The 56,603-nt window shown below is 73.0% G+C and carries 45 protein-coding genes, 1 tRNA gene and 3 pseudogenes (2 of these 49 cut by a window edge); 17 read left to right on the top strand and 32 right to left on the bottom strand.

The window, feature by feature from the left end:
• The 4 genes from FGW37_RS30620 to FGW37_RS30605 form a co-directional block, all read right to left on the bottom strand.
• Positions 1-1,898, bottom strand: partial view of a carbamoyltransferase family protein gene (locus FGW37_RS30620; RefSeq protein ID WP_179084034.1) — the 5' portion only. Its footprint begins 118 nt before the window's first position; the window shows 1,898 of its 2,016 coding nt (coding positions 1-1,898); the start codon lies at positions 1,896-1,898; its stop codon lies off the left edge, out of view.
• A 74-nt stretch (positions 1,899-1,972) separates the two neighbouring features.
• A complete protein-coding gene (locus tag FGW37_RS30615) occupies positions 1,973-3,253 on the bottom strand; it encodes an aminotransferase class V-fold PLP-dependent enzyme (protein WP_179084033.1) in 1,281 nt (426 codons plus the stop codon).
• Between the two features lie 194 nt (positions 3,254-3,447).
• Positions 3,448-4,716: a flavin-containing monooxygenase gene (locus FGW37_RS30610; protein WP_179084032.1), complete on the bottom strand. Its 1,269-nt coding sequence runs from the start codon at positions 4,714-4,716 to the stop codon at positions 3,448-3,450.
• 54 nt (positions 4,717-4,770) lie between these two features.
• Positions 4,771-6,318, bottom strand: a complete 1,548-nt coding sequence (locus tag FGW37_RS30605) for a bifunctional NAD(P)/FAD-dependent oxidoreductase/class I SAM-dependent methyltransferase (protein ID WP_179084031.1) — start codon at positions 6,316-6,318, stop codon at positions 4,771-4,773.
• 50 nt (positions 6,319-6,368) lie between these two features.
• Here FGW37_RS30605 and FGW37_RS30600 point away from each other — a divergent pair, with 50 nt between their 5' ends.
• Positions 6,369-6,944 carry a helix-turn-helix domain-containing protein gene (locus FGW37_RS30600; RefSeq protein WP_179084030.1) on the top strand — a complete coding sequence of 192 codons (576 nt, stop codon included), beginning with the start codon at positions 6,369-6,371 and terminating at the stop codon, positions 6,942-6,944.
• A gap of 40 nt (positions 6,945-6,984) precedes the next feature.
• On the opposite strand, the gene FGW37_RS30595 is transcribed toward FGW37_RS30600, so the two are convergent.
• Positions 6,985-7,650, bottom strand: a complete 666-nt coding sequence (locus FGW37_RS30595; RefSeq protein ID WP_179084029.1) for a response regulator transcription factor — start codon at positions 7,648-7,650, stop codon at positions 6,985-6,987.
• A 962-nt stretch (positions 7,651-8,612) separates the two neighbouring features.
• Here FGW37_RS30595 and FGW37_RS33600 point away from each other — a divergent pair.
• A pseudogene (locus tag FGW37_RS33600) lies at positions 8,613-8,793 on the top strand (complex I subunit 5 family protein); the annotation flags it as partial.
• Positions 8,794-9,002: 209 nt separating this feature from the next.
• Here the strand turns inward: FGW37_RS33600 and FGW37_RS30590 are convergent.
• The 3 genes from FGW37_RS30590 to FGW37_RS30580 all read right to left on the bottom strand — a co-directional run bounded on the left by FGW37_RS30590 (position 9,003) and on the right by FGW37_RS30580 (position 10,991).
• Positions 9,003-9,512: an O-acetyl-ADP-ribose deacetylase gene (locus FGW37_RS30590; RefSeq protein WP_179084028.1), complete on the bottom strand. Its 510-nt coding sequence runs from the start codon at positions 9,510-9,512 to the stop codon at positions 9,003-9,005.
• Positions 9,513-9,583: 71 nt separating this feature from the next.
• Positions 9,584-9,952 (bottom strand): hypothetical protein, encoded by a 369-nt coding sequence (locus FGW37_RS30585; protein WP_179084027.1) that lies wholly within the window; start codon positions 9,950-9,952, stop codon positions 9,584-9,586.
• Positions 9,953-10,115: 163 nt separating this feature from the next.
• On the bottom strand, positions 10,116-10,991 hold the full coding sequence (locus FGW37_RS30580; RefSeq protein WP_179084026.1) for a helix-turn-helix transcriptional regulator: 876 nt from the start codon (positions 10,989-10,991) through the stop codon (positions 10,116-10,118).
• A 118-nt stretch (positions 10,992-11,109) separates the two neighbouring features.
• Here FGW37_RS30580 and FGW37_RS30575 point away from each other — a divergent pair, with 118 nt between their 5' ends.
• Positions 11,110-12,168 carry an NAD(P)-dependent alcohol dehydrogenase gene (locus FGW37_RS30575; RefSeq protein ID WP_179084025.1) on the top strand — a complete coding sequence of 353 codons (1,059 nt, stop codon included), beginning with the start codon at positions 11,110-11,112 and terminating at the stop codon, positions 12,166-12,168.
• Between the two features lie 163 nt (positions 12,169-12,331).
• Positions 12,332-13,132, top strand: coding sequence for a VOC family protein (locus tag FGW37_RS30570; RefSeq protein WP_179084024.1), 801 nt, complete (start codon positions 12,332-12,334; stop codon positions 13,130-13,132).
• An 808-nt stretch (positions 13,133-13,940) separates the two neighbouring features.
• Here the strand turns inward: FGW37_RS30570 and FGW37_RS30565 are convergent.
• Positions 13,941-14,591, bottom strand: coding sequence for a 50S ribosomal protein L25/general stress protein Ctc (locus tag FGW37_RS30565; RefSeq protein ID WP_179084023.1), 651 nt, complete (start codon positions 14,589-14,591; stop codon positions 13,941-13,943).
• Positions 14,592-14,844: 253 nt separating this feature from the next.
• Here FGW37_RS30565 and FGW37_RS30560 point away from each other — a divergent pair, with 253 nt between their 5' ends.
• Complete coding sequence (locus tag FGW37_RS30560) at positions 14,845-17,010, top strand: type 1 glutamine amidotransferase family protein (protein ID WP_179084022.1); 2,166 nt, start codon at positions 14,845-14,847, stop codon at positions 17,008-17,010.
• A 27-nt stretch (positions 17,011-17,037) separates the two neighbouring features.
• Here the strand turns inward: FGW37_RS30560 and FGW37_RS30555 are convergent, their stop codons facing one another.
• Entirely contained in the window at positions 17,038-18,093 is a 1,056-nt protein-coding gene (locus tag FGW37_RS30555; protein ID WP_179084021.1) for a TolB family protein, read from the bottom strand.
• A gap of 192 nt (positions 18,094-18,285) precedes the next feature.
• On the opposite strand from FGW37_RS30555, the gene FGW37_RS30550 reads away from it, so the two are divergent.
• The 3 genes from FGW37_RS30550 (at position 18,286) to FGW37_RS30540 (ending at position 21,793) form a co-directional block, all read left to right on the top strand.
• Positions 18,286-20,034 (top strand): ABC transporter ATP-binding protein, encoded by a 1,749-nt coding sequence (locus tag FGW37_RS30550; RefSeq protein ID WP_179084020.1) that lies wholly within the window; start codon positions 18,286-18,288, stop codon positions 20,032-20,034.
• 122 nt (positions 20,035-20,156) lie between these two features.
• Positions 20,157-20,801 carry a diguanylate cyclase gene (locus FGW37_RS30545; protein WP_179084019.1) on the top strand — a complete coding sequence of 215 codons (645 nt, stop codon included), beginning with the start codon at positions 20,157-20,159 and terminating at the stop codon, positions 20,799-20,801.
• Complete coding sequence (locus tag FGW37_RS30540; protein ID WP_179084018.1) at positions 20,798-21,793, top strand: SMP-30/gluconolactonase/LRE family protein; 996 nt, start codon at positions 20,798-20,800, stop codon at positions 21,791-21,793. The genes FGW37_RS30545 and FGW37_RS30540 overlap by 4 nt, the downstream gene beginning before the upstream one ends.
• Positions 21,794-21,800: 7 nt before the next feature.
• Here the strand turns inward: FGW37_RS30540 and FGW37_RS30535 are convergent, their stop codons facing one another.
• Positions 21,801-22,754 (bottom strand): threonine/serine dehydratase, encoded by a 954-nt coding sequence (locus FGW37_RS30535; protein WP_179084017.1) that lies wholly within the window; start codon positions 22,752-22,754, stop codon positions 21,801-21,803.
• Positions 22,755-22,859: 105 nt separating this feature from the next.
• Here FGW37_RS30535 and FGW37_RS30530 point away from each other — a divergent pair, with 105 nt between their 5' ends.
• Together FGW37_RS30530 and FGW37_RS30525 are read left to right on the top strand one after the other, a co-directional pair.
• Complete coding sequence (locus FGW37_RS30530; protein WP_179084016.1) at positions 22,860-23,495, top strand: TetR/AcrR family transcriptional regulator; 636 nt, start codon at positions 22,860-22,862, stop codon at positions 23,493-23,495.
• An 82-nt stretch (positions 23,496-23,577) separates the two neighbouring features.
• Complete coding sequence (locus tag FGW37_RS30525) at positions 23,578-24,027, top strand: winged helix-turn-helix transcriptional regulator (protein ID WP_079110447.1); 450 nt, start codon at positions 23,578-23,580, stop codon at positions 24,025-24,027.
• Between the two features lie 46 nt (positions 24,028-24,073).
• On the opposite strand, the gene FGW37_RS30520 is transcribed toward FGW37_RS30525, so the two are convergent.
• Both FGW37_RS30520 and FGW37_RS30515 read right to left on the bottom strand, forming a co-directional pair.
• Positions 24,074-25,471, bottom strand: coding sequence for an SDR family NAD(P)-dependent oxidoreductase (locus FGW37_RS30520; RefSeq protein WP_246430650.1), 1,398 nt, complete (start codon positions 25,469-25,471; stop codon positions 24,074-24,076).
• A 64-nt stretch (positions 25,472-25,535) separates the two neighbouring features.
• A tRNA-Ala gene (locus FGW37_RS30515) sits at positions 25,536-25,608 on the bottom strand.
• Between the two features lie 208 nt (positions 25,609-25,816).
• Here FGW37_RS30515 and FGW37_RS30510 point away from each other — a divergent pair.
• Positions 25,817-26,002 (top strand): hypothetical protein, encoded by a 186-nt coding sequence (locus tag FGW37_RS30510; protein WP_179084015.1) that lies wholly within the window; start codon positions 25,817-25,819, stop codon positions 26,000-26,002.
• Here the strand turns inward: FGW37_RS30510 and FGW37_RS30505 are convergent.
• The 8 genes and pseudogenes from FGW37_RS30505 to FGW37_RS34275 all read right to left on the bottom strand — a co-directional run.
• A complete protein-coding gene (locus FGW37_RS30505; protein WP_179084014.1) occupies positions 25,999-27,528 on the bottom strand; it encodes a hydrogenase large subunit in 1,530 nt (509 codons plus the stop codon). The two genes, FGW37_RS30510 and FGW37_RS30505, sit on opposite strands and share 4 nt — an antisense overlap.
• 2 nt (positions 27,529-27,530) lie before the next feature.
• The gene (locus FGW37_RS33020) at positions 27,531-29,753 is read right to left on the bottom strand and encodes a proton-conducting transporter transmembrane domain-containing protein (RefSeq protein ID WP_218650618.1); all 2,223 of its coding nucleotides are present in this window, start codon (positions 29,751-29,753) and stop codon (positions 27,531-27,533) included.
• Positions 29,753-30,451, bottom strand: a complete 699-nt coding sequence (locus FGW37_RS30495; RefSeq protein ID WP_179084013.1) for a hypothetical protein — start codon at positions 30,449-30,451, stop codon at positions 29,753-29,755. The genes FGW37_RS33020 and FGW37_RS30495 overlap by 1 nt, the downstream gene beginning before the upstream one ends.
• Before the next feature lie 11 nt (positions 30,452-30,462).
• Positions 30,463-31,428, bottom strand: a complete 966-nt coding sequence (locus tag FGW37_RS30490) for a respiratory chain complex I subunit 1 family protein (RefSeq protein ID WP_246430649.1) — start codon at positions 31,426-31,428, stop codon at positions 30,463-30,465.
• A gap of 25 nt (positions 31,429-31,453) precedes the next feature.
• The gene (locus FGW37_RS30485; RefSeq protein ID WP_179084012.1) at positions 31,454-33,487 is read right to left on the bottom strand and encodes a proton-conducting transporter transmembrane domain-containing protein; all 2,034 of its coding nucleotides are present in this window, start codon (positions 33,485-33,487) and stop codon (positions 31,454-31,456) included.
• Positions 33,488-33,572: 85 nt separating this feature from the next.
• Complete coding sequence (locus tag FGW37_RS30480) at positions 33,573-34,055, bottom strand: NADH-quinone oxidoreductase subunit B family protein (RefSeq protein WP_179084011.1); 483 nt, start codon at positions 34,053-34,055, stop codon at positions 33,573-33,575.
• Positions 34,056-34,631: 576 nt separating this feature from the next.
• The gene (locus FGW37_RS30475; RefSeq protein WP_425506620.1) at positions 34,632-35,027 is read right to left on the bottom strand and encodes a recombinase family protein; all 396 of its coding nucleotides are present in this window, start codon (positions 35,025-35,027) and stop codon (positions 34,632-34,634) included.
• 57 nt (positions 35,028-35,084) lie between these two features.
• Positions 35,085-35,200: pseudogene (locus FGW37_RS34275) on the bottom strand (recombinase family protein); the annotation flags it as partial.
• Positions 35,201-36,544: 1,344 nt separating this feature from the next.
• Here FGW37_RS34275 and FGW37_RS30470 point away from each other — a divergent pair.
• Positions 36,545-36,916, top strand: a complete 372-nt coding sequence (locus FGW37_RS30470; protein ID WP_179084010.1) for a hypothetical protein — start codon at positions 36,545-36,547, stop codon at positions 36,914-36,916.
• A 656-nt stretch (positions 36,917-37,572) separates the two neighbouring features.
• Here the strand turns inward: FGW37_RS30470 and FGW37_RS30465 are convergent.
• Positions 37,573-38,412 (bottom strand): ATP-grasp domain-containing protein, encoded by an 840-nt coding sequence (locus FGW37_RS30465; RefSeq protein ID WP_179084009.1) that lies wholly within the window; start codon positions 38,410-38,412, stop codon positions 37,573-37,575.
• Complete coding sequence (locus tag FGW37_RS30460; protein WP_179084008.1) at positions 38,409-39,320, bottom strand: ATP-grasp domain-containing protein; 912 nt, start codon at positions 39,318-39,320, stop codon at positions 38,409-38,411. Before FGW37_RS30460 ends, FGW37_RS30465 begins: the two co-directional genes overlap by 4 nt.
• Positions 39,321-39,756: 436 nt before the next feature.
• On the opposite strand from FGW37_RS30460, the gene FGW37_RS30455 reads away from it, so the two are divergent.
• Complete coding sequence (locus tag FGW37_RS30455) at positions 39,757-42,258, top strand: SpoIIE family protein phosphatase (protein WP_179084007.1); 2,502 nt, start codon at positions 39,757-39,759, stop codon at positions 42,256-42,258.
• 30 nt (positions 42,259-42,288) lie between these two features.
• Here the strand turns inward: FGW37_RS30455 and FGW37_RS30450 are convergent, their stop codons facing one another.
• From FGW37_RS30450 to FGW37_RS30435, 4 genes are all read right to left on the bottom strand, one after another.
• Positions 42,289-42,813, bottom strand: coding sequence for a DUF4142 domain-containing protein (locus FGW37_RS30450; protein ID WP_179084006.1), 525 nt, complete (start codon positions 42,811-42,813; stop codon positions 42,289-42,291).
• A 173-nt stretch (positions 42,814-42,986) separates the two neighbouring features.
• Positions 42,987-44,555, bottom strand: coding sequence for an alpha/beta hydrolase (locus FGW37_RS30445; RefSeq protein ID WP_179084005.1), 1,569 nt, complete (start codon positions 44,553-44,555; stop codon positions 42,987-42,989).
• A gap of 22 nt (positions 44,556-44,577) precedes the next feature.
• Entirely contained in the window at positions 44,578-46,029 is a 1,452-nt protein-coding gene (locus tag FGW37_RS30440) for an MFS transporter (RefSeq protein WP_179084004.1), read from the bottom strand.
• Between the two features lie 22 nt (positions 46,030-46,051).
• Positions 46,052-46,762 (bottom strand): TetR/AcrR family transcriptional regulator, encoded by a 711-nt coding sequence (locus tag FGW37_RS30435; protein ID WP_179084003.1) that lies wholly within the window; start codon positions 46,760-46,762, stop codon positions 46,052-46,054.
• A 48-nt stretch (positions 46,763-46,810) separates the two neighbouring features.
• Between FGW37_RS30435 and FGW37_RS30430 the strand changes: the two genes are divergently transcribed.
• Positions 46,811-48,364, top strand: coding sequence for an FAD-dependent oxidoreductase (locus tag FGW37_RS30430; RefSeq protein ID WP_179084002.1), 1,554 nt, complete (start codon positions 46,811-46,813; stop codon positions 48,362-48,364).
• A gap of 94 nt (positions 48,365-48,458) precedes the next feature.
• Positions 48,459-48,635, top strand: a complete 177-nt coding sequence (locus FGW37_RS34270) for a hypothetical protein (protein WP_179084001.1) — start codon at positions 48,459-48,461, stop codon at positions 48,633-48,635.
• Between the two features lie 158 nt (positions 48,636-48,793).
• Here FGW37_RS34270 and FGW37_RS30420 read toward each other — a convergent pair whose 3' ends face one another.
• A complete protein-coding gene (locus tag FGW37_RS30420; protein ID WP_179084000.1) occupies positions 48,794-49,951 on the bottom strand; it encodes an RNA-guided endonuclease InsQ/TnpB family protein in 1,158 nt (385 codons plus the stop codon).
• A gap of 65 nt (positions 49,952-50,016) precedes the next feature.
• Between FGW37_RS30420 and FGW37_RS30415 the strand changes: the two are divergent.
• Positions 50,017-50,437 (top strand): annotated as a pseudogene (locus tag FGW37_RS30415) (winged helix-turn-helix transcriptional regulator).
• 6 nt (positions 50,438-50,443) lie between these two features.
• On the opposite strand, the gene FGW37_RS30410 reads toward FGW37_RS30415, so the two are convergent.
• From FGW37_RS30410 to FGW37_RS30400, 3 genes are all read right to left on the bottom strand, one after another.
• A complete protein-coding gene (locus FGW37_RS30410) occupies positions 50,444-51,742 on the bottom strand; it encodes a sensor histidine kinase (protein WP_246430648.1) in 1,299 nt (432 codons plus the stop codon).
• Entirely contained in the window at positions 51,739-52,506 is a 768-nt protein-coding gene (locus FGW37_RS30405) for a hypothetical protein (RefSeq protein WP_179083999.1), read from the bottom strand. Before FGW37_RS30405 ends, FGW37_RS30410 begins: the two co-directional genes overlap by 4 nt.
• 175 nt (positions 52,507-52,681) lie before the next feature.
• Positions 52,682-53,062 (bottom strand): DUF937 domain-containing protein, encoded by a 381-nt coding sequence (locus FGW37_RS30400; protein WP_179083998.1) that lies wholly within the window; start codon positions 53,060-53,062, stop codon positions 52,682-52,684.
• Between the two features lie 215 nt (positions 53,063-53,277).
• On the opposite strand from FGW37_RS30400, the gene FGW37_RS30395 reads away from it, so the two are divergent.
• On the top strand, positions 53,278-55,548 hold the full coding sequence (locus FGW37_RS30395) for a terpene synthase family protein (RefSeq protein ID WP_179083997.1): 2,271 nt from the start codon (positions 53,278-53,280) through the stop codon (positions 55,546-55,548).
• A 226-nt stretch (positions 55,549-55,774) separates the two neighbouring features.
• Here the strand turns inward: FGW37_RS30395 and FGW37_RS30390 are convergent, their stop codons facing one another.
• A protein-coding gene (locus tag FGW37_RS30390) for an aldehyde dehydrogenase family protein (protein WP_218650617.1) crosses the window boundary here: on the bottom strand, positions 55,775-56,603 show its 3' portion. The gene runs 1,673 nt beyond the window's last position; the window shows 829 of its 2,502 coding nt (coding positions 1,674-2,502); its start codon lies beyond the right edge, outside the window; its stop codon occupies positions 55,775-55,777.

The following is a 56,603-nucleotide window of genomic DNA, read 5'->3' as shown; positions in this document are numbered from 1 at the left end:
CCGTCCGCGGCCTCCAGGACGGCGAAGGCGTCGACCGAAATCTCGGTTGCGGCCCCGTACGGGACGTCCAGATAGATCTCGTGGACGACGTCCCGCTTCCGCGCGGGCGTGGTCCTGACGCGTTTGACGAGCCGGGCCACCGGCCGGAACTCGGGAACCAGGTTGTCGATCGCGAGTTCCCGGCCCGGCCGCCGGCGCACCAGGAAGTCCTCGATGACCAGGAAGTCGAGCCCGGTGGTCAGGAAGCAGGTCAGTGCGTCCCACACGTCCTGCACGATCGGCTCGGCATTGTTGTTGAACGAGGTGTTGAGCAGCACGGGCGTCCCGGTCAGCTCACCGAACGTCCGCACCAGGCTGTGGTACCTGGGATTGCTTTCCTGGTCGATGATCTGCAGCCGTGCGCTGCCGTCGATGTGGGTGACCGCACCGAGTTCCGCCCGCCGGCTCTCCCGCACGTCCACCACGAACGACATGAACTCGTAGTTGGCCTTCGTCTGCGCCGGTATGTCGAAGTACTCCGCCGCCGCCTCCCGGGTCACCACGGGGGCGAAGGGGCGATAGGCCTCCCGCTTCTTCACCATGGAGTTGATGCGCTGCTTGTTCCCGGCCGGCCGCGGGTCGGCGAGGATGCTGCGGTTGCCGAGCGCCCGGGGCCCGTACTCGGACCGTCCCTGGGCCCAGCCCAGCACGGATCCGCCGGCCAGCAGCCGTGCGCTCTCCGCGACGATGTCCGCGGGCCGGGAGTACTCGACGAGCTCGCGCCAGGCCGCGAGCCGGTCCTCGATCTCCCGCGCGGTGCCGAGCCCGGGCCCCACGCTGGCGGACCGCAGCCGCGGCCGGGCGGGCCGGCCGCCCGCGCCGGGCCGGGACGGCCCGAGCTGCTGGGCGGCCGTGAGCGCGGCGCCCTCGGCCGCGCCGGCGTCGTGCGACACGGGGTGGACGAAGATCTCCTTGAACCTCCCGGACCGGAGCAGCAGGCCGTTGAGGCTGCTGTTGTGCGCGACCCCGCCCACGAAGCACAGGCCGGTCAGCCCGGTGTGTTCCGCCCAGTGGCCGATCACGTGCGTCGCGAGCTCCTCCAGGGCGCGCTGGAGGCCGCTGGCGAAATCACGGTGTTGCCGGGTGAATTCCTGGCCTTCCCGGCGGGGCACGAATCCGTTCATCAGGAAGACGCCGGGATCCGTGCGCAGTTCGAAATCGCCGCCGTCCCGCAGCGTGTACATCGAGCCGAAGAGGTCGCGGTAGGTGGCCGGGTCGCCGTACGGGGCCAGACCCATGACCTTGTACTCGTCTCCGAGCCGGTAGCCGAGCAGCTTGATGTTGTTCTCGTAGAACTTTCCGAGCGACTGGTCGAGGTTGTAGGTCGCGAGCCTTTCGAGCCGCTCGTCCCGCCCCCGGAAAATCGTTGTCGAATGCGCCTCCCCGCGAAAGTCCATGACCACCACGAGGGCTTCTTTCATGCCCGACCGGATGAAGGAGGACATGGCGTGGCAGACGTGGTGCTCGCTGTAGAGGAGCCGGTCGGACGGCACTTCGATGCCGAGCTCGCCCGACAGGTAGCCGGTGATGATCTCGCGTGACTTCCGGAGCGGAAGCCGCGGGTTCAGCACGTACACATTGCCGAGGGCGAGGTCCACGAAGTCCTCCGCGACGTAGTGCCCCACGGCGTCGACCTGGGACGGCGTGACCCCGGCGGTGGCGAGGCACGCGCGGATCGCGTTGATCGGGAACTTGGTGGTCTTCTTCACCCGGTTGAGCCGTTCCTCTTCGACGGCGGCGAGCAGTTCGCCGTCCCTGATCAGGCACGCCGCGGCGTCATGGGCGTATCCATAACCCAGGTCGGGTGCCAGCTCGACATCCTCGGGAGAGAAGTGCCCGGTCAGGCCCAGTACGAGCATGTGACGCTCCTTGTCCGGCGGGTCCTGCGGCAAGCGGGTGTCCGATCAGCGGGCCGGCTCCTCAGGCCGGTTCCTCAGCCCTTCAGGAACCTCTCGTTGGGATGGTTCGTCGACCAGAACCCCTTCTCCGCCGTCGTCACCGAGTCGATGAGCAACTCGACCTCCTCCATCGTGTTGTACACGCCGAACGACGCGCGTACGGATCCGACGATGCCGAGGCTGTCGAGGAAGGGGACCGCGCAGTGCACGCCGGTGCGGGTGGCGATGCCGAAGGTGTTCAGATGGCTGCCGACGTCATGCGGATGCACGCCGTCCACGTTGAAGGAGACGATGCCGCCCAGCGGCGCCTGGGCGCCGTACACGGTGACGCCGTCCAGGGCGCGCAACCCCTCGGCGGCGCGCGCCGCCAGCGCCGCGTCGTGCCCGCCGACGGCGTCCCGGCCGAGGTCGTCGAGGTAGTCCATCGCCGCCGCGGTGCCCACCATGCCGGCGATGTTGGGCGAGCCGGCCTCGAACAGCAGGGGCGGGCGCGCACCGACGGGGCCGTCCGCGTACGTGGCGATCGGCGTCATGCCGCCGCCGAGGAGCAGCGGTTCCATCCGCTCGAAGTGTTCGGCCTTCCCGTACAGCACTCCGGTGCCGTGCGGACCGTACATCTTGTGCGCCGAGAAGCAGTAGAAGTCGGCGTCGAGGTCCCGTACGTCCACGCTCCGGTGCGCAACGGCCTGGGCACCGTCCACGACCACGAAGATGCCGTGGCCGTGTGCCTCCGCGGCGATCTCGCGCACGGGGTTCACGGTGCCCTGGACGTTGGAGACATGGGCGACCGCGATGAGCCGCGTCCGTTCGGTGATCTTCGCGCGGAAGGAGTCCAGCGACGCCTCGCCGTACTCGTCGACGGCCGCGACCTGCAGGGTGGCCCCGGTCCGCGCGCAGAGCTGCCGCCACGGGAGCAGGTTGGAGTGGTGTTCGAGCCCGCTGATCAGGACCTCGTCGCCGGCCGACACGACCCGGGCGCCGAAGCCCTGCGCCACCAGGTTCACCGACTCGGTCGCGCTCTTGGTGAACACGATCTCACTCGCCTCGGCGGCGTTCAGGAAGGCACGGACGCGTTCGCGTGACCGCATGAAGCGATCCGTCGCCCGCATGCCGAGCGTGTGCACGCCACGTCCGACGTTGCTGTTGTCGTTGCTGTAGTAGTCGTGGACGGCGTCCAGCACCTGGCGCGGGATCTGCGTCGTCGCGGCGTTGTCCAGGTACACGGGCGGCTTGCCGTCGAGGTCCGTCGCGAGGATCGGGAAGTCGGCCCGTACGTCGCGTGCGAGCCCGGACGAGGGAGTTCGCTGAGCTGTCATCAGTGCACCTCTCTGGGAGGGAGGAGACGGCACGAGCGTCTGCGGAGTCGGCGTTGTTCTCGCGGACTTCCGTTCCGGTGGTCGCGGTACCACGTTCGCGAGGCCGTGCCGGTACGGACAAGCCCCGGGGGTGCGGACGATGTACCGCGCGAAGGTGCGGACGTGGCGTCCGCACCCAGTGGGTCACACCGCTGTCATGCCCGGCGTTCGCGGGCGAGCCGGCCGGCGATGTGCTCCGCGACGTGCGCGGCGTCGGGCCCGACTCCGGCGAACACCGACGACGCCACGGAGTGCAGCCAGGGCAGACCGACCGCGTACAGCCCGGGGTGGGTGGTGACGCCCCTCGTGTGCCGCGGGTACCCCCATTCGTCGAACACCGGCAGGTCCACCCAGCCGAAGTCCAGTCGGTACCCGGTCGCCCACACGACGGACCCGATTCCGGCGGCGGCGAGGTCGAGCTCCGTGCTGGTGGCCGGGACGGCCGGGTCGCCGGGCGCGGGACGGTCGTCGGGCGGCGCGTCGATCCCGGCCGCCGCGATGTACGCCTCGAACAACCGCCGGTACTGCTTGTCGAACTGGGTCTCGGCGAACACCAGCCGTTCGGCGAGGTCGTCGCTGAACCGCACCGTCGTGCCGTCCGCCGACTCCAGCCGTCCGTACAGGCGCATGCCCTCCCGGGCGAACTGCCGCAAGTCGATGCTGTGGCCGCCGCCCTGGCCGGACAGGATGGGGTTGCCGGCGAACCGCGCGGCCGGCGACTGGAGCTTCACCTCCACTCCCACCGCCGGGCCGTGCTGGAACACCTGGAGCAGCCACCAGCCCAGGTCGTGGCCCCGGTAGCGGCGGGGAGCGGCCGAGCACTTCGAGACCGCCAGGTGGACCTCGCGGCCCGCCCGGTGCAGCTCCTCGGCGATCTGCGCGCCGGACTGGCCGGCCCCGACCACGAGCACGGCGCCGTCGGCCAGTTGCCCGGGCCTGCGGTAGTCGTCGGAGTGCAGCTGCTGGATGTGCGAGGAGATCTCCCCGGACGCGGCCGGGATCTTCGGCCGCGGGTACGGTCCGGTCGCCAGCACCACGTTGCGCGCCTCGATGTCCGTGTCGCCGGTGTGCGCCACGAGGCCCTCGTCCGTGGCGGCCAGCCGGGTCACGTCGGTGCCGAGCCGGATCGGGGGGTCGATGACGGACGCGTACCGGGACAGGTGCTTCACCACGTCGTCGCGCGCCATGAAGCCGTCCGGGTCGTCGCCGTCGTACGGCATCCCCGGCAGCAGGAGCGTGAAGTTCGGCAGGACCAGGCAGAACTCGTCCCACCGGTCGTGCCAGCTCCCGCCGATCCGGTCCCGCCGGTCCACGACGAGGTGGTCCACTCCGGCCCTGGTCAGCCAGAAGCTGGTGGCCAGCCCCGCCTGACCGCCTCCGATCACGAGCGTGTCGGTCCGCTCCGCCGTCCCTCTGCCGGCCATGATGCGCTCCTTCCGCTTTCCGTTGAGGGTTTCGTGGTCGTCGTCATGGCGCGGTCAGCCGGCCTCGCGCCGCACCGCGCGCAGCACCGCGTCGGTGAGCGTGATCCGGTGTCCGTCGGAGTCGGTGCCCGGGCGCTCCTGGGCCGTGGTGGTGATGTCCCACGCCGACGGATCCAGCTCGGTGGCGACCTCTTCGGCCGTGAACATCAGGTGGCGCAGGCGCGGCCGGTGCAGCGTCTTCACCTCCAGGTCGGCCGGGTGGTGACCGACGATGAGGAGCGTCCCGCCCGGGCGGACGGCCTCGGCCAGCCGGTGGTACAGGGCGTCGCGCGCGGGCCGGGGCAGCTGCAGGAACTGCACCGACACCAGGTCGTACTGCGCCGGGGCGGGGTCCCACTCCGTGACGTCGGCCTGCTGCCACGTGACGTCCACGCCGACTTCGGCGGCGCTCCGGGCGGCGCGGTCCAGGCCGGCCTGCGCCATGTCGACCGCGGTCACCTTCCATCCGCGCGAGGCGAGCCAGATAGAGTCCGCGCCCTCGCCGCTGCCGACGTCCAGTGCCGTGCCGGGCGGGAGGCCGGCGGCGGTGACGACCACCTGCGGATTGGGCTTTCCGCTCCAGACCCGTTTGCCCGACCCGTACTGCTCCTCCCAGTAGTCGCCCGACATCAGGCGGTCGATGAGCCGGGTGTCCTCGGCCACGAGGTCGGCGTTGATCGCGGTGGCCGCGGCCGCTCCGCCGGCGGCCGAGGCCATCACCTGTGCGCCGAGGTCGGTGACGTTGCCGGCGACCCACACCCCGGGCACCTCCGTCAGCCCCGTCGGGTCGGCCGCGATCGCCTCGCCGATGCCCATCGGGTTCGGGGCCGGCTCGATGCCGAGGCCGGTGAGCACCCCGGAGTTGGCCACCAGCCGCGGCGCGACGACCACCACCGAACAGGCCGCGACCGTTCCGCCGGCCAGCCGCACACCGGTGATCCGGTCGTCGGTCACGTCCAGCGAGTCCACGGTCCCGTCGACCACGCCGATGCCCCAGGCGGCCAGCTGGGCCGCCTGCTGTTCGGTCAGGGCCGGGGCGGTGTGCCGGAAGAAGGTGACCTCCGGGGCCAGCTGGCGGAACATCAGCGCCTGGCGCACGGCCCACTGCGTGTGCGTGGCGATCACGCCGACGGGCTGGTCGCGCAACTCCCATCCGTGGCAGTGCGGGCAGTGCACCACGTCGCGGCCCCAGCGCTCCGCCACCCCGGGGATGCCGGGCAGCTCGTCGGCGAGGCCGGTGGTCACCAGCAACCGCCGCGCGGTGATGGACCGGCCGTCGTCCAGGCCCACCGTGAACACGTTGTCGTCACGACGCGCCTCGACGGCCGTCGCCTTCAGTACGAGCCCGCCGTAGCGCTCGACCTCCGTACGCCCGATCCGGGCGAGTTCGCGCGGACTGATCCCGTCGCGTGACAGGAATCCGTGCACGGCGGCCGAGGGCGTGTTGCGCGGCGATCCGGCGTCGACCACGACCACCGAACGGCGGGCCCTGCCCAGTGTCAGTGCGCCGCTCAGCCCGGCGGCACCACCGCCGAGCACCGCGACATCGAATTTCTGCGTCATGGCGCCAGCATCGGTTCACGGCGGCGGGATCGTAAATTAAAGTTGCCGGAATGGCAAACATAGACGAGATGCTGGCCCGGGTCGGGCCCCGGTTACGCGCGATCCGCAAGCAACGCGGGGCGACCCTCGTCGAAGTGGCGGCCGGGACGGGCATATCGGTGTCCACGCTGTCGCGGCTGGAGGCCGGTCACCGCCGCCCCACGCTCGAACTCCTGCTGCGGCTCGCCCAGGCGTACGGCGTGCAGATCGACGAACTCGTCGGCGCGCCGCCGACCGGCGACCCGCGCATCCACCTGCGCCCGGTGCAGCACAAGGGCATGACGTTCATCCCGCTGACCCGCCGGACCGGCGGCCTGCAGGCGCACAAGGTGATCATCCCGGCGCAGCGCCGCACCCCCGAGCAGAAGTCCCACGAGGGCTACGAGTGGATGTACGTGCTGGGCGGCCGCCTCCGGCTGCTCCTCGGCGACCAGGACCTGGTGCTGACCGAGGGGGAGGCGGCCGAGTTCGACACCCAGGTGCCGCACTGGTTCGACAGCGCCGACCCCACCCCGGTCGAGGTGCTCATCCTGTTCGGCCGCCAGGGCGAACGCGCCCACCTCCGCACCCGCTCGGTGCTGCGCTAGTGACCCGGCCGCGGTGCCGGCGGCGCCGCGGTTCCCGGCGTCAGCCGGGGCTCCTCTCACCTCCTCCGGCCCGGTATCCGTCCGTCGCGAGCATCCGGGCGACGAAGTGGGTGCGGCTCGGTGAGTTCACCTTGCTGAGCACGGACGAGACGTGCCGCTTGGCGCTGTGCAGGGAGATCCCCACCTTGTCGGCGATCTGGCGGTTGCTCAGTCCTTCCAGGAGCAGGGAGATGACGTCGCGCTCGCGGGGGCTGAAGTACGGCTGGTGCGGCGACGGCGCCGGGTTGCCCGGCCGGGCGCGCTCGCGGAGGTAGCTCGCGACGGGCAGGGCCATGGGAACGCTCCCGCACATCAGGGCCTGCAGCGTGCTGTCCAGCGTCGCCTCCGTGATGTCGTGCACCATGAGGTAGCCGTCGGCGTGCGTCCTCGCGGCCATGGCGAGGTGGTCGGGGTCCGCCCTGGTGACCAATATGAGCATGCGGCTCGCAGGAAATGTGATCCGGACGTAGTCGGCGGCATCCCCGAGAGTGCAACAGCTGACGATGATGACGTCGGCGTTCCGTTCGCCGCCGCGTGCCTTGAGCGCGATGAGCAGTTCTTCCATGGTGCGATGGCATTCGAGAACGCCGATCCGGTCGATCCGTCGCAGCATGGTCTCCAGTCCGCGGCGAAGGACCTCCAACGATTCGAGAACAGCGACATCCATTCCCTTTTCCCCTCCTGAATTCCGTTATCCACGTGTCCGAACGCCGAAGCCGTTGCAGGAGCGCGGATGAACCGCCGGGATTCCGCCGCCGGACGCCGGCTGTCCGGCGATGCCTGCACGACGGCCCCCACCGGAGGGAAGAAAGCCGAGCCCGGCGGTCAGCCGGACCCGGCTCTCGCGGTTTCCCCGGAACCTGCGGGCCGGGGGAGCGGCCGAACCGTCGATGCTCTTCCCTCACCAGGCACTTCGCGCGTCCCTGCCCTCAACGCGGGCTCTCCCCCCTGCTGAGCCGCTCCCCGGGAGAATGTGCGGGGAGGTCTTCGGGCGCAACGGGGCGGTGGGGCCGTGCACGCCATGAATGCCGGGTCCGCCGATGCCCGGACCTGCGCCGGCCCGCATTCGTCTGTGACGTTTCCTGCTACCGGTTCCGTCACGCCATAAGGCGCGGCCCTCGTCGTCGCGTGTCGTCATGAGCCTTCCCGGAGTGAACGTCACAACTCTTGACCGTGGCCGAAGTGGTCCGGGTTTCCAATAACCGAGTATCAACTCTCCTGACGCTCCGTCACCACTGAATTCCAGCCAGTCTCCCGGCATATTCGGGCCGCGCGAAGTGGTACGGAGTATTCCACTACCGGTGGCGTTCGGGGGTGTTCCCAGCGCTCCCACAAGTCCCTTTCGTACTCGGCGGGCGGGTGGTCGGGCGCGAAATGAACGTGCCGTTCAGCCTCCCCGCGTCAGTCCCCCGCCGCCAGGGCCGTGCGGCTGAAGTGGGCGGGCGGTGGGCACCGGTGCTGCCGCGGCCGGCACGAGGAAGCAGGCCGCGGTGCAGACGGCTAGGACGGGGGTGGCCGTGAACCAGGGCACGTTGAACAGCCCGATCCCGCTCCCCGCGCGTGAGCCTCGCCAAGCGGCACGGCACCGTCGACCCCGACGAGCTCTCCGAGCTGAAGGGCTGAGCCGCAGTGGACCGGCTGCTCCCGCTGATCGTCGTGGTGCCACTGCTGGGAGCGGCCCTGCTGGTGGCCGCGGGACGCCACGTGCCCCGGCCGGTGGCGGAAGCGGTCGCGGGGCCGGCCGCCGCGGGACGGCCACAGCCTCGGGATCGTGCTGGTCGGCGACCGCATCGGGCTGGGCCTCGCCGCGCCGACCGGGACAAGCCCGTCCTCGGAGGCCGTCAGTCCGGTGCGAAGGGCTGCTGATTCTGCTTCTCGCACACGCGCCGGCTATCCGATATGCGCACCACGCCCAAAGTGCAGGGCTGCCTGGACGCCTTCGCCCTCGGCGGGCAGTGGCGGTCCAGGCAGCCATATGGGGGCTCGGGCATCAGTAAACGCTCCGGATGGGCAGGTGCATCAGCTCGCCTGCGACGCGAAGGCCTCGTACGCCCGCTCGTCGAAGAGGACGAAGCGAACCTCCTCCACCGAGGTCTCCGTCTGCCGGACCGTCTCGACCGCGATGCGGGCCGCGTCTTCCATCGGCCAGTGGTAGATGCCGGTCGAGATGGCCGGGAAGGCGACCGTCTTCGCACCCAGTTCGTCCGCGACGCGCAGCGACTCGCGGTGGCAGGATGCCAGGAGGTGCGAGCGGTCCTCCTCCTGCGAGAACACCGGGCCCACTGTGTGGATCACCCAGTGCGCCGGGAGGTCGCCCGCCGTGGTGGCCACGGCCTTGCCGGTGGGGAGGCCCTTGCCGTAGTGGGAGGCGCGTAGGTCGCGGCAGGCGTTCAGGATCGCGGGGCCGCCCGCGCGGTGGATGGCGCCGTCGACGCCGCCTCCTCCGAGGAGCGAGGAGTTCGCCGCGTTGACGACGGCGTCGACGTGCTGCTGGGTGATGTTTCCCTGAACGAAGGTGATCGTGACCATGGGAACCATCCTCCCGGACGACACCGGGAGGCGGGAGCGGGCCCGGCCGGGCCCGCTCCCGCCCGAGTGCGTCAGATCGGGTACTGCACGCTGCGCACCGGCGGGTTCGTCAGGTGGCGGCCCGAGCCGAGGACGCCCGCGCGCCGCGTGCAGTGACGGTCGGTGAAGTAGACCAGGGCGCGGCTGGTTCCGTTGGTGAGACGGCGGATCTTGGCCCGGTTCTCGGTGAGCAGGCTGTAGCACTTGCCGTCCTGCGGGTCCTTCTCGCGCCTGCTCACAGCCTCGCGGAGGCAGGCCACCCCGGTGATGCCGGTGCCCGCTTTGCAGCGGGAGTAGTCCACTGTCAGCGTGCCGTTCGCGGCGTGCGCCTCGGGTGAGGCGGCGAGGGTGGTGAGCAGCAGGACGGACACAGCGGTGCCCAGGGCGCGGCGGATACGCACGGGAGTCCTTTCGTGGTGACGGGACGGTGTCTCCAGATATCCACGGGCGCTGATCCATCCGGCGGAATCACTCGTCGGTGGGCGCGGCATTGCGTCGCGCCCACGAGTTGAGAACTCCTGTGCGATCACTCTCCCGCCCCGGCGGTTCCGCGCAGGCAGCGAGTTACGCTCGGGGGCGCGCGGCGGGCATACCGCTCCCGGCGCTCTCCATGGCCCAACTGGCCAGGATCCGCAGCGACTCGGCGGACGGCGAGCCGGGCTCGGCGTGGTAGGTGATCAGCTGCTGGCTCTGGTCCGCGGGGAGGACGAGGGTCTCGTAGGACAGCGTCAGCGGGCCCACCACGGGGTGATGCAGTGCCTTCACCCCGAAGCCCTTGTCCTGCACGTTGTGGGTGGCCCACAGCGAGCGGAACTCCGGGCTCTTGACGGACAGTTCGCCGACCAGGGCCGCCAGCCCGGGGTCGTCGGGGCAGCGGCCCGCGTCGAGACGCAGGAAGGCCACGACGTCTTCGGCCTTGCGGTCCCACTCGGTGTACAGCTCGCGGGTGGCGGGCTCCAGGAAGATCTGCCAGGCCATGTTGCGCTGCCCCGCGGGCATCGTCTCGAAGTCGCCCAGGAGGGCGCAGGCCAGCCGGTTCCAGGCGATGATGTCCAGGCGGCGGCCGATCACGTAGGCCGGAGTGTTGTCCATGGTGTCGATGAGGTGCTGCACCGAGGGGCGCACGCGCTGCGGGCGGGCCGGCCGGCGCGTCTTCGTCACGCAGGGGTGCACCAGGCGCGTGAGGTGATCCCGCTCGGCGCGGGTCAGACGCAGGGCGTCGGCTATCGCCTCCAGCACGCTGGTGGAGACGTTCTGGCCGCGCCCCTGCTCCAGGCGCGTGTAGTAGGCGACGCTGACTCCGGCGAGCTGCGCCAGCTCCTCGCGCCGCAGCCCGGGCACCCGGCGCCGCCCGCCGTAGGGCGTGAGGCCCACTTCCTCGGGCTGCAGCCGTGCCCGACGGCTGCGGAGGAACTCGCTCAGTTCGGTGCGCTGATCCATACCCACCAGTATGCGGGCGGCCGTGCGAGCCAGGGTGATACTGCCAGTGGTAGGAACCGCAAGCGTAGTCTCAGCCGGGTTCTGGCTGGGATGCGCGGGCAGCCGCAGGATTGCGGACATGACGACACACACCTCCGTTCCCGCATACGCCGCCCCTTCGGCGAAGGCCCCCCTGGAGCGCATCACCGTCCAGCGCCGGGAGCCGGGTGAGCACGACGTCCTCATCGAGATCAAGTACTCGGGCATCTGCCACTCCGACATCCACACCGCACGCGGCGAGTGGGGCGACGACGGGCACTTCCCGGTCGTTCCCGGCCATGAGATAGCCGGTGTGGTGGCCGCGGTCGGCTCCGGCGTGACCCGCCACCGGGTCGGCGACCGCGTCGGCGTCGGCTGCTTCGTGGACTCCTGCCGCGAGTGCGACAACTGCAAGGCGGGGCTCCAGCAGTACTGCACCGGCAAGCTCGGCAAGGTCGACACCTACGGGCGCACCGGCCGTGACGGCGAGGTCACCCAGGGCGGCTACTCCACGCACATCGTCGTGGACGAGAACTACGTCCTGCGCATCCCCGGCTCCATCCCGCTGGACGCGGCGGCGCCGCTGCTGTGCGCGGGCGTCACCCTGTACTCCCCGCTCGCCCGCTGGCAGGCGGGCCCCGGCAAGAAGGTCGCGATCGTCGGCCTCGGCGGCCTGGGCCACATGGGCGTGAAGATCGCGCACGCCATGGGTGCGGAGGTGACCGTGCTCAGCCAGTCGCTGCGCAAGCAGGAGGACGGCCTGCGGCTGGGCGCGGACCACTACTACGCGACCTCCGACCCGGCCACCTTCGAGACGCTGGCGGACAGCTTCGACCTGATCGTCAACACCGTCTCCGCCGACCTCGACCTGGACGCCTACCTCGGCCTGCTGAAGACCGACGGCACGCTCGTGCAGGTCGGCATCCCGGAGCGGCCGCAGCCGGTGTCGTCCTTCGCCCTCGTCGCCCGTCGCAAGTCCCTGGCGGGCTCGATGATCGGCGGCATCCCGGAGACCCAGGAGATGCTCGACTTCTGCGGTGCGCACGGCATCGGCGCCGAGGTGGAGCTGATCCGGGCCGAGCAGATCAACGAGGCGTACGAGCGGGTGCTGGCGAGCGACGTCCGCTACCGCTTCGTCATCGACGCCGCGACGATCTGACGCGGCGATCCGCGGCCGCTCAGGCCGCCGGCCGCCGGCCGCCCCGCATCGCGCCGGGCCGCGACCCTGTACGCCGGTGGGCGTTGGCCATGGCGTCGCGCGGTGCCCCCGTCGCGGTGGAAGACTGAGACGCGTCGGGGACACCGTCGAAGGGGCACCCACCATGCTCAGCACAGATTTCGTGACCGGATCACCCAACTGGCTCGACCTCGGCAGCCCGGACACGGCCGGGTCCGCCGAGTTCTACGGCCGGGTCTTCGGCTGGGACGTGCAGCCCGCCGGGCCCGATACGGGCGGCTACGCCTTCTTCCAGCAGGACGGCAAGGACGTCGCGGCGCTCGGTCCGCTGACCGAGGAGGGTGCGAGCCCGGCGTGGACGGTGTACTTCCAGACCCCCGACGCGGACGCCACCGTCAAGGCGGCCGAGCAGGCGGGCGGCACGGTGCGGGTCCCGCCGGCCGACGTCATGGACGCCGGCCGGCTGGCCTGTCTCACCGACCCGGGCGGCGCGGAGTTCTCCCTCTGGCAGCCGGGTGCCGTCAAGGGGCTGGAGAGGGTGTGCGAGCCCGACACCCTGCTCTGGGTCGAGCTCCACTCCGCGGACCCGGCGGCGGCCGCGGCCTTCTACCACTCCCTGTTCGGATGGGGCACGGAGGAGAAGGAGTTCAGCACCGGCATGTACACACTGATCTCCACGGCCGGCAGCAGCGGGCCCGACGCCCCGTTCGGCGGTATCGCCCCCGCGCCGGACGAGGGCGAGGGCGACGGCGAGGGCAGGCGGTCCCGCTGGATCCCGTACTTCCTGGTGACGGACACCGACGTGACCGTCACCAAGGCGCAGGAGAGCGGCGGCTCGGTGATCGCACCGGCCGTGGACGTGCCGGACGTGGGCCGGATCGCGTGGCTGGCCGACCAGTTCGGCGCGGTCTTCGGCGTCATCAAGCCCCTGCCGCGCGAGGCCTGACCCTCGATCACGTGGGGACGGCCTCCGGCCGCATCGCGCCACCGGTCGCCGTCCGGCCGGCCGGACGGCGGCCGCACGAGGGAAAGCGGCCCCGGGCCGACGGCATCTCGGCGCCCGGGCGCCCCCCCCGGGCGCCGAGAGCCCGGGGGGCGCGGCCAACGGCCTCCATCGCACCGGAGGCCCCACCGCAGGCGCTCCGACCGCCGCCGGCCCCGGCTCCGGGCCAGGACCGGGCCGGCCCGGAACCGGGCCGAGGCAGAACCGAGGCAGGACCGGGGCCGAGGCAGGTCGCCCGGGACCGGGGCAGGACCGAGGCCGTGGCAGGTCGCCCGCGTCCGGGCCCGGGACCACGGCGGGACCGAGGCCGAGGCACGGGACCGGCCCCGGAGCCGGCCCGGAAGCGATCCCGGGGCCGCGGCAGGACCGCGGCCGAGGCAGGTCCGGCCCGGGAACCTGGCCCGGAAGCAGTCCCGGGGCCAGGACCGTGCCCGGAGGCGGGTCCGACGCCGGAAGCTGGACCGGCCCAGGAGCCTGCCCGGAAGCGGGACCGGGGCCATGGCAGGACCGAGGCCGAGGCAGGACCGGCCCGGGGCCTGCTCGGAAGCGGTCCCAGGACCACGGCAGGACCGCGGCCGCTCCGGGACCAGCCCAGGAGCCTGCCCGGAAGCGGGTCCGGTGCCGGGGACCGCGCCCGGAAGCAGGGCCGAGGCCGAGGCACAGGACCAGCCCAGGAGCCCTGCCCGGAAGTGGGACCGGTGCCCGGATCGTGCCCGGAAGCGGGGCCGGCGGCGGAAGCCGGGAGCGTGGCTCAGCTGCCGCTGCCGCTCTCGCCCTCGGGGGCGGCTTCTCCCTCCGCGGCGCCCTCGGCGGCGGCCGCCGCCTCCTCCTCGCCTTCTTCCTCCTCCTCTTCCTCCGGCTCGGTCTGCGCCGCGACGATCTGCAGGACGGCGTCCTCGCCGTCGACGGCGAGGCTGGTGCCGCGCGGCAGCGGAATGTCCTTGGCGTGGATGGTGTGGCCGGCCTCCAGGCCTTCGATGGAGATGGTGACGCCCTCCGGGATGTGCGTGGCCTCGGCCTCGACCGGGAGGGCGTTGAGGATGTACTCCAGCAGGTTGCCGCCGGGCGCGAGCTCGCCCTCGGTGTGGATCGGGATGTCCACGGTGACCTTCTCGCCCTTCTTGACGATCAGCAGGTCCACGTGGGTGAGGAAGCCGCGCAGGGCCTCCCGCTGGACGGCCTTGGGGATGACGAGTTCCTTCTTGCCGTCGATGTCCAGGCGGATCAGTACGTTCGGAGTCCTCAGGGCCAGCAGCAGGGCATGCCCGTCCAGCGCCACGTGCCGCGGCTCGGCGCCGTGCCCGTAGATGACCCCGGGGACCTTGTCGTCCCTGCGGATGCGACGGGCGGCACCCTTGCCGAACTCGGTGCGCGTCTCGGCGGTCAGCTTCACTTCAGCCATGCCTGCACTCCTCGCGGTTCAGTCGTCTGCAGACTCTGTTAACCGCCTGCCGTAGAGGTGCCGCCCCGGCTACTCCGTACGGGAGCGATATCGGGCTGTTTTCCATCTGATGGCAGATGCGCGCCCATGACTGCAGATGCGCACCGCCTTAACCGGAATCCGTCCGCCGGCGCGGAGGCGATCGGGCAGACTTTGCGGGCACCGTGCAGACCCCGTCACACCGTCGTGAAGTCGTGAACGCGAGGGGACACCCATGAGCGGTATGCGAAGATTCAACCGAAGAGCCCTGTTACGGACGGGCCTGGGGGTGAGCGGCGGCGCGCTGGCATCCCAGCTCCTCCCCCGCCTCCCCGGCCCCTCCGGCCCCTCCGGCCCTTCCGGCCCGGGCGCCGAGCCCGCCTGGGCGCCGGCCGCGGCCCGGCAGGGGCTCTTCCCCGAGTGGAGCCGCTTCGCCAGGCTGGCCGACGGCACGTTCGACGAGGACGCCGATCCGCTGCGCGATATGAAGCCGGTGATCACCGCGCTCAAGGCGCAGAACGTCAATGTGATCGAGCTCGACACGATCCTGTCGAACTGGCTGACGCCCGCGGAGTTCACCGAGCACATGGGCAAGGTCAAGAGCTTCACGGAGCTGGCGCACGCCGCCGGGATCCGCGTCGTCATGTACTACCCGTCGCTGGAGCTCATCAGCGCCGGCGGCGAGAAGGGCCCGTCGTTCTACAAGGACGGCGAGGGCAAGTCCTGGGTGCAGCGCTCCCTCGACGGCAAGCCCAACGTCTTCTACGGCAGCCTGGTCGTCTGGGTCGACCCGGGGGACGAGAGCTGCTGGCTCAGCCCCAACTCCCCCTGGCGTGAGTACTACCTCGGCCGTATCAAGGCCCTCACCGCCACGGGCGTGGACGCGATCTGGCCGGACGTGCCGATCTACTTCGACGGCGCGCTGAGCTGGTGCGACGGCTCCACCTGGGCGGCGGACGCCTTCAAGGCCGACACCGGACTCGCCCTCCCGGCCAGGGACGACTTCACGAGCCTGCCCTTCCGCCGCTACGTGGAGTGGCGCCACCGCAACCTCAACCAGTGGCAGCTCGACATCGCCGCCGCCGGCCGGTCGGTCAACCCCGGCCTGGTCACCTTCGTCGAGACGGTCAGCATGGACTACCAGTACGCCACGCTGGTCGGCCTCGACGGGGCGTACCTGCGCAAGGCGGAGGGCGTGAGCCACGTCTGGGAGGTGGACATCCTCGGCAACTACGACGGGATGCGCCACGCCACGGCGACCGACTGGACCTGTCTGATCTCGATGTACAAGTACGCGCGGGCCGCCAGCGGGGCGAAGCCGGCGTGGGCGTTCTCCTACGGCTGGAAGGCCGACGACGCGTCGCTGGTGATGGCCGAGCTGCTGGCGGCCGGCTGCAATCCGTACGAGGTCAAGAGCCCGTTCAAGGACGCGAGCACCGACAAGGCGATGCGCACCCGCATGTACGCCTTCGTCGCGGCCAACCAGGAGAAGCTCTACGACGCCGTGCCCGCGGCCGAGGTCGGCGTCTACCACTCCTCCGCCTCCCGGGACTTCGTCAGCCCCGCCGCCGGCACGGGGATGTACGCCAACACCAAGATGCCCTCCGGGGTCACGGACTGGTGGGCCGGGGGCAGCCCCGAGGAGAGCTGCACCGAGCAGGCGTGGCTGGGCGAGTTCCGCGGCACGGTCAAGGCGCTGGTGTACGCCCACATCCCCTTCGCCACCGTCACGAGCCCGCACCTGGAGGCCGCCGACCTGGCCCCGTACCGCGTGCTGATGCTGCCGAACCTGCAGGCCGTCTCGGACGGCGAGGCCGCGGTCCTGCGGGAGTACGTGGCGGGCGGCGGGACGGTCGTGATCACCGGTCCGGCGCCCACCGCGCTCGACGGCCTGGGCACGGCCCGCAGCGAGTACGCGCTGGCCGACGTGCTGGGGTTCCGCAAGGGCGATCCGCTGCCCGCGAGCAAGCAGAATCGATTCGGCTCGGGGACCTGCTGGTACGTCAAGAACCTGGCCGGACACAGCTACCTGGCCTCCACCGACCAGGCGAGCGCCGACCGGATCCTCGCGCCCGTCCTCGCGGCCGCGCCGCCCTCGGTGCGGCTCACCGGAGACCGCCGCATCCACATGGAGGTGAGCCGGCTCGGCGACGACACCGTCGTCCAGCTGGTCAACTTCACCTGCTTCGGTGACACCCCGGCCGCGTTCAAGACCACCCCGGCCGCCTGCTCCGTCGCCCTGGAGCTGCCCGCGGGCAAGCGGGTGCTGTCCGCCACGGTGAGTTCCCCGGACGGTGCCTCGCCGGCCCCGCAGCCGGTCGCCTGGCAGGTGGCGGGCACCGCCGCCACGGTGTCCCTGACCGTGGGCCAGTACTCCCTGCTGACGGTCACCACCGGCTGAGCCCCGGGCTACGGCCCGGCCCCGGGACTAGGGCCCGTCCGTTCCGGGGGCGGGGATACGCCACAGTGCGGTCGGCCGGTCCTCGTCCCCCGGGTGGGACTCGAAGGCGATCCACCGCCCGTCCGGCGACCAGCTCGGCGCGCCGTCGTAGGAGCCGTCGTTCCTGGTCACCCGGACGGGGCGGCCGCCGTCCACCGGGATCACGAAGATCTGCGGCACCTCCAGGCCGCCGGCGGTGGAGGAGAAGACCACCTGCCGGCCGCCGGGCGACCAGCTGGGGTCGGTGTGCTCGCCGGCACCACCGGTGAGCCGCCGCAGGCCGCCGCCGTCGGCGTTCATCACGTACAGCGCCCAGTCGTGGCTGCCGCGCTCGCGCCGCTGGAAGACCAGCCGGTCGCCCTTGGGCGACCAGTTGGGCTGGCGGTTGTCCGTGCCGGTTGCGGGGCCGTCCAGGAGCCGGGCCCGTCCGCTGCCGTCCCGCCGGACCTTCCACAGGGAGCCGAGCGCGCTGCCGCCGTCCGCCGGTTCCTCCGCCGTCCCGCCCTCCGCGCCCTCCCGGCTCTCCCGGCTCTCCTGGAACGCGATCCACGAGCCGTCCGGCGAGAAGCTGGGCTCCAGATAGCCGGAGTCGCCGCCGTGCTCGGTGACCCTGGCGGGCCGGCCGCCGCCCGGCGGCATCACCCACACCTCGTCCCGCCCGCCCTCGCGGTCCGAGGCGAAGGTCACTCCCGCCGAGGGGTGCCAGCTGGAGCCGGGCAGGTTCACGGCCGCCCGGTCGGCCTCGTCGAGCAGGGTGCTGGGGCGGCTCTGCGCGCCGCCGCGCAGGGAGAGTACGCGCAGCGCCGCGGCGCCGTCGTTGTATCCGCCTGCGAAGAGGGTGAAGAGCACGGAACCGCCGTCCGGCGAGAAGGCCGGGTTCTGCGCGCTCGTGCGCCCCTTGCCGCGGTAGAGCAACTCCGCGCCGTCGGCCCGCGCGCCCGCCCGGCCGTCCGACGGCCCCGGCGGCCGCGGCCCCTCGGAACTGCTGCAGGCCGTCAGGGCGAGGGCGGCAAGGAACGCTGCGGCGTACAGGCGACTGCGCACCCGGCCGACGTTAGTGGAGCCGCCGCGCGCCGGAGGCCGGAACGGCGGAAGCAGGAACAGCGGAAGCCGGGGAACCCACCCCGCGCATACGCATTCCGCAGTCACTTCACCGCCCGGCAGCGTGCCGGATTGCCCGCCGCGGCGGGCTGCGGCGACCATAAGGGCGGCTGACGCCGTCCGCTGGGAGCGCTGATGAAGGACCCGTCCACGGCGAACCGCCACGTGCTGTGGTTCTTCCGCGGGTTCGGCACCCCGCACCGGCGGCTGCTCGCCCTCGGGGTCGGCATGCGGCTGTGCGAGATGGCGGCCGACCTGGTGACGCCGTGGCCGGTCGCCGCCGTCGTGGACCGGGTGCTGGGCACGGACGGCTCGCACAACCCCCTCGGCTCGCTGCTCGACGTCTTCGGGCGGGACGGGACGGCCATGCTCACCACGGCGGCCGCACTCGTGGTGCTGGTGGCCCTGGTGTCCGCGGTGTTCGACTACGCGGGCGACCGGACGATGAACGGTGTGGGCGAGCGGATGAGCGTGGCGATCCGCTGCGAGACGTTCGCCCACCTGCAGCGCCTGCCACTCGGCTACCACGACCGGCAGACCGTGGGCGAGTCCACGAGCCGGGTGATCACCGACTGCGGGAACATCAAGGACAGCCTCGTCGCGTTCTGTTCGGTGCTCTTCCCCGGTGTCCTCTCGGTCACGGGCTACGCGGCCGCGCTGCTCCTGCTCGACTGGCGGTTCGGCCTGATCGGGGTGGCGGCGATCCCCCTGGTCCTGCTCCTCGGCGTCCGCAACCGGCGGCGCGGACAGCTGGCCGCCCGGCGGCGCAGAGAGGCGGAGGGCGAGCTGACCGGGCTGGTCGTCGAGGCGCTGCAGGGCATCCGGACCGTACACACCTTCGGCCGCCACGAGGCGCACGACCGGGAGTTCGCGGCGCGGAGCCGGGGGCTGCTCAGTGCGGGGCTGGAGGCCGCCGACGTCCAGGCCCGCCGGGCGCCGCTGCTGGAGTCGGCGACGGCGGTCGGCACGGCGGCGCTGCTGTGGGTGGGCGGTACGGGGGTGCTGCACGGGTGGTGGAGCACCGGCCATCTCGTGGTCGCGCTCAGCTATCTGACGGGCATGGTGGCTCCGCTGCGGGCGCTGTCCAAGCTGTCCGGAACGTTCGCGCAGGGCCGGGCGTCGGCCGGGCGCATCGCCGAGATCCTCCGGGAACCGTGCCCGTTGCGGCGGCCGGTGCAGGCCGCCGCCCCGGGTCTGCCCGCCCGTGCGAGCGGCCGCATCGACTTCGAGGGGGTGTCGATGCGTTACGGGGACCGGCCCGCGCTGCACCGCCTCGACCTGAGCATCGGCGCGGGCGAGCGGATCGCGCTGACCGGTCCCAACGGCGCGGGCAAGTCGACCGCGCTCGCGCTGGTCGCAGGCCTGTACCGGCCCACGTGCGGCACGGTGCGCATCGACGGGACGGCGACGGGCGACCTGCCGGAGGAGTGGCTGCGCCGCCAGGTCACGGCCGTGCTCCAGGAGACGTTCCTGTTCGCGGGGACCATCGCCGACAACATCCGCTACTCGCGGCCGGACGCGAAACCGCACGAGGTGCGGGCGGCCGCCCGGGCGGCGCTGGTCACGGCGTTCACCGACGACTTCCCCGACGGGCTCGACACGCGGCTCGGCGACTGCGGCGGCGGGCTGTCCGGCGGGCAGCGCCAGCGCGTGGGGATCGCCCGCGCCCTGCTGGCCGATGCGCCGATCGTGCTGCTGGACGAGCCGACGTCGGGGCTCGACGCGGAGGCGGAGCGGCTGGTGGTGGCCGCGCTGGGGCAGCTGGTCGCGCACCGGACGGTGGTCATGGTCACGCACCGGCCCGCGCTGCTGGAGACGGCGACGGGGGTGGTGGCACTGGCCGCGGCCGAGGTACAGGTCCACGAGCGGGCGCAGCGCGCCTGACGGAGGCGTTCACCCTCGGAGGTCGCATCTCCGTTCGGGCCGCATGAGAGAGAAGGAAGGGGTACACGTGTACGGAAGATGCAGTCCGGTACCACCGCTCTCCCCTCTCTCCCGGAGGCTCCATGGCTTTCCCCGGCAAGCCCTTCGTCCGCTCCTGGCAGCACTGGCGCCGCGGGCGCGACCTCTCCGTCCCCTTCCACTCCACCGCCGTCGAGGACACCAACCGGCGCTTCCTGCTCTACGGGGTGCTCCCCCTGTGGGTGGTGCCCGCGGTCGCCGACTGGTGGATGCACAAGCGGACGCGCATCGAACACACCAGCGGCGTGAAGGAGTCCGCCGTCCATGCGCTGATGATGACCGAGGCCGGCGTCCCCGTCGCGATGGGGCTCCTGGCGAGGATCAACCCGCTCGTCCTCTCCGTGATGGGAGGAGCCGCCCTCGCGCACGGCGCCACGGCCCTCTACGACGTGAGCCTCGCGACGAAGAAGCGTGAAGTGCACCCCGTGGAGCAGCACATCCACAGCTTCCTGGAGGTGCTGCCGCTGTCGGCGATGGCGTTCACCGCGTGCCTGCACGCCGACGAGGTCCGTGCGGCGCTGCGCGGCGGCCGCGGCCGCCGCGACTGGGCCCTGCTCCCCAAGGACCGGCCGCTGCCCGCGAAGTACCTCGCGGGTCTCGGCGTGGCGATCGGGGCCGGGGTGATCCTTCCGTACGCCGAGGAGATGTCCCGCTGCCTGCGCGCCCGGCGCCCGGTGGCCGCGTCATGAGCCACGCGCCCGCATCCGTGCGTCCCGCGCCGCCCCGGCCGCTGCCGCCGCTGCGCATGCTCCGCATCGGGGGGCCGGGGCCGGAGGACGTCGTGGTCGACGGCGCCGGGCGGGTGCTGACCGGCACCGGCGACGGCCGGATCCGGCGGATCACCCTTCCCGGCCCGCGCGGCGGCGCCCGGGTGGAGGAGGTGGCGGACACCGGCGGCAGGCCGCTCGGCCTGGAGGTGCTCCCCGACGGCCGGTTGCTCGTCTGCGACGCGGAACGGGGGCTGCTGCGCGTCGCCCCTGAGGCCGGAGGCGAGGTAGAGGTCGAGGTCCTGGCGGACTCGGTGGCCGGTGAACCGCTGCGCTTCTGCAGCAACGCGACCGCCGCCGCGGACGGCACCGTCTACTTCACGGCCTCCAGCCGCCGGTACGGGCTGCGCGACTGGCGGGCGGACATCGTGGAGCACTCCGGCACCGGCCGGCTGCTGAGGCTCCGGCCGGGCGGTGCCCCCGAAGTGCTCCTCGACGACCTGCAGTTCGCGAACGGGGTCGCCCTGGCGGCCGACGAATCCTCCGTCGTGGTGGCCGAGACCGGCGCGTACCGCCTCACCAGGCTGTGGCTCACCGGCCCCCGGGCCGGGCTGCGCGACACCCTGATCGAGGACCTGCCGGGCTTTCCCGACAACCTTTCCCGCAGCGCCGACGGCACCTTCTGGACCGCTCTGGCCGCGCCACGGGAGGCGCTTCTGGACCGGCTCCACCGCGCGCCCGCGGCGTTACGGCGCGGGGCGGCGGCCGCGGCGGTCCGTCTGCGTCCGCCGCCGCGCCGGTTCGCACGCGTCATGGGCATCGGCCCGGACGGCCGGGTCACCCACGACCTGGGGCGGCGCGGCGCCGGCTACCGGATGGTCACCAGCGTGTACGAGCACGGGGGCACCCTTGTGCTCGGCAGCCTCGTGGAGCCGGGCATCGCCTGGTGCGACCTGCCGCCCGGCCCCCGCTGACCGCGCGTCAGCGACGGCGCGCCAGGTCGCCGGGGTCGGTGTTGGCACCGCAGAGGACGACGGCGACGGTCTCGTCCTCCGCGGGCACGTACGGGCCGCCGGGGGCCGTCAGGGCGGCAAGCGCGGTGGCCCCGGCGGGCTCGACCGCGAGGCGGTGCCCGTCCCACAGGGACTGCCGCGCGCCGGTGATGGCCTCGTCGGGCACGAGGACGGAGGTGACGTCCTCGTGGCGGGCCGCGGCCAGGGCCGTCTCCGAGACGCGGCGGGCCCCGAGGGCGTCCGCCGCGACGGAGTCGACGGTGACGTCGACGACGCGCCCGGCCTCCAGGGCGGCGTGCAGGGCCCGGCTGCCCTCGGGCTCGACCGCGACGGTGCGGATCCCGTGGTGCCGTGCGGCCGTGGCGACGCCGGCGAAGAGGCCTCCCCCGCCCACCGCGACGACGACCGTGTCCAGGCCGGGGACACGCGCGCGTATCTCCTCCAGGAGGGTGCCGGCGCCCGCGGCGATGAGCGGGTGGTCGTAGGCGTGGCTGGCGAGGGCGCCGGTGGTGCGCGCGAACTCCTCGCAGGCCGCGAGCGCTTCGGCGTATTCGGAGCCGACGAGACGGACGTCGGCTCCGTAGCCGCGCAGCCGGTCGGTCTTCACCTGCGGGGCGTTCTCGGGCAGGAAGACGGTGGCGGGCACCCCCTGCCGCTGCGCGGCCCAGGCGCAGGCCAGCCCGGCGTTACCGCCGGAGGCGATGGTGACCCCGGCCCGGGGCAGGGTGCCGGCCTCGCGGTGGGCGGCGAGGAAGTTCCAGGCGCCGCGCGCCTTGAAGGAGCCGGTGTGCTGCAGGAACTCCAGCGCGAACCACACCCGGCCGGGGGTGCCGGGGCCGGCCGGCGCGACGGCGACGGGGCGGGTGCGGCCGGCGATGCGGGCGGCGGCCTGTTCGACGTCGCCGTGGGTGAGGTCGTGCACGGGGTCTCTCCTCGGGGCGCGGGCGGGAAACCGGGCGGGAAGCAGCGCAGGGCCGCCGCAGCACGGCGAAGCATAAATGTTACAGCGTACGATACGCTGTAACACATGCCACGGCAATCTCCCTCCCTCGCCCGGGCGACCCCGGAGCTCATCGCCCGCACCGCCCTCGCGATCATCGACGAGGAGGGCCCCTCGGCCCTCAGCTTCCGGTCGCTGGCCGAGCGGCTGGGCGTCTCCCACGCGACGATCCACCGCCGCTGCACCGACCTGGGCGGGCTGATCGACCTGTGCACCGACCACCTCGCCGCCGAGCTGCCCGAGATCCCGCCGGGCACCGCCTGGGCCGAGGCCGCGGAGCGGCGGTTCCGGGGGCTGTACGAGCTGCTCACCGCGCACCCCGGCCTGGTGGCCCTGCGCGGCTCGCGCCCCTGGCTCGGCCCCCAGCTGCTGGCCCGCCTGGTCGAGCCGGCGCTCGCCGACAGCATCGCCGCGGGGATGACCGCGGAGCAGGCGTTCCACGCGTACCGGCGGATGTACCTGCTGACCCTCGGCAGCGCCACGTTCGTCGACCACCGCGACCCCGGACGGACGCTCACGAGCACCCGTACCGCGCTGGCCGCGCTGGATCCCGGGGAGTTCCCGGTCCTGACCGGGAACACGGACGTCATCCTGCCCGCCATGACGGACCATGAGGTCTACTACGGCGCCCTGCGACAGCTGATCCGGGCGGCGCACCCCTGAGGCGGCCGGGTCGGTTGGGGAAATGGATGCACGTTACCGCAAGGGTTGGGGAAGCAAATCCTGCTGCTCTACGATGGAGCCCATGACGAAGCCGCGCCCCTGTTCGATCGCCGACGCGCTCGGTGTGGTCGGCGAGAAGTACTCCCTGCTGGTGCTGCGTGAGGTCTTCTTCGGAGTCCGGCGCTTCGATGCGATCGCCCGCAACACCGGGGCCCCGCGCGACATCCTGGCCTCCCGGCTGCGCCGCCTGGTAGAGGCGGGAGTGCTGGAGAAGGTTCCCTACAGCGAACGGCCCGCGCGCTTCGAGTACTGCCCCACGGAAGCCGGGCACGATCTGCGGCCGGTCCTCATCATGCTGATGAGCTGGGGCGACCGTCACCTGGCGGATGTGCCGCCGACCGTCTTCGAGCACTCCTGCGGCGCCGACCTCGACCCGGCCGTCGTCTGCCGGTGCTGCGGCGAGGAGGTCGACAGCTCGGCCATCACCGCGCGCTTCCAGGTGCCGGGCTGGGGTGTCGAGGGCGCGGCCTGACCGGCGGCTCCGCCCCGGGCCGCCCTGCTCCCGCAGAGCGGCCCCGTCACCAGTCGGCGACCCGGTAGTCCTTGAGGTGCACGCCCGAGACCGGGTCCCCCGCCTCGCCGCGCACGATCGGGTCGTAGACCCGGGCCGCGCCGTCCACGATGTCCAGCGGGGTGCGGAAGCCGTGCGCGGCCATCCACTCCTTCTTCGGCGCCGGGTTCTCGTCCGTGATCCAGCCGGTGTCGACGCTGCACATGTGGACGCCGCGGGCGGCGAGTTCCCGGCTGCTGGTGCGGGTGAGCATGTTCAGTGCGGCCTTGGCCATGTTGGTGTGCGGGTGGCCGGCCGACTTGTTGCGCACGGCGAAACGGCCCTCGACCGCCGTCACGTTGACCACGTAGCGCCGCGGGTGGGGCGAGGCCAGCAGGAGCGGCAGCAGCCGGTCGCACAGGAGCGTGGGTGCGAGGGCGTTGACCAGCTGGGTCTCCAGCAGCTCGGCCGGGTCCAGCTCGCCGATGCGCGCCGACCAGGAGTTGGCGGCGGAGCGGTCCGGCACCAGCCCGGCCTCGTCCACCTCCGCGGCGGCCGGCAGGACGAGACCGATCGCCGCCGAGGCGCCCGCACCGTCCCCGGCCCCCTCCAGCGCGTACGGCGTCCGGAAGCCGGGCGCCCGCCACAGGGCCGTCCCCGCGGCGGCGCCGGCGGGCAGCGGCCGCGACTCCCCCGCCGCCAGCGGCGCGTACGCCTCGGGCGGGCGGCGGATCGTCTGCGCGGCGTTGTTGACCAGGATGTCCAGGGGCCGGCCCGCGTCCCTCAGCCGCTCGCACAGGCCGAGCACCTGGCGAGGGTCGCGCAGGTCGATGCCGATCACGGTGAGCCGGTCCAGCCACGCCTCGCTGCCCTCGGCCGCGTGGAAGCGGCGGACGGTGTCGCGCGGGAAGCGGCTGGTGACCAGCAGCTCCGCGCCGTCGCGCAGCATCATCAGCGCGAGCTGGAAGCCGATCTTGACCCGGCCGCCGGTGAGCAGGACCCGGCGGCCCGTCAGGTCGGTGCGCAGGCCCCGCCGCTCGGCGTTGTCGGCGGCGCAGCCGGGGCAGAGCAGGTGGTAGAAGGCGTCGGCCTGCCGGTAGGGGGTCTTGCAGACGTAGCAGCGGCGCGCGCGGCTGTAGGTGCCTGGCGAACCGGGGGTCTCCAGCGGTGCGTCCTCGCGGCGGGCGAGGGCGCCCGTCGCCGTGGCGGCGACCACTTGGGCGTCCGCAGCGGCCTGTTCCCGGCGGCGGGCCTTGCGGCGGCGGTGCCGTCCGTCGCGCACGAAGGACGAGGCGACCTGCTCGGCGCGCAGCCGCATCGGGTCGTCCAGGGGCAGTCGCCTCAGCAGGCCGACGGTGCGGTCGAAGGCTGCGAGCTCGTCTTCGGTGAGGTCACCGATGCCGGTGGTGCCGGTGTTGCCGCCCACGTCCGCGTCGTCCCCGCCCCCGTCGCGGAGCCCCGGGGCCCGCCTCGTTCACATCCTGAACCTGCCCGTACGGCCGGATTCGAACCGGCGTCCTCCGGCCTGCCAGGCCGGCGCGTCCGCCTCTGCGCTACGCACGAGCATTGGCCAGCACCCTACCCATCGTTCCGGCGGCGGCCAAACGGATATCGGAGCAGGTCACACGGCAGGCCGGCCATGCCGACCGCCATCTCGTGCGCCCGGGGTCCCGGCCGGCCGGGACCGGCGGCGCACGGCCGGGGAAGTCGGGGTCGCTCCGTGGGCGCCACCCGGGCCGATCGGCTCTAGACTTCAAGGAATCTCCTGTTCATGCCCATTGCGCCGGGGGCCGCCGTGAGCGAATTCGCCGAGGCCATGCAGAAGCGCGTACGGCGGGCCCGGAAGGCCCTCGCGGAGGCCGAGTCGGCCGGGGACGCTTACGAGACCGCCGTGGCGGCGGACGAGCTGGAGGACGCCCTGCGCCTGGCCCGCGCCCACGGCGTCGACACCGGCTAGAGGTCGTTCCCCGCGTAGGAGAGGTTGAAGCTTTTGTTGGCCAGGGGGAAGTCGGGGACGATCGTGTCCGCCAGCGCCACGGGCAGGGCGGGCCAGTTGAAGAAGGACGGGTCGACGGTCTTGACGCGGGTGAGCGCGTCGCCGGCCCCGAGTTCGACCCGTGTGGTGATGGTGCCGCGCCAGCCCTCCACGATGCCGACGCCGGCGCGACGGGTGCTGCGGGCGAACAGCGGCGGCCAGGCGAGCGAGGTCCCGGTCGTCCGGCCCGCCGTGAGGCCGGCTGCGAGCCGCTCGGCCATGGCGAGGGAGGTCTCGATCTCCTCGGCCCGCACGAGGAAGCGGGCCAGGACGTCGCCGGTGGTGTGGACGGGGATGGTGAAGGCCCCGGCGTGGTCGTGGAAGGGATGGCTCGCCCGGGCGTCGGCGGACAGGCCGCTGGCCCGGGCGACATAGCCGAGGCAGCCGAGGTCGCGGGCCGCGGTGACGTCCAGGCGGGCGGTGCCGGTGAAGCGGTCGCGCACGGTGCTGTGCCCGAGGGCGAGCGTGACGATGTCGCGGATCTCCCGGCCCAGTTCCGCGAGCCGGGCCGGGCCGGGCACGGCGTGCAGGTCGGAGCCGCCGGGCACGACGCCGCCACGCAGCAGCCGGTGGCCCGTGACCTCGCGGTTGAGGCGCAGCAGGCGCTCGCGGACGTGCTGGGCGCGGGCGCTCAGGACCCCGTGGCCGGCGTCGTTGCAGAGGGCTCCGAGGTCGGCGACGTGGTTGTGGAGGCGTTCGAGTTCGAGGAGGAGCGCGCGGGCGCGGCGCGCGTCCACGGGGACGTGCGCACCGGTGGCCTCCTCCACGGCGAGGCAGTAGGCGAGGGCGTGGCCGACAGCGGTGTCGCCGCTGATGCGCTCGGCGAGCGGCAGGCCCTGCTCGGGGGTGCGGCCCTCGAAGAGCTTCTCGATGCCCTTGTGGACGAACCACAGACGTGCCTTGAGCTTGATGATCGTCTCGCCGACGACGGAGAAGCGGAAGTGGCCGGGCTCGATGATGCCGGCGTGGACCGGGCCGACGGGGATCTCGTAGACGCCTTCCCCCTCGACCTCCAGGAAGGGGTAGGGGCCTTCGGGTTCGGCGAAGGGCGGGGGCGGCCCGGCGTCCGGGTGCATCGGGTACCAGCCGCGCGGCCAGTGGAAGTGGCGTACGAGGCGGTGCGGGAGCGGGTGGTCCAGCGGCACGATGCCGTGCAGGTCGCGCATCTCGCGCTCGAAGCGGCCGGCGGGGAAGGAGAGGTGGGCGAGGGTGGGGAGTTCGGGGGCCTTGGGGTCGAGGCGGACGTGGAGCTCGGTGCGGGTGTCGGGCGGGCCGGCCACGAAGAGGTAGACGACGCGGACGGCCCGGCCGCCCGGTTCGTCGGCGCTGTCGTGGTGGGCCGCGACGAGGGCGAGGCGGTGGCCGCCGCCGAGCAGGTCGGCGGCTCTGCCGGGCAGGTCGGCGGGGCCGATGTCGGTGACGGTGCGGTGTGCGGTGCCCGGTTGCATGCTCAGTGGCCTCCGATGATCTCGCCGGCCTCGGTCAGCAGGGCGGTGAGGGGGCCGGTGGTGACGCCGAGGGCCGCGCAGGCCGCCAGCCCGGCGACCAGGGGGACCGCGGCGTCGGCGCCCAGCGGTACGGGTTCCTCCTCGTCGTCCTCGCCCGGCGGCGGGCCCAGGAGCATGCGGGAGGTGCGCGCGGCCAGGGCGGCGAAGGCGACGAGCATCAGGACCAGGGCGGCGGCCAGGGCCCAGCGGGGGCCGGAGAGGAAGCCGGCCCGGACGATGCCCAGTTCGGAGGCGAACAGGCCGAACGGCGGGAACCCGAGCAGGGCGACCACGGCCGCGGCGAAGACGGTGCCGAGGCAGGGTGAGTGGGCGAGCAGCCCGCGGATCCTGCCGATCCGGGTGGTTCCGCACAGCCGTGCGATGTGGCCGGAGGCGCAGAACGCGACGGTCTTGGCGAGGCCGTGGCCGGTCATGTGCAGCAGGACGGCGGAGAGGGCGAGCGGGCTGCCCACGGCGGTGCCGAGGGCGATCAGGCTCATGTGCTCCATGCTGGAGTAGGCCAGCATGCGCTTGCAGTCGCGCTGGGCCAGCAGGAGGGCCGCCGCGAGCGCGAGGGTGGCCAGGGCGACGCCGGCGAGCAGCGTACGGGCGAAGCCGGTGCCGAGGGCCTCGTCCGCGATGACCTTGTAGCGCAGGAGGCCCGTGAAGGCCACCGCGAGCAGGACCCCGGACATCAGGGCGGAGACCGGCGCGGGGGCCTGGCTGTGGGCGTCGGGCAGCCAGGCGTGCAGGGGCGCGAGGCCGGCCTTGGCCCCGAAGCCGAGGACGACCAGGCCGGTCGCCAGACGGGTGACCGAGGGGTCGAGCCGGTCCGCGCGGGCGGCGAGGGTCTGCCAGTCCAGGGCGTACGCCTCGGGGATGCCGGCCTGACGGGCCGCGTAGTAGACGAGCACGGTGCCGAGGAAGGCCAGGGCGATGCCCGCCGAGCAGATCACCACGTATTTCCAGGCGGCTTCGACCGAGGCGCGGGTGCGCCGGTGGCCGACCAGGAAGGCGGTGACGATGGTGGTGGCCTCGATGGCGACCCACAGGACGCCGAGGTTGGCGGCGAGCACCGCGGCGCTCATCGCGGCGAGGAAGGCGTGGATGAGCAGGTGGTAGCGGCGGGTCGAGGGAAGGTCGGTGCGTTCGTGGGCGAGGTGGGCGGGGTTGGCGGCACACGCGAGGCAGGCGACCGCGCCGACGGTGAGCAGCATCCACACGGTCAGCGCGTCGGCACGCAGCAGCCGCCCGTAGGCGGTCACGGGCCCGTCGTCGGGGACCGTACAGGCGAGCACCGCCCCGCACGTGAGGATCGCCAGCGGCGAGACGAGCCCCAGCCGCCCGGTGAGCTGCCGCGGCACGGCGCCGGCACGCCCGGCGCGGGGTGCGCCGCAGGACCGCTCGGGCCCGGAGAGCCGCGCGGCGGGCGCCGTACCGCGGCGGTCGTCGGAGGCGGAGGTTCCGGCGCCGCGGCGGGCGGACCCGCCGGGACCGCTGCCGGGCCCGGGCTGCACGGAGGATCCCGTACCGGGCCAGGTGGACGCGGCAGACCCCGGCCCGGGGTGGGCGAACCCGTCCGGGCGGGCACCGGGCCGCGCAGACACGGCCGGTTCGGCGCCGGGCCGAGCCGACGTGGAAGACCCCGCACCGCGGCGGGCGGACCTGTCCGGACGGCTGCCGGGGACCGGACGCACGGCCGAACCCGTACCGGGCCGGGCGGACGCGCCGGACCCGTCCGGACCGCTGCCGGGCCCGGACCGCACGGCGGATCCCGTACCCGGCCACGCGGGCGCCGCAGATCCCGCACCGAAGCGGGCGGATCCGTCCGGGCCGTTGCCGGGGGCTGGAGGCACGGCCGGTGCCGTACCCCGCCACGCGGATGCTGCAGACCCGTCCGGGCCGGTGCCGGAGACCGGAGGGCGGGTGGGCGGCTCCGGGTACGCGGGGCCGTCCGGGGCGCTCGTGCCGGGGTGCGCGGGCCCGTCCGGCCGGCCGCCCGGCCGGAGGACGAGGGTGGCCACGGGCGCCGCGGCGCCGCGCTGACGCGGCGTCCGGTGCGCGAGGGCGGCGACCCCGGCGCGCGCCTTCGCGCCGCGCAGGCCGGAGGCGGCGTACGCGGCGGAGGTGGCGAGCGGTACCGCGATGGGGGCGGTCAGCAGCAGTGCGGTGGTGGCGTGCGTCATCAGTCGCGTAGCTCCCGCAGGTCGTCGATGCCGGTGCCGCCGAAGGCGACCCGCATCCGGGTGGTGAGGATCTGCAGGACGAGAACGGCGAGGAGCAGGTCGAAGGACACGCCGAGTTCGACGATCAGGGGGACTCCGGAGGCGGCGAGGAAGGCGGTGATGGTGATGCCGTTGTCCAGCAGCAGGAAGCCGACCACCTGGGCCGGCGCACGGCGGCGCGTGACCAGGGTGAAGAAGCCGATCAGGACGACGGCGAGCCCGACGGGCAGGGCGCGCGTCGCAGGAGTGGGGTGCAGTTCGACCAGCGGCCGGGACACGGCGTAGGCGAGGAGGGTGAGGAGGGCCGCGCTCAGCAGGGACGCGGCGATGTTGACCAGGGGCCGCGTCTCGCGTGTCTCGCTGACGTCCTCCTGGTAGTGGGGGTAGGGGCGCCGGGGCGTGCCGGCGGTCAGGGCGCGGAGCATCAGGCGGGGCAGGGCGCCGGCCCGCAGCAGCCCGATGCCGGCGGCGACGGCGAGCAGGCCGGGGCGGTCCTCGTGCAGGCCGAGCAGGGCGGCGACGGCGGCCAGGGCCACGCCCTGGAAGGCGAAGACGCGGACGATCGAGGTCAGTTGCCGCAGCCACAGGACGACGACGGCCGCGAGCAGGAACGCGCCGCACGCCAGGTCGAGCAGCTGGGTGTAGACGCTGTCGGTCATGTGTCCCTCACTCACTCTCCCGTGAGGAAGTACGAGGCGGTCACCGCGAGGAGCGCCAGCAGGAAGGATCCGGCCAGCAGCTCGGGCACGCGGAAGAGCCGCAGCTTGGCCCAGAACACCTCGGCCGCGGCGAGGGCCGCGCCCAGCAGGGCGACCTTCAGCGCGAGCAGGACGAGGGCGAGGACGAGGGCCGCCGGGGAGGCGGTCGTGGCGATGCCCCAGGGGGCGGACAGCGAGGCGAGCAGGCCCAGCAGGACGGTCAGCCGCATCTGGGAGCCGAGTTCGACCAGGGCGAGGTCGGGTCCGGCGTACTCCAGCACCATCGCCTCGTGGACCATCGTCAGTTCCAGGTGGGTGGCGGGGTTGTCCACCGGGAGCCGGCCGGTCTCGGCGAGGACGGCGACGGCCAGGGCGGCGGTGGCGAGCAGGCCCGCCGGGGAGGCCAGGCGGACCGGGTCGTGGATGCCGCCGGCGATGATGGCCGACAGGTTCGTCGACCCCGTCGGTATCGACAGGGCGAACACCGCGAGGAGGATCGTCGGTTCGACGAGCGCGGCCACGGTCATCCCGCGGGAGGCGCCCATCCCGCCGAAGGCGGTGCCGGTGTCCAGCCCGGCGAGGGCCAGGGTGACGGTGCCGAGCCCGAGCAGCGCCACGACGAGGATGAGGTCGGCGCTGCCGCTGACGGGGGTTACGGTCGAAACCATCGGGACGAGCGCGGCGACGACGGCCGTGGTGGCCACCAGCAGCAGCGGTGCCGTGCGGAAGGCCGGGCCGGTGCCCGCAGGGGTGATGGCCTCCTTGCGCAGCAGCTTGCGCAGGTCGCGCCAGGGCTGGGTGACGCCGGGCCCGGCCCGCCCCTCCATCAGCGCCCGTACCTGCCGCATCAGCCCGGCGAGCAGGGGTGCCCCGGCGACGACCATGGCGACCTGGGCGGTCACCGCGGCCGTTCCGGTGGCGGTCATGGTGCCGTTCACGGCGTCTCCCCGTACGAGGTGGCGCTCACCAGCCGACCGCCAGGGCCAGCAGGAGAGCGACGAGACCGAAGAACCCGTAGCCGAGGTAGCGGTGCACGCTGCCGGGGGCCAGCCGGCGCGCGGCCCGGCCCACGGCCAGGGCGGCGGCCAGGACCGGGCGGTAGAGGCGGTGTTCGATCCGGTCGCGGACGCTGCGCCGGAAGCGCACGCGTTCCACGAGGTAGGCGGATTCGCGCACCGGGGTGACGTTCACGTCCTGCTGGGGGTCGAGGACGTCGTCGAAGACCCGTTGCAGGGGCTCGGCGAAGGAGGTCGCGGTGTACGACATCCGGGGGGTGGGGGCGCCGCCCCCGCAGTCCCACAGCCGCGCGTTCGTACGGCGCCCGCGACGGGCCGTCAGACGGATGAGGGCGGCCGCGGCGACGACGCCCGCGAGCAGGGCCGCCGTCACCCACAGGGGGGACAGGGAGGCGGCGGCACGGTCCAGCCGCAGCTCCAGACCACCGCCCGCGAGGGGGCGGCCGTCGTGGAGCCCCGCCGCGGCGACGGCCCGTGACAGGCTGCTGCCCAGCGTGCCGGGGACGAGGGCGAGGGCCGTGCAGCCGATGGCGAGCAGGCCCATGCCCACGTGCATCAGGGGCGGGCTCTCCTTCGCCGACGCGGCCCCTGCGCTGCGCGGCCGGGCGAAGAAGCCGACGCCCAGGGCCTTGACGAACACGGCGGCCGCCAGCCCCGCCGACAGGGCGATGACCGCCACGGCGAGCGGCAGCACGATGGCCGTGGACACCCCGGGCACCGCCATACCGTGGATCAGGGACTGCAGCAGCAGCCACTCGCTGAGGAATCCGTTGCCCGGCGGCAGCGCCACCGCGGCCAGCGAGGACACCGCGAAGAAGCTCGCGGTGGCGGGCATCCTGGCGCGCAGGCCGCCCAACCGGTCGAGGTCGCGCAGCCCCGTGGCCCGCACGACGGAGCCGGCCGCGCAGAACAACAGGGCCTTGAAGACAGCGTGGTTGGTGACGTGCAGCAGGGCCGCGGCCATGGCGAGGGCGGCGGGGACCGGATAGCCGGAGGAGGCGAACAGGCCCGCCGCGCCCACGCCGATGAGCACCAGGCCCAGGTTCTCCGACGTCGAATAGGCGAGCAGGCGCTTGAGGTCGGAGGCCATGGCCGCGTGCAGGATGCCGTAGACGGCCGACAGGGCGCCCGTCGCGAGGACCAGCAGCCACCCCCAGCCCGGGCCGCCGCCCAGCAGCTCGAAGTCCACGCGGATGAGGCCGTACGCGCCCAGGTTCACCATCGCCGTGCTCATCAGCGCCGAGACGTTGCTCGGTGCCTCGGGGTGGGCCCGCGGCAGCCACGGGTGCAGGGGCACCATGCCCGCCTTCGACGCGAACGCGGCGGCGACCAGGACGAAGACCGCGCCGCGCGCGCCCGGCGACATGCCGGCCGCCCCCGCGCGCAGCTGCGCGAACGTCTCGCCGCCCGCTCCCGCGGCGAACAGTGCGAGCCCCGCCAGCAGCAGGACGAGACCGACGTGCGTCATCACCGCGTACCACACGCCGGCCTCGCGGACGGTCGAGCGGTCGCGCTGCTCGGCCAGGACCAGGACCAGCGACGTGACCGCCATCCCCTCCCACAGCAGCAGGAAGGACGAGACCGAGGCGGCGGCCGGGACCAGGACCAGGGTCAGCGCGAAGACCGGCAGGGACGACTGCACGCCGCGCGACGCCGTGCCGCGCGGGCCGCGTCCGGAGGCGTAGCCGATCCCGTAGACGGAGACCGCGAGGACCACGGCGCCCGCGACGGCCATGAACAGGCCCGAGAGTGCGTCGACGGCCAGGTGCAGCCCGGCCAGTGGCAGGAGGCCGGGCAGGTACGCCGACCAGGCGACGCCGCCCAGCGCCGCGATCCCGCCCGCCAGTCCGGCGCCGCCCAGCCCCGCCGTGCACAGCCCCACGGCCACCACCCGGGCGCGGGTGGGCAGCAGCATCCCGGCCAGGACTCCGGCGCCGGCGAGACCCGTGGCCACGACGGTCGCGGACTCGGCTGGGCTCATGCGGCGTACCCCGCGGGGGCGGCGGCGCGGACGCGGGTGCCTATCGGGCCGCCGCCGGTCGCGGGTCTCCTGCGGTCGTACGCACTCACCGGCCCGTCACGACGCGCAGCGCCGCCACGATCCGCTCCGGCTCCGGCGGGCACCCCGGCACCCGCAGGTCGACGGGGACGACGTCGGACACCGCGCCCTCCACGCCGTGGCCGCCGGCGAACTCGCCGCAGTCGATCGCGCAGTTGCCGACGGCGACCACCAGGCGGGGGCGGGGCATCGCGGCGACGGTGCGGCGCAGCGGCTCGGCCATGTTGCGGGTGACGGGGCCGGTCACCAGGGCCACGTCGGCGTGGCGGGGCGAGGCCACCAGGCGGGCCCCGTAGCGCTCGGCGTCGTACACCGGCCCGAAGGCCTGCGCGATCTCGATCTCGCAGCCGTTGCAGGAACCCGCGTCGATGCAGCGCACGTGGGCCGAACCGGCCAGCTCCGCGGCGCCGGGCGGCAGGTTCCCCGCCGGGCGCGGCGGGGCGTCCTCCGCCACCCGTCCGGTGTCACGGATCTTGCGCAGCAGGCCCATGCGGGTTCCCTCACCTCGGCGTCGGTGTCCCTCACGAAGGTGTGGCGGCCGTCTCCCGCCGTCACAGCGCGGAACCGCGCCGAGAGACGGCCGCCGGTCGGAAGGGCCGCGGCCCGCGCGGACGGCGGTCGGTAGCCCGGTCCGGCGCCTCGCGGATTCCGCCGTCGGCCGGTTCCGGGCCCGCCGGCGCTCCGGGTCGGGATCGTCGTACGGCCTTCGGCAGCCCTGCTTGCATGAGGACTGGTCTGGCCGGGTCAACGGCGGCGCGGGGCCGCGGTCACGGGTGGGGAGGGGGGCCGTCTCCTGGGGGTGACATTGCGGACGGCTGGGACGGATGAGTCGAATTCGCTTGTCCCGTACGGGCGGGGGTTCGCGCGCCACCTCGGCGGGCGGCGCGGCCGCCGAACACCGAGGGGGCGGGCCCGGCCCGCGGGGCACGCCGGGCGCGGCGGCGGGGGTTACGCGCCGTCGCGGCGAACAGCCGGCCGGCCCCGGCCAAAGGCGCGGCGGCCTACCGGGGGTAGCCGGATCATCGGCCGCAAAAACAACGGATTTGGCTGACCTGCGGCGATGCGACTACTCGGCAGGTTGCGCAGGCTGGGGAAGTCCTGGTGCGCCCGCGGTGTCGGCGAGCGCAATCCGTCCACCCTTGAGCTCTGGGACGTACTTGTAGATCGTGTTGCGGCTGACACCGAGGAGCTTGGCGATCGAGGTGACGGTGTTCTTCGGACGGGTGAGCAGGTCCCTGGCATGGCGGACTTGTTCGTCGGTCATGGCCGGGGGGCGGCCGAGGCGGGCGCCGCGGGCGCGGGCGGCATCGAGCCCCTCGTTGGTGCCCTGGACGATGAGTTCGCGGATGAACTCGGCGAGGGCGGCAAAGACGTGGAAGACGAGCCGGCCGCCGGGGGTGGTGGTGTCGAGGGCTTCGTGGAGGCTGGTGAAGCCGATGCCGCGCTTGCGCAGGCCGGACACGATGGCGATGAGGTCCTGGATGGAGCGGCCGAGCCGGTCCAGCGACGGACGACCAGGGTGTCGCCCTCACGGAGGAAGTCGAGGACCTTCCACAGTTCCTCGCGTTCGGCGTTCTTGCCGGACTTCTTGTCGGCGAAGATCCGGATGCACCCTGCTTCGGTGAGTGCGTGGATCTACCGGTCGAGCAACTGTCCCTTGGTGGACACGCGGGCGTATCCCACGAGGCCACCGGTCCGTACGGCCGGAACGGGGGCGAGGAGATCGGCGGTGTCGTCATCCTGGGGTGGCTGCACCCGCCAGATCGTACAGAAAACGGTGGTCCTCAAGTTCTTGAGCATCCCGACTTTTTGACACCGTTTTTCGCGCACGATCCGGCGTCGTTCCGGCTGTCAGCCGCCATTTTCTGATCTTGTTCAGGAATCGGTCGATAGATCAGCAAGATCACGTCAGCGCCGGCCCAGACCCGTTCAGGCCGTGTTGGAGAACTCTGTTCGAGAGGTTTGACGGTGCTGGATGCTGTTGGTCGTGGTATCTGGTTGGGCGGGTCCGCGGTACTGTCGCGAGTGCTCTGATCCTCTGCCGCTGGGGATGCAGGAGACGGCATTGTTCTGCTCGTCGAAGTGCAGGTCACGGCGGTGGCGGAGGCTGCGGCGGGCCCGGGATCGGGTCATCGCGATGAAGGTGGGCGAGACGGTGGAGTGCCCTGTGTGCCGGCGGTGCCTGACCCGCCACCGGGAACCTTGCCTTGCCCTTGCCTGTGTGGCACAGCGGGCCGACAGAACCACGCTTCCACGTCGGGAGCCCAGCCGCCGACCTAGCGCAATGTTCGGTAGCGAACGGCGCACCCAGCCACTGTGTCGCCCACGCTATGCCCCCGTGCAGCTGATGTTGAGAATAAAGGGGTCTTTGAGCACCTCAAATCTGGGTGTCCAGGTACCGACTCCGATGAGGTCTTCTTTCAAGGCTCCGTTCGTATCCAAGTTAGCCTTGCACTGGTCCAGCTTGACGGGGATATCAGCGCCGCCGCATTGGTTGACCGGCCCTGACAGAGGTACTGCTGCACCGTTTCCGTTGGCCGTGCCGGGTGCTGCCGAGGCCACGTGACCTGCGGCAGCGCCGACATGGTTCAAACAAGCGTTGTCAATGGCGGGTGACAGCACTCCGACACCCAGGCCACCGGCCCAAGCAGGGCCGTGACTAGCACCCACCACAACGAAGGCAATCACGGCAGCGCGCGTCATCAGGCATGTTTGCACTCCCGGCTAACGATCCCCGTAACAGATGGAAACGCCGCAAGATCAGGAAGGCTTGTCTATATTGCCTTAAGGGAACTGCGAGCACATTACCCGAACGTGCGGAAGCGCACTTGACGTGGCCCCTTGACGTAGCCCCTGAAGGTCATGACCCAGCGGTATCGGAAGTTGGTTTTCCAACACGCTGTTAGGGGCCGCACGGGTGACGCGATGTAGCCCGCACAGCAGGGCCATCGTTCACCGGTCATGACCACACGTAGGGCCATGACCACACTCACCCTCACAGTCGCAGCGATCGGGGCAGGGTTCACTAATGCGGAATCAGCGTCCGCAGGCGGTATCGGAGTGCTCTTGTCTCCCGCGTTCGGCACGCTGTGCGTCAACAAGACGGGTGCACACGCAGCCGGAGCCACCAGAGCAGGCAGCGGGACAGTCAGCAACAACCTGGGGAAGGTGCCGATCTTCGGAGCGTTGAATCAGTGCGGCGGGGCCGATACGCCCTTCTTGAACGGAGATCCTTCTGTTCTCACCGGCGTCCTGCCCGCGGGGGATACGGTCAAGAATATCCTCGGCCAAATAATCATGGGAAAGCCAGAAATTGTTGCGAAGCCTATTAGAACTCCGTTCCCGTCTTGAGTCGGTGGCACGAGTGACACAACACCTGAACGTTCCCGTCCATGCGACCCACCCCGCCCTGGACAGAACCCAACATCACCACCAACAACACCGCTGGAAGCGACACGGACCGCCTGCCCCCTCCCCCTCGTCCGATCGGGGTACGGGCGCTGGATCGGCAGCAGATGGTGTCAGCGAGCGAGTTCCGCGTTGAGGGGTTTGTCGGGGCAGAGCCGGCCAGGCGGGTGAGGGTGGTCTTCTCCTCGGGGTCGGCAGTCAGGCCCCAGCGGGTCTTCACAGTGGTCCAGCCGGCGATGTAGCGGCAGAGGTAGCTCTGGACCGTGAGCCACTGGGCGGGGTCTTTGTGGGCCTTCTACCGGTTCGATTTCGCGGCCACAGCGATCAGCGAGCGCCCGTCACCGAGATCGTTGGCGTAGTCCTGTCGGCGGGACTCCACTGGGAGGCGTACCGGGAACGGGTGCGCGCCATCTCTGCAACCGCCGCCGCGGCCGTGACCGGCAGTCCACCGCACACCTCAGGCCGGTTCGGCACCGCCGGACACCTCGTCGGAGGTTGCGCACCGTCGCGGCGGAAACAGGGGCCGGATCCGGCAGCTTGCCGGGAACGGGTGTGAGCGCCTAGGCAATCGCCGTCGCGGCGGAGTCGTGGGCTGCCGTTCAGGCGGCCGGCTTCGTGGTGGCGTTCGCGGGGGTGCGCGGGTGGTGGGTGCCGCTTGCTGTGCGCAGGGACAGGGCCGCCAGGGCCTCGGGGGCGCCGGCCCGGCCCCGGACGCCGGGGAAGGCGTTGACGTCCACGATGAGGGGGCTCCCGGCGACGTCGAGCAGGTCGACGCCGTACACGTCCAGGGCGAAGACCTCGCCGACGCGCCGTACGACGTCGAGCCAGCCCGCGGGCAGGGCGTCGGTGCGCAGGGGTTCGGTGCCGGTGCGGACGGGGGTCGCGAGTTCCGAGCGGCGCAGGCCGGCGAAGACGTGGTCGCCGACGACCCACAGCTTGTGGTCCCAGCCGTCGTTGGGGGTGAAGCGCTGCACCACGACGGGTTCGTCGCCCCACTCGGCCGCGAGCAGGGCGAGCCGTACGGGGTCGTCGACGCGGGCGACGAGGTCGTGGCGGCGGCTGTGACGGCTCTTGATGACGACGGGGTAGGACAGGTCGCCGCGGGCGGCCAGGCCGGCCAGGGAGGGCTCGGTGGCGGTGGCCACGAAGGGGAGGCCGGCGCGCAGGGCCACTTCCGCCATGGCGGTCCGGTCCTGGCACTGCCCGGTGGAGGCGGCCGAGTTCAGCACGGGCGCGCCGCGCTCCTCGAGGCGGCGGGCGAAGGCCAGGGCGCGCGGGGTCCGGGTCTTGAGGAGGTAGACGTCGGCGAGGTCGCCGGGCGCGGGGTCGGGCGCGTGCGCGGGGTCGAGCGCGTCGACGCGGTGGCGGGGCGTCAGCAAGGCGGTGGCGGCTGCCAGCAGCGGGTGGTCGGGGGCCGGGGTGAGCAGGCCTATCTTCATGCGTCACCGCCGAGGGGGCCGCCGGCGGGCACGGACGGCTGCGCCGACAGCAAGGCGGCGTCGGCCGCGGCGGCGCGCGGGCGGGTTCCTCCCGCGTCGGCGAGCCGCAGGATCGCCCAGGCCACGCGGGCGACCGCGTCCGGGACCTGACGGAAGCTGGGGAAGTCGTTGACGTCGACGACCACGGGTCCGTCGGGGCCGAGGACGACGTCCACGCCGTACAGGTCGAGGCCGAAGACCTCTCCGACGCGTGCGGCGATGGCGGCCACCTCGGCGCTGAGCGGCACCTGCCGCTCGCTCGCGGGCTGGTCGGGGTGGAGGGGGGAGCAGCGCTCGGTGGCGTAGAGCTCGCCGTCGACGCAGTAGACCTTGAGGTCGACGCCGGAGTTGGGGACGTAGGGCTGGGCTATGAGCATGCCGCCGCCCCCGCCGTGTCCGTCCCGGGGCGCATGGTGCGCGAGCCGGTCCGGGGAGGGCACGAGGCGCACGGCTCGGCCGGAGCTGCCGTCGGCGGGCTTGACGACGAGGGGGTACTCGGCGGCGGGGACCTCCGCGAAGTCCTCGATGCGCATGGCCGCGTAGGTCACGGGGACGGGCAGGCCGTGGGCCTCCGCGGTCACGGCGGCGAGGGCCTTGTCGCGCACGCCGCGGATGGCGCGTGCGTCGTTGACGGTGGTGAGTCCGGCGCCGGCCGCGGCTTCGAGGAGGGTGAGCCCGGGACCACCGGAGACCGTCTTGAGGATCCAGGCGTCGTGGTGGCCCGCGCGCACCGTCTCGGAGAGTCTGAGGAGCGACCCGCCGGGCCGGAGCACGTCCACCCGGTGGCCCCAGGACCTGAGTTGGCGGATGACGTCCACCGGCATGCCGTCGTGCCGGTACTGCTCCTCCACCAGGAAGCAGAGTCTCATTGGTGCATCCTCGTAATCCCCGGACATCCGCCGAGTGCGTCCGGCAGAACTGTGACGGCTCAGGATGTCATGCGTGACGGGGCGGTTATGTCGGGGGCTGTCTCAATTCCGTAGCAAACCGATCATGCGTCGTCCGTTTTTCTCTGTATCCGACCGACTGATTCCCCGTCGGATACGGGCCGACCCTGCGCAGGATGACGGACGGACGGCGCCGCAGCGGGGCTACGCACACCACGCCTTGATTGGTGGATACACCGGCCTCGTCGTGGCCGGATCCCACCCGGGCCGCCCCGGCGGGCCGCCCGGGCCACCGCGACAGTTCGAGGTGAGATGGATGCTTCAGTGCCGATTAGTGCGGGAAAGATAGCTACAGCCTGAATTATGCGGGCGGCGGGCGGCCCCGCCGTGCGCCGCCCGCCGGACGAGATGACCATTGATGGACGCGAATTCCGACCTCCTCTCCCCCACGGCGACGGTCCCGGTCGCCGCCGTCGACGCGGGAGGCACCGTCACCCTGTGGAGCCCCGCCGCGCGGCACGCGCTCGGCTATGCGCCCGGGGAGGTCATCGGCCGCCCCGCCGCCGCCCTGCTCGCCGCGCCCCTGCCGCCCCCGGCCCTGCGGGCACTCACGCGGTCCACGCCCTGGAGCGGCGCCCTCACGGCCCGCCACCGGGACGGCGGGGCGGTGCGGGTCACCGTGCGGGCACACCCCTGTCCGGAGGGCGACGGCCGCGTGCAGTGGGTGCTCCTCGGCGCCGCTCCGGAGGGCGTCCCGCCCGGCGAGCCGGACACCGTGCTCGAGGAGGCGGCGCAGAAGGACGCAGCCCTCAAGGAGTGGGCGTACGTGCAGTCTCCGATCGCCACCGCCGTCTACGACCGCGACCTGCGGCTGACCGGTGCGAACGGGGAGATGGTGCGCCTGTCCGGCCGCCCCGAGGAGGCCATGCTGGGGCTGCAGCTCACCGAGATCTTCCCCGGCGCCCCCTTCGACGAGTTCGGCCGCCTGATGGCGCAGGTGCTGCGCACGGGCGAAAGCTTGCGCACGGACACCTTCTTCCGCGCGCCCGGCCAGTCCCGCAAGCGCGCGTGGGCGACGTTCTTCACCCCGCTCAAGGACGGCGACGGCCGCGTGCAGGGAGTATCGATAGCGGCACTGGACCGCACGGAGCCGCACCGCGCCCGGCAGCGGCTGGCGATGGTCAACGACGCGGGCGCCCGCATCGGCACCACGCTCGATGTCGGGCGCACCGCCGAGGAACTGGCCGAGGTCACCACGGGCGCGTTCGCGGACCTGGTCAGCGTCGATCTGCTCGACTCCGTACTGCACAGCTCCGTACTGCACAGCTCTGTACTGCACAGCGGAGATGCGGCCGGTGGAGCCGGGGCGGGGGCGGACGACGCGGGCGCCGGCAGGCCGGACGCGGAGCCGGTGCGCCGGGCGGCCGCACGGTCCGTGCTCGACGGCCTCCCCGGAGAGCCGGGGGGCGCCTTCTCCTACGCGCCGCAGTCCCCGCCCGCCGAGGCGCTCGCCTCCGGCCGCCCTTCGCTGCACCGCGCGGAGGCGGCGGCGATCGCGGCGTGGGCGGACGGCGGCGGCCCCGCGCTCTCCCGGTGCCTGGGCGGCGAGGGGGCCCACTCGGTGCTCGCGGTGCCGCTCGGCGCGCGGGGTGCCACGCTCGGCGTGGCCCTGTTCGTCCGGTACCCGGGCACGGAGCCGTTCGACGCGGACGACCTGCTGCTGGCCGAGGAGATCGCGGCGCGGGCCGGCGTGTGCGTGGACAACGCCCGCCGGTACGCGGTGGAGCGCGCGGTCGCGCTCACGCTCCAGCGCAGTCTGCTGCCCGGGCGGCTGCCCGAGCCCACAGCCGTCGAGGTCACCTCGCGCTATCTGCCCGCCGGCGCCCAGGCCGGCGTCGGCGGGGACTGGTTCGACGTCATCCCGCTGTCCGGCGCCCGGGTCGCGCTCGTCGTCGGCGACGTCGTCGGCCACGGGCTGCAGGCGTCGGCCGTCATGGGCCGGCTGCGCGCGGCCGTGCGCACGCTGGCGGACCTGGACCTGCCGCCCGACGAACTGCTCACCCACCTGGACGACCTGGTGGTCCAGCTGGCCCAGGACCAGTCGGCGGAGCGGCTGCCGGGCACCGTCCGTGAGACGGGCGCGACCTGCCTGTACGTGGTGTACGACCCGGTGTCGCGCTCCTGCGTCCTGGCCCGGGCGGGCCATCCGGCGCCCGTGCTCGTGACGCCCGACGGCACGGCCCGCTTCCTGGACATCCCCGGCGGCCCGCCGCTGGGCCTGGGCGGGCTGCCCTTCGAGTCCGCCGAGCTGCAGCTGCCCGAGGGCAGTCTCCTCGCGCTGTACACCGACGGGCTCGTCGAGAGCCACGACCACGACATCGGCGCGGGCCTGGACGGGCTGCGCACGGCCCTGTCGGGTCCGGCCGCGCCCCTGGAGCGGACCTGCGACGCCGTCCTGGACGCACTGCTGCCGCGCCGCCCCGAGCGGCCCAAGGACGACATCGCGCTGCTGCTCGCCCGCACGCGCGCGCTGGACGCCTCACAGGTGCGCAGCTGGGACCTGCCGGCGGAGCGGTCCACGGTCGCCGAGGCGCGCAAGTTCGCCTCCGAGCAGCTGACGGCCTGGGGGCTGGAGGAGCTGGGGTTCACCACCGAACTGGTCGTCAGCGAGCTGGTCACCAACGCCGTCCGGCACGCCTACGCCCCCATCCGGCTCCGGCTGATCCGCGAGCGGTCCGCGCTGATCTGCGAGGTGTCGGACGCGAGCAGCACCTCGCCCCGGATGCGCCGGGCCCGGGTGACGGACGAGGGCGGCCGGGGGCTGCTGCTGGTGGCGCAGCTGACGGAGCGCTGGGGTACGCGCTTCACCGCCGAGGGGAAGACGATCTGGGCCCAGCAGCCGCTGGCCGCCGCCGGGTGAGCACCGGGGCGGCCGGCGGCGGGCCGGGCGTCAGCGCTTCTTCTGGCACACCTGCACTCTCTTGAGGTGGTCGGCGACGACGGGTCTCGCCATGCGGGCGGCTTCGCGCACTTCGGCGTTCTTCCCCTGGGCGATCTCGTCGTCGAGCAACTTGAGGGCCTGGACGTGCCCGGCCGCCGCCAGCTTCAGCCAGAGCTTGTCGTACTCGCGCGTGTGCGCCTTCTTCTGAAGGTCCTTCAGTTGCTTGCGCCGCTCGTCCATGACCCGGTCGGACAGGGTCACCTTCAGACGCTTCGCCAGGTCCGTGATCTTCTTGTCCAGCCGGGTGTGGTCCTTGACGAGGATCTCCCCGGTCTTCTTGACGCACGAGGTGGTGGCGTTCTTCTTGACGTCCTTGCCCATGGCGATCTCGCTGAGGCCGCCCTGATGGGCCATCGCCAGGAAGGAGCCGTCCTTCTCCGCCGCCGTGTCCGTCTGGGCGAGCGCGACGCCCGCCGGTCCCGTCACCATGGCGAGGGCTGCCGCTGCGGCCGTGAACCGGTGTCCCATACGCATCCTGCACGCTCCGTTCGTCATCGGCCCGCGACGGGTTCGCCCGGCACGGGACGGCATCGGGTGGGACGTACGTGGCGACGCCCCAACGGAGCGATGCCTGCCCGCGGCCGGGGCGCGCCGCATCAGCGCGCCCCGCAGTCCCCTCCAATGGAGCACTGCCGGCTGCCGGAGCGTCAGGTGCAGCGGGTGCGGTCGGCCGGCAGCGTCCCGTCCAGGAGGAAGGAGTCGATCCTGTCGTTGACGCACTCGGCGTCCGGTGAGCCGTAGACGCTGTGGCCGCCGCCGGTGTCCGTCATGGTGACGGCCGAGCGGCCCAGCGCCCGGGCCATGCGGCGCACCCACTGCACGGGGGTGGCGGGGTCGAATTCGGAGGTGTGCAGGAGGAGCTTGGGGGCGCGGGGGGCCGCGACGTCGTGGGAGCCGTCGTCGCCGGCCTGCGGCCAGCCGGTGCACAGGGCCATGTCGGAGGCCAGGGTCGGGCCGAAGACCGGTGAGGCGTCGGCGAAGTCGTCGTAGGCGTTCGCGACCTGGCCGGCGGTGTAGCGGCCGGCGGAGTCGGCGCAGCTGACCGCGGCCCGGGCCGCCCCGGATCCGTCGCGGCCGTCCTCGGTCCTGCCCTCGGCCCGGGCGGCCTCCTCCTCGGCCATGTGCGCGGACTCCCCCGGCGGCAGCCGGAAGACGATGGACGCGAGGAGGTTGGGGGCCTCGGGCAGGCCTCCGCGGGAGCGCAGCAGGCCCATGGTCCGCGTCACGGCGGTCTCCCGGTCGAGGGTGCGGCCGTGCACCCAGGGCAGGGGCTGCTCGTCGAGGCGGTCGAAGGCGGCGATGACGTTGTCCATGGCGCGGTCGGTGTCGGAGCCGAGGATGCAGTCCTCGTCGCCCCGCCTGGTGCAGATCTCCACCGCGTGGCGCAGGGCCTTGTGGTAGGCGGCGGCCCGGGCGAGGGTGGTCCGCTTCGCGTCGGGCGACGGGTCGTCGACGCCGTCCATGACCATGCGGCCGACCTTCTGCGGGAAGCGGTGGGCGTAGGCGGCGCCGAGCCGGGTGCCGTGGGAGTAGCCGAGGTAGTGGAGCTTGTTCTCGCCGAGGGCGGCGCGGAGCACGTCCAGGTCGCGGGCGGTGTTGACGGTCCCGACGTGGGGCAGGACGGGTCCGGAGCGCCTGCTGCACTCCTCCAGGCCCTTGGCCCGGTCGGCGATGCGATCGGCGAGGCCGCCCCCGTCTTCGGGGTCCTCGTCCGTGCCGCGGGCCGCCTGCACGGCGGCGCCGCGGGGGCCGCAGCGGACCGGGGAGCTGGCACCGGTGCCGCGCGGGTCGAAGGTCACGAGGTCGTAGCGGCCGCCGGCCTTGCTGAAGCCGTCCGGGCCGCGGGCGCCGAGCCGTACGAGCCCGGACTCGCCCGGTCCGCCGAAGGACAGGACGAGTGAGCCGAGGCGGTGGTCCCGGTCCTTGGTGCGGTAGCGCATGAGGGCGAGCCGCAGCTCGCCCTTGGCGGGGTCCGCGTAGGTGTAGGGCACGGTGAGCCGGGCGCACTCGGGTGCACCGGGGGCGTGCCGCGTCTCGTTCCTGATCGTCTTGTCCTGATCCCGGGAGCAGGGCTCCCAGGAGATCTCCTGGTCGTAATACGGGGTCAGGTCCGGTCGGCCCGCCGCCTCGTCACGGCTCGCACAGGCGGTCAGGTTGCAGGCCAGCAGAGCGGCGGCGAGGGGCAGGGAGAGGGAGGGTGCGAGTACGGGCCTCATGCCGCGGACGGTACTTGGCCTGCTAACCGCCTGCGTCCCCGGCGGCTCGTCCGGGTGACGGGCCCCGGCGTGTCGGCCCGAGCCACGCGGCGGCTGCGACGAGCAGCGCGGCGGCCAGCAGGACGGCCACGGCGCGGTGGGGGCCGGCGGTGCCGGAGTGGTGGAGCGCGAGGGTGACCAGGGCGATGCCGAGGGCCGTTCCGAGGCCGCGGGCCATGTTGACCAGCCCGCCCCCGGTGCCGGAGGACGCCGCCGGGATCGCCCCCATGACCAGGGCGTTGTTGGCAGGGGTGAAGGCGCCGAGCCCCAGGCCGAGGAGGGCGAGCAGCGGGACCAGGGGCCCCGTGGTGAGCGGGAGGGCGAGCATGGCGGCCAGGGCGGCGACCGCGACGGCCGCGCCCGCCAGGCAGCGGCTGCGGTCGCCCAGGGCCTTGGGCAGGACGCGCTCCGCGCAGGTCGCGGCCAGGGCGAAACCGGCCGGAAGGGCCGTCAGGACCAGCCCGGCGTGCAGCTCGGAGGAGCCTGCGCCGGTGAGCACGACGGGCACGAGCACGAGCGGGCCGAAGAGGACGAGGTAGGCGCCGAGCGCCGCGGCGAGGCCGGTGGAGACGGCCCGGCCCCGCAGCAGGGCCGGGTCGACGAGGGGGTGGGCCGCCCGGCGTTCCCGTAGAGCGAAGCCCCAGGTGGCGGCTGCGGCCAGGGCGAACAGGGCGGCGACGGCCCAGGCGGGCACGGTCAGCCCGGACACCATGGACAAGGCCAGCAGCAGCGCGGTGGTCGCGACCGCCAGGAGCACCGGCCCGAGGCGGTCGGAGCCGGCCGCGGGGCTGCGGGTACGGGTGCGGGGCAGCAAGTACTGGCCGGCCACGAGGGCGGCCAGGCCGACGGGGACGTTGACCGCGAAGACCCAGCGCCAGCCGAGCCCGGCCACCAGGGCGCCGCCGACGGTCGGGCCGAGGGCGAGCCCGAGGGCCTGCGCCGCGGCCTGGACGCCGAGGGCCGCGCGCATCCTGCCGCGCGGCACGCTGGTGGTCACCAGGGCCACGCTGTTGGCCTGCATCATCGCGGCCCCCGCGGCCTGCAGCACGCGGAAGACCACGAGGACGGCCAGGGACGGGGCGAGGGCGCAGGCGGCCGAGGCGGCGGTGAAGACGAGGAATCCGTAGAGGTAGAACAGCTTGCGGCCGTGGGCGTCCGCGAGCCGGCCGACCGGGACCAGCAGGGCGACGAGGGTGAGGAGGTAGGCCAGCGAGACCCACTCGACGGCGGCCAGCGAGGCGTGGAACTCGCGGCGCAGCCCGCCGTAGGCGAGGGTGACGATGCTGGCGTCGAGCTGGCCCATGAAGGCGCCGAAGCAGACGGTGGCCACCGCGAGCTGCCAGCTCCCGGGGCGCGCCCTTATGCGCTCCGGGCGGGCCCGCTCCTCGGTCAGGGCCGCGGGCCACGCCCGGTGGCGGCGCGGGTGCGATGGCATGCGGCGAGGCTACACCGGCGCCCTACGGTTTCCCGGGCGCGCCGGCCGGGCCGCCGAGGGTGCGCAGCGCCTCCTCCAGGGCGGCGAACGCGCTGTCGGCGAGGGCGCGCTGGGCGGGTGCGACGTCGTCGGCGCGTTCGCCCGCGAGCAGCCGGGCGAGGCCGGTGGCGTAGACGGAGCGGTAGGTGGTGACGGTCAGGGCCGCGGCGAGGCGGGGCAGCGGTTCGCCCGGGCTCGTGCCGGACGTCTCCGCGACGGCGGCCGCCAGGGCGTTCTCCAGCTCCTCGACGGCCTCGCGGACGCGGGCGCGCAGGGCGGGCGAATCCAGCACGACGCGCCAGAACGCCGGGAAGGTGTCGCTCACGCCGCCCAGGGGGTGGCGTGCGTCGATCAGTCCGAGGACGAGGCGGTGCACGGGGGCGGCGGGGCTCTCGCCGGGGCGCCGTTCCCGGGCGGCGCGGGTGAAGAGGCCGAGCGCCTCGGGGATGCGGTCGAGGTACAGGTCCTCCTTGCGCGCGAAGTGGTTGAAGACCGTCATCGTCGAGACCTCGGCGGCCTCGGCGACCTCCGCGACGGTCACCTTGTCGAAGCCCTTCGCGGCGAAGAGCCGCGTGGCCACGTCGGAGATCCGCTGCCGGGTCTGCCGCTTCTTGCGTTCGCGCAGGGAGAGTCCCTCAACTGCCGCGTCGTGGCTGCGGAGAGGGCGGTCGTCGGGGGTGTGGTCATCGGCCATAGTCAAATTATATCCACCACAAAGTTTTAGTCGCTATAGTCACTGCCCATGGACTACGACGTTGTTGTGGCAGGAGCGGGCCCGGTCGGACTGACGCTGGCGTGCGAACTGCGGCTGGCGGGGGTGAGCGTCCTCGTCGTCGAGCGGCGCACCGCGATCGACACGACCATCAAGGCGGGCGCCATCAACACGCCCTCCGCGGAAGCCTTCTACCGGCGGGGCCTGCTGCCCGCCCTGGCCGCGATCCAGCAGGAGAACCTCGCGCGCATCAGCGGGTTCATGGCGAAGCGGCACGGCGCCGACGGCGCACCGCCGAAGATGCCGCCCAAGTTCGCCGGGCACTTCGCGGGCATCGCGCTCAGCGGCGACCTGCTGGACGTGGAGGACCCGGACTTCGCCGAGGCCGGTCCGGCCGGTGACGTGGGGTTCGTCCCCCAGGAGCCCCTGGAGCGGCTGCTCGGCGAGCGCGCCGCCGAGCTGGGCGCGGAGGTGCGCCGCGGCGTGGAGCTGACGGGCTTCGACGCGGATGACGACGGGGTGACCGTACGCGCAGAAGGCTCGACGATCCGCGCCGGCTGGCTCGTGGGCTGCGACGGCGGCCGCAGCACGGTCCGCAAGCTCGGCGGCTTCACCTTCCCCGGCACCGAGCCGTCCCTCACGGGGCATCAGGCGATGGTGGAGATGGAGGGCGCGGAGGCCCTCGGGGCGGGCTGGAACTGGACGGACACCGGGACGTACGCGCACGGGCCGTTCCCCGGGCGCATCCTCACCGTCGAGTTCGACGGGCCGCCCGCCGACCGCGACGCCCCGGTCACCGCCGAGGAGCTGCAGGCCTCCCTGCGCCACGTCTCGGGCACGGACGTCACGGTCACCGCCGTGCACACCGCCACCCGGTTCACCGACAACGCCCGCCAGGCGGCCGGCTACCGCCGCGGCCGGGTGCTGCTGGCCGGGGACGCCGCCCATGTGCACTCGCCGTTCGGCGGCCAGGGGCTGAACCTGGGCATCGGCGACGCGATGAACCTCGGCTGGAAGCTCGCGGCCACGGTGCGCGGGTGGGCGCCCGAGGGGCTGCTGGACACCTACACCGCCGAGCGGCACCCCCTCGGGGCGTGGGTGCTGGAGTGGACCCGGGCCCAAGTGGCGCTGATGCGGCCCGAGTCCCACGCCCGGGCGCTGCGCGAGGTGGTGGCGGAGTTCTCGCGCACCGTCGCCGGCACCACGTTCTTCGCCAAGAAGATATCCGGCGTGTGGCAGCGCTACGAGGCCATGGCCGGGCCCGGCGACCATCCGCTCGTCGGGCGCAGCGCCCCGGACCTGGCGCTCGCCGACGGCAGCCGTCTCGCCGACCACCTCCACGAGGGGCGCGCGCTGCTCCTCGACCTCGCGGACGCGCCCGGGGTGCGGGCGGCCGCCGAAGGATTCGGCGACCGCGTCCGTGTCGTCACCGCTCCGGCGCCGGCGCGCCCGGAGCTGACAGGGCTCCTGGTGCGCCCGGACGGTTTCACCGCGTGGGCGGCGGAAGCGGGTTCTCCGGCCGGGGCCGCGGGCCTCGACAGCGCTCTGCTGCGATGGTTCGGTGAGCGGACGACGACGGGCTGAGGACGGGATGGCACCGCCGGGCACCCGCCATTGTGGTGCGGCGCCGCTGCGGCGGAGAGGAATCGCCTGCCCCTGTGGGCGTATGCCCCGCCGGGTGCCCGGGCGGCATGAGCAGCCGCCGGGCACCCGGCTCCTGGAGCACGATCCGCTAGCGCTCCGCGCCCGCGCGGCCGCCTCGTATCCCGAACGCGCTGACGGCCGCGGCGAGCACGGCCGCCCCCAGCGGGACGAGCAGCGCGGCGTGATAGCCGTCGAGCAGGGCGCCGGGTGAGCCCCCGTCACCTCCGGCAGCGACGGAGACTGCGGTGACGGCCGACAGGCCGAGGGCCGCGCCGAACTGGAAGAAGGCACTGTCACCTACCGGCGCTGAAGCACCAGGCTTGCAGTACGGGCATCACTGGGTGTGGTGTGCCGTCCGCGTCCAGCACCCTATGCGGGTGCAGGGGCGTGTGACTCCGCCCCGCGTCGCCACAACTCCCGTGCACGGGCACGGATATTACGGGAAGCATTGCGGTCGGCATGCGCAACGACGCCGCACGACCTGCACACGAACCGTGCCTGCGAGACACGGTTCGCCTTGTCAGCGTGCCCGCACTCCGCGCACCTGCGGGAAGTGTAGGCAGGATCGACAAACAGCACGGGGATGCCAGCGCGGCGCGCCTTGTACTCCACGAACTGTCCAAGCTGGGCGAAGGCCCAGGAGTGCAACGCGACCCGTTGGGGCTTCCTCAGCCGTGCCCGTTCGCGGATGCCCTTGAGATCTTCGAGGGCGATACCGCGCCCGGTGCGTTCAGCCACGGTCACGATGCGCTTTGAGATGATGTGGTTGGCCTCGGTGGCCTTGCGGGATTCCTTGCGCCGTTGCCGCTTCAAGACTCGCTTGGCGCTCTTAGTGCCCTTCTTCTGCAGCTTGGCCCGCAATGCTAGCTGTCGCCTGCGGTAGCGGTTCAGCCTGCGTCCAGCGTGGATTTTCCCGTCCGAGGTGGTGGCGATGTTCACGATGCCGAGGTCTACGCCGAGGAAATCCACGGGGTCGATCTGCGCGGCCTCGGAAACCTCACAGGTGGCGATGAGGAACCATGCCCCATTGCGATGTACGAGATCGGACTCGCCCTTCCGGTACCCGGCAAGCATCCTACGAGACCGCTCGGAGCAGACGTACCGAACACCACGCATTCGCCCGGAGACGGTCCAAATACTGATGGTCTGCTCATCCAATTGCCAGGACAGGCACCGGTCGTCATATGGCTGTGCTGCGTCCAGTCGGAACACGAGGGGCTGGGACTCGGCCTTGCGCCTACGCTTGGATCCGGGCGTTCCGAGGTTCCCGGCCCGGATGTTCGCCCGCAGTGCGGTGTAGGCGTCGGCAACCTTCCGCAGCACATGCAGTGCGGGCTGAGCCGACAAGCCACGTTCCTTCAGGTCGCTGTAAGCGAAACTCTGCAACGCCTTGCGGGACTGCTCGCCCTGCCCGTACGCCTCGGCCGACAGCCAGTTCGCCGCCTCATTTGCCGCGTGCAGCGTGCGCTCAAGTGCCGACGCCTCTTCGGGCGTCGGCAGGAGCTTCACCTGAACGACGATCCTCACGTGAGCGATCGTAACGCGTGCCTATGTCACTATGCCGGGAAACCGTAGAGGGATTCCTCAGACCATTGAACTCACCGACGCACTGCGCGGATACGGGGACCTCACGACTACGACGCCCGCCAGTGGGACACCCGCGAGGGCTGCGAGGTCCGGCAGATCCTCGACCGCGTCGCCGACAAGTGGTCACTCCTGGTCATCGCCCTGCTCGAACGGCGCACCCTGCGCTTCACGGAGCTGCGCCGCGAGGTCGACGGCATCAGCCAGCGGATGCTGACCGTGACGCTGCGCCAGCTGGAGCGCGACGGACTGGTGCGGCGCACGGTGCACCCGGTGGTGCCGCCGCGCGTGGACTACGAGCTCACGCCGCTCGGCACGACCCTGCACGACACCATCCAGGCGCTGGTGACCTGGACGGAGGCGCACCAGGGGGAGATCGCGGCGGCGCGGGCCGCGTACGACAGCGCGGCCGTCGGCGCCGCGCCGTAGCCGGTCCTACTCCGGCTCCTCCGGCCTCTCCTCGTACTCGGGCAGGCACAGGGTGGTGAGCGCCCCTCCGTCGGGGGCGTTGGCGAACGTCAGCTCCGCGTGGATGGTCCGGGCCTGGCCGACGGCGATGGTCAGGCCCAGGCCGTGGCCCTTGGTGCCGATGCTCGTGGGCTCGGTGCGGAAGCGCTGGGGGCCGTGTTCGAGGAGGTAGTCCGGGTAGCCCTCGCCGTGGTCGCGGATGGAGACCACCGGTCCGTCGACGGTGATGACGACGGGCGGGCGGCCGTGCCGGTGGGCGTTGACGAGCAGGTTGCTCAGCACCCGCTCCAGGCGGCGCCGGTCGGTCTCCACGCACGCGTCCTTCAGGACGCGCACCTCGGCCTCCATCCCCGAGGCGCGCACGGCCCGCTCGGCCAGCTGCCCCAGCAGGTGCGCGTCGAGGTCGGCCTTCTCCGTCAGGGAGTCGAGCCGGGAGATCTCCAGCAGGTCCTCGGTGAGGCGGCGCAGCGTCTGCACCCGGTCGCGTACGAGCTCGGTGGGCCGGCCCGGCGGCAGCAGGTCCGCGGCCGCCTGCAGGCCCGCGAGGGGGGTGCGCAGTTCGTGGGCCACGTCGGCGGTGAAGCGCTGCTCGCTCTGCAGCCGGGCCTGCAGGGTGCCCGCCATGGCGTCGAGGGCCGCGGCGACGGCGGCGACCTCGTCCTGCTCCCCGGCGGGGCGGGTGGTGCGCGGGTCGGCGACGCGGGCGTCGAGGTCGCCGGCGCTGATGCGGCGGGCCACGTCGGCGGTGCGGTGCAGTCTGCGGGTGACCCGCGAGACGGCGAAGACGCCGATGAGCAGGGTGCCGCCGATGGCGAGCGTGGCGGAGCCGGCGATGGCCCGGTCGAGGCCGTCGATGGTGTCCTTGCTGTGCCGGTAGTCGAACCGGGCGGTGATGATCCCGGCGTCGGCGGGGCCGGCCGCCCACATGGTCGGGGTGCCGTCGTGGTCGCCGAGGGCGGTGCCGCGCTCGCCGCGCAGCGCCATCTCCTGGAGCCGCCGCGGGAGGTCGGGCGGGTTCAGGGCCGCGGGGCGGTGCATGGGGTCGCCGGACGCGTAGGCCTTGGTGGCGGCGTCGAGCCGGGACAGGGCCTCGGAGCGGGCCTGGTGGACGGTCTGCCGGGTGACGATGACATGCACCAGGACGCCGAGCACGGTCGCGACGACGCAGCACACGACGGCGAGGAAGAGCGTGAACTTCCCGTAGAGCGAGCCGAGGCGGGAGAGTCTGCGGAGGCGGGCCCGCAGGCCCCGGAGCCGGGCGGTCACCGGCGGCGCTCACGGTCGCGCGGCGTGGCCGGGCCGACGCCGGACTCGGCGCGGCGGATCTCGTAGCGCCGGAAGTCCATGTAGTGGTTCTGGGTGTTCCAGGTGTAGACCGAGCGCAGGGCGTAGTGCGGCGTCGTCCACGGCTCCCAGACGATCAGGTCGCGGCCCGCGACCTCGACGGACGAGGGCTGGGCGACGGTCGACAGGACGCGGGTGAGCTCGCCCTTGACGAGGGTGTAGGCGCGCAGCGAGAGGAAGTGGTCCTCCATCTCGATGCCGACGATCAGGTCCTCGCGGCCGTCTCCGGTGAGGTCGCTGTAGACGGGCTTTCGGATGGGGCAGTTCCGCTGCCGCTGCTGTGCGGAGGAGCAGGACGAGGCGACCTTCGCGGCGGTCGCGTCGTCGAGTGCGTCCGCCCCCGTGACGCTGTTGCGGTTGGCTGTGACCTCGGCCTTGACCGCGGCGTAGGCGTCCACCTTGTGGATGTCGCCGGAGGGGACGGGCGCGACGCCGGGGACCTTCGTGGCCGTCTCGCCGTCGTGCTGAGGGCCGCTCGGCGACGGGGCCGGCGTCGCCTGCGGCCACAGTCTGGACGGGGCCGAGGCGGGGGCCGTCCGGCCGGCGCCGACGGGCTCGCCCGCGCTCGCGCACCCGCTCGCCGCAGCCGCGAGCACGGCCAGCGCACCGAGCGCCCGCAGGGCGCGCCGGCGGGAGGCGGCACGCGGCACGGCGCTCCCGGCGTCGGGGCAGGTGGATCGGGGCACTCGGAGGTTCCATCGTCGGCTGGCGGCGGCCCCTGTCCGGGGCCCGGGATACGCCACGATGTTATGCGAGCCGCACGCCGTGGCCTCCGGGCCCGCCGCAGGCCACGGCCGGGAGCCTTGCCGCAGGAGGTGTCCGCGGCGGCCGCCGCGGACGGCCCCCGCCCGGCCGTGCGGCCTACTTCTTCCTTCCCCGGCGTTTGGCGATGGTGGTCATGACGACCGGCAGGAGCAGTTCGAGCGCCCGGGTGACCTGGGCGACCGGCAGGCCGGTGCGTTTGGCGACGGTTTCGGCCACAGGGCCGGTGATCTTCCCGAGGACGCCGGACATCAGCCCGCCGCCCAGCCCGCCCCCGAGGCCCCCGAGCCCGCCCGGGCCGGCTGCTCCGGCCGGGGCCGCGCTCTCCTGGCGGGTGAGCTCCTCGGGGAGGGCTGCGACGGTCTCCCGCACCATCCGCGTCGCCCCGTCCGCGTCGGTGCCGAGCTCTCCTGCGAGCTCCTGGATCCTGTCCTCACCCAGCTCGTCCAGTACGTCCTGCTGCAGCGCTTCATCGCCCATGGGCCCGACATTACGCGGGCCGAACAGATCTCGGTACGCAAGGTAGTGCGGCGATCACCGTGCGGAACGGCGTGCGCCCCCGCGCCGGGGCCCGCGGAAGCGGCGGGACCGAACTCAAGATCCTTAAGCGGTGCGGCCCCGGCTTTCACCTCATTGAGGGGAAATACGACCTTCCGATCTACCTGTCAGGGGCACGCGAACTAGCGTGGGCGGCCATGTCGCACCCTTTCGCTCTCCCCTCCTTCTACATGCCGTACCCCGCGCGTCTCAATCCCCACGTGGAAGGCGCCCGGGAGCATTCCAAGGCCTGGGCCCGCGAGATGAACATGCTGGAGGGCTCCGGCATCTGGGACGAGGCGGACCTGGACGCGCACGACTACGCCCTGCTGTGCGCGTACACCCATCCGGAGGCGTCCGGCCCGGTGCTCGATCTCGTCACCGACTGGTACGTCTGGGTGTTCTTCTTCGACGACCACTTCCTCGACATCTTCAAGCGCACCGGTGACATGGCGGGCGCGAAGGCCTATCTCGACCGGCTGCCGGCCTTCATGCCCCTGGACGCCGGCGAGACCCCCGAGCCCACCAATCCGGTGGAGGCGGGGCTGGCGGACCTGTGGGCCCGCACGGTCCCGTCGATGTCGCAGGACTGGCGCCGGCGCTTCATCGAGAGCACGCGGCACCTGCTCAACGAGTCCGTCTGGGAACTGTCCAACATCAACGAGGGCCGGGTCGCCAACCCGATCGAATACATCGAGATGCGCCGCAAGGTGGGCGGCGCCCCCTGGTCCGCCAATCTCGTCGAGTTCGCAGTGGGCGCCGAGGTCCCCGGGGCCGTCGCCGCCACCCGGCCGATGCGGGTGCTGAGGGACACCTTCGCCGACAGTGTCCACCTGCGCAACGACCTCTTCTCGTACGAGCGGGAGACCGAGGCCGAGGGCGAGCTGGCCAATGCGGTCCTCGTCCTGGAGCGGTTCCTGGGCTGCGACACCCAGCAGGCGGCCGACACCGTCAACGACTGGCTGACCTCCCGGCTCCAGCAGTTCGAGCACACCGCCCTGACCGAGCTCGCGCCCCTCTTCGACGAGCACGGCCTGGACCCGCTCTCCCGCCACGACGTCTTCGCCTACGTCAAGGGGCTCCAGGACTGGCAGTCCGGCGGCCACGAGTGGCACATGCGCTCCAGCCGCTACATGAACGACGCCCCGGGCGGAGCGGTCAACACCCCCGGGGCGCTGCTCGCCGGGCCGCTCGGGCTGGGCACGTCCGCGGCACGGATGTTCACCTCGATCGCGGCGACGGCACCGGCGCGGCTGCGCCGCCACGCTCACGTGCCGTTCCAGGCCGTGGGCCACCTGCCGCTGCCCGACTTCCCCATGCCGTACCAGGTGCGGCTCAACCCCCACCTGGACGCCTCCCGGCGGCACAACATCGCATGGGGCCACCGTATGGGGATGCTCGCCCCGGACCCCGTGCTGCCCGGCTCCGGGCTGTGGACCGAGGAGAAGCTCGCCGACTTCGACTTCGCGCTGTGCGCCGCGGGCCTCCACCCCGACGGCGCCTCCGGGGAACTCGACCTGGCCACCGACTGGCTGACCTGGGGCACCTACGGGGACGACTACTACCCCGTGGCCTTCGGCGGGCAGACCGGGGCGGCCGGCATGGCCGCGGCCAAGGCCTGCACGGGGCGGCTGCTGCTGTTCATGCCCGTGGACTCCCCCGTCACCCCGCCTCCGGAGCACGTCCTGGAGCTCGGGCTGGCCGACTTGTGGGCCCGCACCACGGAGGCCATGACCCGCAGCGAGCGCGCCGACCTCCACGCGGCCGTCAAGGCGATGCTCGACGCCTGGCTGTGGGAGCTGGAGAACCAGAAGCTGCACCGCGTCCCCGAGCCGGTGGACTACATCGAGATGCGCCGCCACACCTTCGGCTCCGACCTCACCCTGACGCTCTGCCGCAACGGCCACGGCGCGGCCGTGCCGCCGGAGATCTACCGCTCCCAGCCGGTCCAGGCCATGGAGAACGCGGCCATGGACTACGCCACCTTGATGAACGACATGTTCTCGTACCAGAAGGAGATCCAGTTCGAGGGCGAGATCCACAACGCCGTCCTGGTCGTCGAGAACTTCTTCGACTGCGGGCGCACGGAGGCACTGGGCATCGTCGCCGACCTCCAGGCCTCGCGGATGCGGGAGTTCCAGCACGTGGTCGACCACCAGCTGCCGGTCCTCTTCGAGGACTTCGGCCTCGGCGCGGAGGCCCGCGCGGCGCTGCTGGGCTACGCCCGGGAGCTCCAGGACTGGATGGCCGGCATCCTCCTCTGGCACCGGGACTGCCGCCGCTACCGCGAGGAGGACCTGCTGCGCCACAAGGGCGCCCCGGCCCCCGTCACCCCGCCCTTGGGCGCCCCGACCGGCCTCGGCACCTCGGCCACGCGGCTGCCGGCCCTGCTCCGCTCCCCCGCCGCCGGCGCCCAGCCGGTGGGGTGACCGGACGCCGGGGGCGCTCGCGCCGGCCGGTGAAGGGCACCAGCGGCGGCGGACGGGCCGGGCATGCCGTATCTGCTGCGCAGTCTGTGGCCGGTCGCGCAGTTCCCCGCGCCCCTGACGGGGCGCCGGGTGGCCCGCGGTCGGACCGTGGCTGGTCGCACCCACGCGGCGGAGCCGCAGATTGACGCTTCCCCGCGCCCCTGACGGGGCGCGGGGAAGCACTCCGCTACCTGTTGTCCACCACCGTGCGCAGCTTGCCGCTGGTCGGGGTGCGGTCGAGTGCCGCGCCGTCGACCGCTTCGACGGTGAAGGCGAGGAGCTTCTCGTCGATGGCGGTGTGCAGTTCCGGGTAGGCCGTCAAGAACGCCTCCCGCGCCGCGGCCACGTCCGTCGTGGGTGTGCGCTCCATGCGGACGGTGAGCGCCTCACGGGCGCCGTCGTTCGCCAGGACGATCTGCAGTTCGCCCACGAAGTGCAGGCTCTCCTCGGCGATCGCCACGAAGCGGCGGTAGTTGAGGAAGTACGTCGCGACGCGCATCACGTCGCCCAGCCGCCCGAGCAGTTCGAAGCGCGGGGAGTGGCTGCCGCAGGGGCAGCGGCCGGGCAGGGCGCGGCCGAGGTCGCCGATGACGTAGCGGTCGAGGTGCTGGCCGCGCCGGGCGCGGGTGGTGAAGACCAGCCGCCCGGTCTCCCCCGGCTCCACGGGCTCGTCGGAGGCGACGTCGAGGATCTCCAGGGTGTGCAGGTCGGCGTGGAGGTGGTGGACGCTGCCGGTGCTCTCGGTGCACTGGTAGCCCAGCGGGCCGAGGTCGGTGCTGCCGTAGGTGATGGAGTGGACGGCCTCGATGCCGAAGGTGTCGGCGAGGGTGCGCCGCTGCTCGTCGGTGAAGTGCTCACCGCCGTAGAAGATCTTGCGGATGCCGCCGTAGGAGCGCAGCAGCTCCTCCTGCTCGTGCAGGAGCTGCCACAGATAGGAGGGCATGCCGAAGAGGGTGTCGACCTCGTAGGCCACGATCGCCTCGGCGGTGGCCCGGTGGTCGGGGCCCGCGGCCATC

It is taken from the genome of Streptomyces rectiverticillatus (assembly GCF_013394065.1).
GTDB classification, from domain to species: domain Bacteria; phylum Actinomycetota; class Actinomycetes; order Streptomycetales; family Streptomycetaceae; genus Streptomyces; species Streptomyces rectiverticillatus.
The sequence above is the reverse complement of the archived record's forward strand: the minus strand, read 5'-3'. Positions and strand labels throughout refer to the sequence as shown.

Bases quoted from the DNA above. Each gene is read 5' to 3' on its own strand.
- FGW37_RS30615 (WP_179084033.1), bottom strand. From the start codon at position 3,253: ATGACAGCTCAGCGAACTCCCTCGTCCGGGCTCGCACGCGACGTACGG.
- FGW37_RS30610 (WP_179084032.1), bottom strand. From the start codon at position 4,716: ATGGCCGGCAGAGGGACGGCGGAGCGGACCGACACGCTCGTGATCGGA.
- FGW37_RS30605 (WP_179084031.1), bottom strand. From the start codon at position 6,318: ATGACGCAGAAATTCGATGTCGCGGTGCTCGGCGGTGGTGCCGCCGGG.
- FGW37_RS30600 (WP_179084030.1), top strand. From the start codon at position 6,369: ATGGCAAACATAGACGAGATGCTGGCCCGGGTCGGGCCCCGGTTACGC.
- FGW37_RS30595 (WP_179084029.1), bottom strand. From the start codon at position 7,650: ATGGATGTCGCTGTTCTCGAATCGTTGGAGGTCCTTCGCCGCGGACTG.
- FGW37_RS30590 (WP_179084028.1), bottom strand. From the start codon at position 9,512: ATGGTCACGATCACCTTCGTTCAGGGAAACATCACCCAGCAGCACGTC.
- FGW37_RS30580 (WP_179084026.1), bottom strand. From the start codon at position 10,991: ATGGATCAGCGCACCGAACTGAGCGAGTTCCTCCGCAGCCGTCGGGCA.
- FGW37_RS30575 (WP_179084025.1), top strand. From the start codon at position 11,110: ATGACGACACACACCTCCGTTCCCGCATACGCCGCCCCTTCGGCGAAG.
- FGW37_RS30570 (WP_179084024.1), top strand. From the start codon at position 12,332: ATGCTCAGCACAGATTTCGTGACCGGATCACCCAACTGGCTCGACCTC.
- FGW37_RS30565 (WP_179084023.1), bottom strand. From the start codon at position 14,591: ATGGCTGAAGTGAAGCTGACCGCCGAGACGCGCACCGAGTTCGGCAAG.
- FGW37_RS30560 (WP_179084022.1), top strand. From the start codon at position 14,845: ATGAGCGGTATGCGAAGATTCAACCGAAGAGCCCTGTTACGGACGGGC.
- FGW37_RS30550 (WP_179084020.1), top strand. From the start codon at position 18,286: ATGAAGGACCCGTCCACGGCGAACCGCCACGTGCTGTGGTTCTTCCGC.
- FGW37_RS30545 (WP_179084019.1), top strand. From the start codon at position 20,157: ATGGCTTTCCCCGGCAAGCCCTTCGTCCGCTCCTGGCAGCACTGGCGC.
- FGW37_RS30540 (WP_179084018.1), top strand. From the start codon at position 20,798: ATGAGCCACGCGCCCGCATCCGTGCGTCCCGCGCCGCCCCGGCCGCTG.
- FGW37_RS30530 (WP_179084016.1), top strand. From the start codon at position 22,860: ATGCCACGGCAATCTCCCTCCCTCGCCCGGGCGACCCCGGAGCTCATC.
- FGW37_RS30525 (WP_079110447.1), top strand. From the start codon at position 23,578: ATGACGAAGCCGCGCCCCTGTTCGATCGCCGACGCGCTCGGTGTGGTC.
- FGW37_RS30510 (WP_179084015.1), top strand. From the start codon at position 25,817: ATGCCCATTGCGCCGGGGGCCGCCGTGAGCGAATTCGCCGAGGCCATG.
- FGW37_RS30505 (WP_179084014.1), bottom strand. From the start codon at position 27,528: ATGCAACCGGGCACCGCACACCGCACCGTCACCGACATCGGCCCCGCC.
- FGW37_RS33020 (WP_218650618.1), bottom strand. From the start codon at position 29,753: ATGACGCACGCCACCACCGCACTGCTGCTGACCGCCCCCATCGCGGTA.
- FGW37_RS30495 (WP_179084013.1), bottom strand. From the start codon at position 30,451: ATGACCGACAGCGTCTACACCCAGCTGCTCGACCTGGCGTGCGGCGCG.
- FGW37_RS30485 (WP_179084012.1), bottom strand. From the start codon at position 33,487: ATGAGCCCAGCCGAGTCCGCGACCGTCGTGGCCACGGGTCTCGCCGGC.
- FGW37_RS30480 (WP_179084011.1), bottom strand. From the start codon at position 34,055: ATGGGCCTGCTGCGCAAGATCCGTGACACCGGACGGGTGGCGGAGGAC.
- FGW37_RS30470 (WP_179084010.1), top strand. From the start codon at position 36,545: ATGACCACACTCACCCTCACAGTCGCAGCGATCGGGGCAGGGTTCACT.
- FGW37_RS30465 (WP_179084009.1), bottom strand. From the start codon at position 38,412: ATGAAGATAGGCCTGCTCACCCCGGCCCCCGACCACCCGCTGCTGGCA.
- FGW37_RS30460 (WP_179084008.1), bottom strand. From the start codon at position 39,320: ATGAGACTCTGCTTCCTGGTGGAGGAGCAGTACCGGCACGACGGCATG.
- FGW37_RS30455 (WP_179084007.1), top strand. From the start codon at position 39,757: ATGGACGCGAATTCCGACCTCCTCTCCCCCACGGCGACGGTCCCGGTC.
- FGW37_RS30450 (WP_179084006.1), bottom strand. From the start codon at position 42,813: ATGCGTATGGGACACCGGTTCACGGCCGCAGCGGCAGCCCTCGCCATG.
- FGW37_RS30445 (WP_179084005.1), bottom strand. From the start codon at position 44,555: ATGAGGCCCGTACTCGCACCCTCCCTCTCCCTGCCCCTCGCCGCCGCT.
- FGW37_RS30440 (WP_179084004.1), bottom strand. From the start codon at position 46,029: ATGCCATCGCACCCGCGCCGCCACCGGGCGTGGCCCGCGGCCCTGACC.
- FGW37_RS30435 (WP_179084003.1), bottom strand. From the start codon at position 46,762: ATGGCCGATGACCACACCCCCGACGACCGCCCTCTCCGCAGCCACGAC.
- FGW37_RS30430 (WP_179084002.1), top strand. From the start codon at position 46,811: ATGGACTACGACGTTGTTGTGGCAGGAGCGGGCCCGGTCGGACTGACG.
- FGW37_RS30400 (WP_179083998.1), bottom strand. From the start codon at position 53,062: ATGGGCGATGAAGCGCTGCAGCAGGACGTACTGGACGAGCTGGGTGAG.
- FGW37_RS30395 (WP_179083997.1), top strand. From the start codon at position 53,278: ATGTCGCACCCTTTCGCTCTCCCCTCCTTCTACATGCCGTACCCCGCG.